The 55533-nt window shown below is 65.5% G+C and carries 60 protein-coding genes and 1 pseudogene (1 of these 61 only partly in view); 35 read left to right on the top strand and 26 right to left on the bottom strand.

The genetic code is table 11. The annotated features are described in order from the left end of the window. Positions 1 to 421 carry the start of a bifunctional lysylphosphatidylglycerol flippase/synthetase MprF gene (locus BST13_RS31290; protein WP_245839878.1) on the bottom strand. 977 nt of this gene lie to the left of the window's left edge, so only the first 421 of its 1398 coding nucleotides appear in the window; the start codon lies at positions 419 to 421; the stop codon falls past the left edge of the window. Between the two features lie 130 nt (positions 422 to 551). Here BST13_RS31290 and BST13_RS31285 point away from each other — a divergent pair, with 130 nt between their 5' ends. From BST13_RS31285 to usfY, 3 genes are all read left to right on the top strand, one after another. Then, positions 552 to 761 (top strand): hypothetical protein, encoded by a 210-nt coding sequence (locus tag BST13_RS31285; protein ID WP_083169048.1) that lies wholly within the window; start codon positions 552 to 554, stop codon positions 759 to 761. 40 nt (positions 762 to 801) lie between these two features. Next, positions 802 to 957 (top strand): DUF6131 family protein, encoded by a 156-nt coding sequence (locus BST13_RS38460; protein WP_095533782.1) that lies wholly within the window; start codon positions 802 to 804, stop codon positions 955 to 957. A 128-nt stretch (positions 958 to 1085) separates the two neighbouring features. After that, complete coding sequence (usfY, locus tag BST13_RS31280) at positions 1086 to 1394, top strand: protein UsfY (protein ID WP_029370482.1); 309 nt, start codon at positions 1086 to 1088, stop codon at positions 1392 to 1394. Between the two features lie 65 nt (positions 1395 to 1459). Here usfY and BST13_RS31275 read toward each other — a convergent pair whose 3' ends face one another. Then, positions 1460 to 1804, bottom strand: a complete 345-nt coding sequence (locus tag BST13_RS31275; RefSeq protein WP_083169046.1) for a hypothetical protein — start codon at positions 1802 to 1804, stop codon at positions 1460 to 1462. 50 nt (positions 1805 to 1854) lie between these two features. Between BST13_RS31275 and BST13_RS31270 the strand changes: the two genes are divergently transcribed. The 4 genes from BST13_RS31270 (at position 1855) to BST13_RS31255 (ending at position 4803) form a co-directional block, all read left to right on the top strand. Continuing rightward, complete coding sequence (locus BST13_RS31270) at positions 1855 to 2841, top strand: LLM class F420-dependent oxidoreductase (RefSeq protein WP_083169072.1); 987 nt, start codon at positions 1855 to 1857, stop codon at positions 2839 to 2841. A gap of 282 nt (positions 2842 to 3123) precedes the next feature. Next, positions 3124 to 3540, top strand: coding sequence for a ChaB family protein (locus tag BST13_RS31265; RefSeq protein ID WP_083169045.1), 417 nt, complete (start codon positions 3124 to 3126; stop codon positions 3538 to 3540). A 91-nt stretch (positions 3541 to 3631) separates the two neighbouring features. After that, positions 3632 to 4054, top strand: coding sequence for an ATP-binding protein (locus BST13_RS31260; RefSeq protein ID WP_211296227.1), 423 nt, complete (start codon positions 3632 to 3634; stop codon positions 4052 to 4054). Positions 4055 to 4080: 26 nt separating this feature from the next. Then, positions 4081 to 4803 (top strand): RNA polymerase sigma factor SigF, encoded by a 723-nt coding sequence (locus tag BST13_RS31255; protein ID WP_245839880.1) that lies wholly within the window; start codon positions 4081 to 4083, stop codon positions 4801 to 4803. Here BST13_RS31255 and BST13_RS31250 read toward each other — a convergent pair. Beyond that, the gene (locus tag BST13_RS31250; protein WP_245839877.1) at positions 4774 to 5103 is read right to left on the bottom strand and encodes an STAS domain-containing protein; all 330 of its coding nucleotides are present in this window, start codon (positions 5101 to 5103) and stop codon (positions 4774 to 4776) included. The genes BST13_RS31255 and BST13_RS31250 overlap by 30 nt on opposite strands. 269 nt (positions 5104 to 5372) lie before the next feature. Between BST13_RS31250 and BST13_RS31245 the strand changes: the two genes are divergently transcribed. After that, complete coding sequence (locus tag BST13_RS31245; protein WP_083169038.1) at positions 5373 to 5921, top strand: nucleotidyltransferase family protein; 549 nt, start codon at positions 5373 to 5375, stop codon at positions 5919 to 5921. A gap of 27 nt (positions 5922 to 5948) precedes the next feature. Here BST13_RS31245 and BST13_RS31240 read toward each other — a convergent pair whose 3' ends face one another. From BST13_RS31240 to BST13_RS31220, 5 genes are all read right to left on the bottom strand, one after another. Further along, complete coding sequence (locus BST13_RS31240) at positions 5949 to 6281, bottom strand: hypothetical protein (RefSeq protein ID WP_083169037.1); 333 nt, start codon at positions 6279 to 6281, stop codon at positions 5949 to 5951. An 89-nt stretch (positions 6282 to 6370) separates the two neighbouring features. After that, complete coding sequence (locus BST13_RS31235; RefSeq protein ID WP_083169035.1) at positions 6371 to 8164, bottom strand: acetyl/propionyl/methylcrotonyl-CoA carboxylase subunit alpha; 1794 nt, start codon at positions 8162 to 8164, stop codon at positions 6371 to 6373. A gap of 186 nt (positions 8165 to 8350) precedes the next feature. After that, positions 8351 to 9679: an alpha/beta hydrolase gene (locus BST13_RS31230; protein ID WP_083169034.1), complete on the bottom strand. Its 1329-nt coding sequence runs from the start codon at positions 9677 to 9679 to the stop codon at positions 8351 to 8353. Positions 9680 to 9816: 137 nt separating this feature from the next. Continuing rightward, positions 9817 to 10221, bottom strand: a complete 405-nt coding sequence (locus BST13_RS31225; protein ID WP_083169032.1) for a SufE family protein — start codon at positions 10219 to 10221, stop codon at positions 9817 to 9819. A 2-nt stretch (positions 10222 to 10223) separates the two neighbouring features. Further along, positions 10224 to 11123, bottom strand: a complete 900-nt coding sequence (locus BST13_RS31220) for a sulfurtransferase (protein WP_083169070.1) — start codon at positions 11121 to 11123, stop codon at positions 10224 to 10226. A 4-nt stretch (positions 11124 to 11127) separates the two neighbouring features. Between BST13_RS31220 and BST13_RS39145 the strand changes: the two genes are divergently transcribed. After that, the gene (locus BST13_RS39145) at positions 11128 to 11274 is read left to right on the top strand and encodes a hypothetical protein (protein ID WP_158087224.1); all 147 of its coding nucleotides are present in this window, start codon (positions 11128 to 11130) and stop codon (positions 11272 to 11274) included. Positions 11275 to 11316: 42 nt separating this feature from the next. Here the strand turns inward: BST13_RS39145 and BST13_RS31215 are convergent, their stop codons facing one another. Then, positions 11317 to 11571, bottom strand: coding sequence for a hypothetical protein (locus BST13_RS31215; RefSeq protein WP_245839876.1), 255 nt, complete (start codon positions 11569 to 11571; stop codon positions 11317 to 11319). Between the two features lie 185 nt (positions 11572 to 11756). Further along, positions 11757 to 12464: a cutinase family protein gene (locus BST13_RS31210; RefSeq protein WP_425437078.1), complete on the bottom strand. Its 708-nt coding sequence runs from the start codon at positions 12462 to 12464 to the stop codon at positions 11757 to 11759. Between the two features lie 181 nt (positions 12465 to 12645). On the opposite strand from BST13_RS31210, the gene BST13_RS31205 reads away from it, so the two are divergent. Beyond that, a complete protein-coding gene (locus tag BST13_RS31205; protein WP_083169031.1) occupies positions 12646 to 13755 on the top strand; it encodes an alpha/beta fold hydrolase in 1110 nt (369 codons plus the stop codon). A 15-nt stretch (positions 13756 to 13770) separates the two neighbouring features. Here the strand turns inward: BST13_RS31205 and BST13_RS31200 are convergent, their stop codons facing one another. From BST13_RS31200 to BST13_RS31185, 4 genes are all read right to left on the bottom strand, one after another. Then, positions 13771 to 14121, bottom strand: a complete 351-nt coding sequence (locus tag BST13_RS31200; RefSeq protein ID WP_245839875.1) for a low affinity iron permease family protein — start codon at positions 14119 to 14121, stop codon at positions 13771 to 13773. A 321-nt stretch (positions 14122 to 14442) separates the two neighbouring features. Next, the gene (locus BST13_RS31195) at positions 14443 to 15084 is read right to left on the bottom strand and encodes a nucleoside triphosphate pyrophosphatase (protein WP_211296228.1); all 642 of its coding nucleotides are present in this window, start codon (positions 15082 to 15084) and stop codon (positions 14443 to 14445) included. 42 nt (positions 15085 to 15126) lie between these two features. Beyond that, entirely contained in the window at positions 15127 to 15390 is a 264-nt protein-coding gene (locus BST13_RS31190; RefSeq protein WP_095533780.1) for an acyl-CoA carboxylase subunit epsilon, read from the bottom strand. Then, on the bottom strand, positions 15387 to 17024 hold the full coding sequence (locus BST13_RS31185) for an acyl-CoA carboxylase subunit beta (protein WP_083169026.1): 1638 nt from the start codon (positions 17022 to 17024) through the stop codon (positions 15387 to 15389). Before BST13_RS31185 ends, BST13_RS31190 begins: the two co-directional genes overlap by 4 nt. Before the next feature lie 701 nt (positions 17025 to 17725). Here BST13_RS31185 and BST13_RS31180 point away from each other — a divergent pair. The 5 genes from BST13_RS31180 (at position 17726) to BST13_RS31160 (ending at position 23864) form a co-directional block, all read left to right on the top strand. Next, positions 17726 to 18814 (top strand): Gfo/Idh/MocA family protein, encoded by a 1089-nt coding sequence (locus BST13_RS31180; RefSeq protein ID WP_211296226.1) that lies wholly within the window; start codon positions 17726 to 17728, stop codon positions 18812 to 18814. Positions 18815 to 18822: 8 nt separating this feature from the next. Further along, positions 18823 to 19920 (top strand): DegT/DnrJ/EryC1/StrS family aminotransferase, encoded by a 1098-nt coding sequence (locus tag BST13_RS31175; protein WP_245839874.1) that lies wholly within the window; start codon positions 18823 to 18825, stop codon positions 19918 to 19920. A 168-nt stretch (positions 19921 to 20088) separates the two neighbouring features. Further along, positions 20089 to 20868, top strand: coding sequence for a YveK family protein (locus BST13_RS31170; protein ID WP_158087223.1), 780 nt, complete (start codon positions 20089 to 20091; stop codon positions 20866 to 20868). Positions 20869 to 20928: 60 nt separating this feature from the next. Beyond that, a complete protein-coding gene (locus tag BST13_RS31165; protein ID WP_083169023.1) occupies positions 20929 to 22377 on the top strand; it encodes an oligosaccharide flippase family protein in 1449 nt (482 codons plus the stop codon). Beyond that, a complete protein-coding gene (locus BST13_RS31160; RefSeq protein ID WP_158087222.1) occupies positions 22374 to 23864 on the top strand; it encodes an O-antigen ligase family protein in 1491 nt (496 codons plus the stop codon). Before BST13_RS31165 ends, BST13_RS31160 begins: the two co-directional genes overlap by 4 nt. Here the strand turns inward: BST13_RS31160 and BST13_RS40235 are convergent. Next, positions 23839 to 24423 carry an acyltransferase gene (locus tag BST13_RS40235; protein WP_083169020.1) on the bottom strand — a complete coding sequence of 195 codons (585 nt, stop codon included), beginning with the start codon at positions 24421 to 24423 and terminating at the stop codon, positions 23839 to 23841. The genes BST13_RS31160 and BST13_RS40235 overlap by 26 nt on opposite strands. Positions 24424 to 24533: 110 nt before the next feature. Here BST13_RS40235 and BST13_RS31150 point away from each other — a divergent pair, with 110 nt between their 5' ends. The 5 genes from BST13_RS31150 to BST13_RS31130 all read left to right on the top strand — a co-directional run bounded on the left by BST13_RS31150 (position 24534) and on the right by BST13_RS31130 (position 28935). Continuing rightward, complete coding sequence (locus BST13_RS31150) at positions 24534 to 25181, top strand: sugar transferase (protein ID WP_083169019.1); 648 nt, start codon at positions 24534 to 24536, stop codon at positions 25179 to 25181. Further along, a complete protein-coding gene (locus BST13_RS31145; protein ID WP_158087221.1) occupies positions 25178 to 26167 on the top strand; it encodes a glycosyltransferase family 2 protein in 990 nt (329 codons plus the stop codon). Before BST13_RS31150 ends, BST13_RS31145 begins: the two co-directional genes overlap by 4 nt. Beyond that, entirely contained in the window at positions 26136 to 27278 is a 1143-nt protein-coding gene (locus tag BST13_RS31140) for a glycosyltransferase family 2 protein (RefSeq protein ID WP_083169016.1), read from the top strand. The genes BST13_RS31145 and BST13_RS31140 overlap by 32 nt, the downstream gene beginning before the upstream one ends. Then, positions 27268 to 28131, top strand: coding sequence for a transglycosylase SLT domain-containing protein (locus BST13_RS31135; protein ID WP_158087220.1), 864 nt, complete (start codon positions 27268 to 27270; stop codon positions 28129 to 28131). The genes BST13_RS31140 and BST13_RS31135 overlap by 11 nt, the downstream gene beginning before the upstream one ends. A gap of 63 nt (positions 28132 to 28194) precedes the next feature. After that, positions 28195 to 28935 (top strand): polysaccharide deacetylase family protein, encoded by a 741-nt coding sequence (locus BST13_RS31130; protein WP_083169013.1) that lies wholly within the window; start codon positions 28195 to 28197, stop codon positions 28933 to 28935. Here the strand turns inward: BST13_RS31130 and BST13_RS31125 are convergent. The 4 genes from BST13_RS31125 to BST13_RS31110 form a co-directional block, all read right to left on the bottom strand. Beyond that, the gene (locus BST13_RS31125) at positions 28901 to 29914 is read right to left on the bottom strand and encodes a glycosyltransferase (RefSeq protein WP_083169011.1); all 1014 of its coding nucleotides are present in this window, start codon (positions 29912 to 29914) and stop codon (positions 28901 to 28903) included. The two genes, BST13_RS31130 and BST13_RS31125, sit on opposite strands and share 35 nt — an antisense overlap. Positions 29915 to 30020: 106 nt before the next feature. Then, a complete protein-coding gene (locus BST13_RS31120; protein WP_083169010.1) occupies positions 30021 to 30734 on the bottom strand; it encodes a class I SAM-dependent methyltransferase in 714 nt (237 codons plus the stop codon). 99 nt (positions 30735 to 30833) lie between these two features. Next, positions 30834 to 31922 (bottom strand): GNAT family N-acetyltransferase, encoded by a 1089-nt coding sequence (locus tag BST13_RS31115; RefSeq protein WP_083169008.1) that lies wholly within the window; start codon positions 31920 to 31922, stop codon positions 30834 to 30836. Between the two features lie 42 nt (positions 31923 to 31964). Then, positions 31965 to 34286, bottom strand: coding sequence for a UDP-glucuronate decarboxylase (locus tag BST13_RS31110; protein WP_083169007.1), 2322 nt, complete (start codon positions 34284 to 34286; stop codon positions 31965 to 31967). A 724-nt stretch (positions 34287 to 35010) separates the two neighbouring features. On the opposite strand from BST13_RS31110, the gene BST13_RS31105 reads away from it, so the two are divergent. After that, on the top strand, positions 35011 to 35274 hold the full coding sequence (locus BST13_RS31105) for a hypothetical protein (RefSeq protein WP_083169005.1): 264 nt from the start codon (positions 35011 to 35013) through the stop codon (positions 35272 to 35274). Between the two features lie 46 nt (positions 35275 to 35320). Here the strand turns inward: BST13_RS31105 and BST13_RS40350 are convergent, their stop codons facing one another. Beyond that, a complete protein-coding gene (locus BST13_RS40350; protein WP_342744324.1) occupies positions 35321 to 35821 on the bottom strand; it encodes a hypothetical protein in 501 nt (166 codons plus the stop codon). Between the two features lie 153 nt (positions 35822 to 35974). On the opposite strand from BST13_RS40350, the gene BST13_RS31100 reads away from it, so the two are divergent. The 8 genes from BST13_RS31100 to BST13_RS31065 all read left to right on the top strand — a co-directional run bounded on the left by BST13_RS31100 (position 35975) and on the right by BST13_RS31065 (position 44800). Next, positions 35975 to 37237, top strand: a complete 1263-nt coding sequence (locus BST13_RS31100) for a DUF4012 domain-containing protein (RefSeq protein ID WP_342744323.1) — start codon at positions 35975 to 35977, stop codon at positions 37235 to 37237. A gap of 23 nt (positions 37238 to 37260) precedes the next feature. Next, positions 37261 to 38391, top strand: coding sequence for a PucR family transcriptional regulator (locus tag BST13_RS31095; RefSeq protein ID WP_083169004.1), 1131 nt, complete (start codon positions 37261 to 37263; stop codon positions 38389 to 38391). A gap of 123 nt (positions 38392 to 38514) precedes the next feature. Then, complete coding sequence (locus BST13_RS31090) at positions 38515 to 39069, top strand: nuclear transport factor 2 family protein (RefSeq protein WP_083169002.1); 555 nt, start codon at positions 38515 to 38517, stop codon at positions 39067 to 39069. A gap of 11 nt (positions 39070 to 39080) precedes the next feature. Continuing rightward, positions 39081 to 40730, top strand: a complete 1650-nt coding sequence (casI, locus tag BST13_RS31085) for a steroid-22-oyl-CoA synthetase (RefSeq protein ID WP_083169060.1) — start codon at positions 39081 to 39083, stop codon at positions 40728 to 40730. Beyond that, positions 40727 to 42283 (top strand): FAD-binding protein, encoded by a 1557-nt coding sequence (locus BST13_RS31080; RefSeq protein ID WP_083169000.1) that lies wholly within the window; start codon positions 40727 to 40729, stop codon positions 42281 to 42283. The genes casI and BST13_RS31080 overlap by 4 nt, the downstream gene beginning before the upstream one ends. 33 nt (positions 42284 to 42316) lie before the next feature. Then, on the top strand, positions 42317 to 43444 hold the full coding sequence (locus BST13_RS31075) for a 3-ketosteroid-9-alpha-monooxygenase, oxygenase component (protein ID WP_083168999.1): 1128 nt from the start codon (positions 42317 to 42319) through the stop codon (positions 43442 to 43444). 27 nt (positions 43445 to 43471) lie between these two features. Further along, positions 43472 to 44272: a biotin--[acetyl-CoA-carboxylase] ligase gene (locus tag BST13_RS31070; protein ID WP_083168997.1), complete on the top strand. Its 801-nt coding sequence runs from the start codon at positions 43472 to 43474 to the stop codon at positions 44270 to 44272. Positions 44273 to 44281: 9 nt separating this feature from the next. Beyond that, on the top strand, positions 44282 to 44800 hold the full coding sequence (locus tag BST13_RS31065; protein ID WP_083168996.1) for a PH domain-containing protein: 519 nt from the start codon (positions 44282 to 44284) through the stop codon (positions 44798 to 44800). Here the strand turns inward: BST13_RS31065 and BST13_RS31060 are convergent. Beyond that, positions 44755 to 45417, bottom strand: coding sequence for a GtrA family protein (locus BST13_RS31060; protein WP_064949740.1), 663 nt, complete (start codon positions 45415 to 45417; stop codon positions 44755 to 44757). The two genes, BST13_RS31065 and BST13_RS31060, sit on opposite strands and share 46 nt — an antisense overlap. Positions 45418 to 45531: 114 nt before the next feature. Between BST13_RS31060 and BST13_RS31055 the strand changes: the two genes are divergently transcribed. Then, positions 45532 to 46734, top strand: coding sequence for a 5-(carboxyamino)imidazole ribonucleotide synthase (locus BST13_RS31055; RefSeq protein ID WP_083168994.1), 1203 nt, complete (start codon positions 45532 to 45534; stop codon positions 46732 to 46734). After that, positions 46724 to 47242, top strand: a complete 519-nt coding sequence (gene purE / locus BST13_RS31050; RefSeq protein WP_083168992.1) for a 5-(carboxyamino)imidazole ribonucleotide mutase — start codon at positions 46724 to 46726, stop codon at positions 47240 to 47242. Before BST13_RS31055 ends, purE begins: the two co-directional genes overlap by 11 nt. A 34-nt stretch (positions 47243 to 47276) precedes the next feature. Here purE and BST13_RS31045 read toward each other — a convergent pair whose 3' ends face one another. Continuing rightward, positions 47277 to 47930: a TetR/AcrR family transcriptional regulator gene (locus BST13_RS31045; protein WP_083168991.1), complete on the bottom strand. Its 654-nt coding sequence runs from the start codon at positions 47928 to 47930 to the stop codon at positions 47277 to 47279. A 136-nt stretch (positions 47931 to 48066) separates the two neighbouring features. Here BST13_RS31045 and BST13_RS31040 point away from each other — a divergent pair, with 136 nt between their 5' ends. Continuing rightward, on the top strand, positions 48067 to 49236 hold the full coding sequence (locus tag BST13_RS31040; RefSeq protein ID WP_083168989.1) for an acyl-CoA dehydrogenase: 1170 nt from the start codon (positions 48067 to 48069) through the stop codon (positions 49234 to 49236). A gap of 89 nt (positions 49237 to 49325) precedes the next feature. Here the strand turns inward: BST13_RS31040 and BST13_RS31035 are convergent, their stop codons facing one another. Next, a complete protein-coding gene (locus BST13_RS31035; protein WP_095533778.1) occupies positions 49326 to 50042 on the bottom strand; it encodes a TIGR03089 family protein in 717 nt (238 codons plus the stop codon). Beyond that, positions 50039 to 51526, bottom strand: coding sequence for an LCP family protein (locus BST13_RS31030; protein WP_083168988.1), 1488 nt, complete (start codon positions 51524 to 51526; stop codon positions 50039 to 50041). The genes BST13_RS31035 and BST13_RS31030 overlap by 4 nt, the downstream gene beginning before the upstream one ends. Positions 51527 to 51592: 66 nt before the next feature. On the opposite strand from BST13_RS31030, the gene rfbD reads away from it, so the two are divergent. Genes rfbD through manB form a run of 3 tightly spaced genes read left to right on the top strand, consistent with a single transcriptional unit; the run spans position 51593 to position 54481 of the window. Beyond that, complete coding sequence (gene rfbD / locus BST13_RS31025; RefSeq protein WP_083168986.1) at positions 51593 to 52507, top strand: dTDP-4-dehydrorhamnose reductase; 915 nt, start codon at positions 51593 to 51595, stop codon at positions 52505 to 52507. Further along, entirely contained in the window at positions 52504 to 53400 is an 897-nt protein-coding gene (locus tag BST13_RS31020; RefSeq protein ID WP_083168985.1) for a glycosyltransferase family 2 protein, read from the top strand. Before rfbD ends, BST13_RS31020 begins: the two co-directional genes overlap by 4 nt. A gap of 1 nt (position 53401) precedes the next feature. After that, entirely contained in the window at positions 53402 to 54481 is a 1080-nt protein-coding gene (gene manB, locus BST13_RS31015; RefSeq protein WP_029367820.1) for a mannose-1-phosphate guanylyltransferase, read from the top strand. 20 nt (positions 54482 to 54501) lie between these two features. Here the strand turns inward: manB and BST13_RS31010 are convergent, their stop codons facing one another. Further along, the gene (locus BST13_RS31010; protein WP_083168983.1) at positions 54502 to 55068 is read right to left on the bottom strand and encodes an NUDIX hydrolase; all 567 of its coding nucleotides are present in this window, start codon (positions 55066 to 55068) and stop codon (positions 54502 to 54504) included. Beyond that, positions 55065 to 55433 (bottom strand): annotated as a pseudogene (locus BST13_RS31005) (nitroreductase family protein); the annotation flags it as partial. The gene BST13_RS31010 and the pseudogene BST13_RS31005, both read right to left, overlap by 4 nt. Positions 55434 to 55533: the final 100 nt, after the last annotated feature.

Here is a 55533-nt window from a genome sequence, read left to right as displayed (position 1 = left end):
CCAGCCGGTGTACCTGCGGCAGCTCCTCCGGCTCGGCGCGGGACCGGCACGGCAGCATCAGCAGAAGACCGGCGGCGAGGACCAAGGCCGCGAAGACGTCGGCTTCGCCATGATCACCGGCCAGGATCGCCAGCAGCACGGCGGCCGCCGCGAGCGCGCCGTGCAACCTTGTGACCGGCCGTCCCAGCGCCAATCCGTGCCCGACGATCGTGACGGCCACCGCGGCCGCAGCAGTCTCCACCGACGCGCCTTCCAGGCTGGCGTGGGCGAGGCCGTACCGCGCGGTGAAGATGACGACCACAGCTCCGGCGACCATCAACGCAGGCATGCTGCGGCAGAACTGATTTCGCCCTGAATCCACCGCGCCGGACGCATCGGCGACCCGTGGATGCAACCCACGTGCACGATCGCTTTCGAGCATCGCCGGAGACCTCCTCGGTGGTATATGACCTGCGCGGTTACCCACTCGAGGGTTACCCCGCCCGCGTCCGGCCGCAACCCGTTTGATCGTGACACGTTTCGACTTAGCTCAAACGGGTATCCCGCGAGTCATGAGACTCGGTGGTTCTCTCGGACTGATTGTCCTGATCTGGTTGCTGATCGGGGTATTCGCGGCCTGGCAGCGCGATTACTTCCACACAGGTACGACGAGTTGTGCCACTGCGGGCAGCGTTGCGCTGACCGTCGTGGCTGGGCCGCTCAACTACGCGGGCGTCAACCCGAAGGTCGCGAATTGCCATCTGCCCGAACCGTCCCAATGATCCGAAACCCATCACAACATCCATTGAAAACGAGGTCACGATGATCGTCTTCGGAGCGATACTGCTCATTCTCGGTTTGGTGTTCAACATCTACCTGCTCTGGGTGATCGGCATCATCCTGCTGGTCGTAGGTGCCGTGTTCTGGCTGCTGGGCTCGATCGGACGTCCCGTCGCGGGCCGTCGCGTTTGGTATTGACCTGCGCGGGATTGCGGTGATTTCGCCGGGCTGACGGAATGGTCGTCGGCCCGGCGAAATCGTTCTACTGTGGATACAGCCCCGTGCAGGGGCAAAAGGGCCAGCAGTTATGGCGGGAAGGAGTAGCCATGAAGGGTCCGAAAGATCCGGTGGATCACGCCAGGACGACACGGCCACACGCCGGTGAGTCGATGAAGGACAACGCGATCATGCCCGCTCTTGTCGTGATCGGTCTCGCGCTGGTGTTGTTCGTCGCGTGTTTGTCCGCCTTCGCGACAGGCCATTCCGATGTCGGATTCACCGTGGGCAGCCTGTCCGCGGCGGGATTCCTCGTCGGGTCGCTGTGGCTGGCGTTCGAACACATCAGGGTCAGGCGCATCGAGGAGCGTTGGTACGCCGAGCATCCGAGCGTGATGAGGCAACGCCCCAGCAGCTGACCGTGGTGCCACAACTGCACAAGGCCACCAGCCGCAGCCCGGCCGGACGGGATTCCGCGGTCTGATCAAGGCCGGAACGTGAGCGCGAGCACCGCGAAATCGATGGCCAGAAGTGCCAACGCAACCAGGGGCACCACGATGCCGCGGCGCAGGCGCGCGGTGAATGCCGACACCGCGATGGTCACGACGGGGACCACGAGCGCGCCGTAGAACAGAATCCCGAACCAGAATTCATTCGGCCCTTTGTGGGCGCATGTCTGCTCTGTGCAGCCGGCCAGGCTCATCACGGCCGCCATGCCGTACAGAAACACGGCGATTGCCACCGGAATCGTCAGAATCGCAAGCACCCAGGTCGCGGACAGTCGACGCTTTTGCTCGGTGCGCGCAGTGTCTGTGTGTGATTCGGTCATGGCGGCGGAGTACCCAGTTTCGCTTGGACATGCACGGGTATTCGGTCGGCATGACGCGATTCGGATACACGTTGATGACCGAACAGAGCGGGCCCCGCGATCTCGTCGACTACGCGGTTGCCGCGGAGCAGGCCGGGTTTGATTTCGAGGTGTGTAGTGATCACTTCTCGCCCTGGCTGGCCACTCAGGGCCACGCACCCAACGCCTGGCCGGTGCTGGGCGCTGTCGCGCACGCGACAGATTCGGTGCACCTCTATTCCTACGTGACCTGCCCGACGATCCGGTATCACCCGGCGGTCGTCGCGCAGCAGGCCGCGACAGTGCAGATCCTCGCCGACGGACGGTTCACCCTCGGTTTGGGCACCGGAGAGAATCTCAACGAACACGTCGTTGGGCGGGGCTGGCCCACCATCGAACGGCGGCTCGACATGCTCGCCGAAGCAATCAAGATCATCCGAGAGTTGCTCGGGGGAGAGCTGATCGACTTTCGGGGCGAGTACTTCGAAGTCGACTCGGCCCGGATCTGGGATCTCCCGGACGAACCTGTGACCATCGGCGTCTCCATGACCGGCGAGAAAGCCGTCGAGAAGCTGGCTTTACTTGCCGACCACCTGATCGACGTCGCTCCCGACCGCGCGATTGTCGACGAGTGGCGCGACAAACGGCACGCCACCGGCGTGCTACCCGAAGGCAGGGTCATCGGCCAGATCCCGGTGTGCTGGGACACCGACCGGGACCGCGCCGTCAAGCGGGCCCACGAACAATTCCGGTGGTTCGCCGGCGGTTGGTCGGTGAACGCGGACCTGCCCACGCCCGCGGGATTCGCTGCGGCCACGCAGTTCGTCAGGCCTGAGGATGTCGCGTCGGCCATCCCGTGTGGACCCGACCTCGACGCCATCATCGAATCTGTGGACGAGTACCGCAAGGCGGGGTTCACCGACATCGCGCTCGTTCAGATCGGCGGCGAGAGTCAAGAGCACTTCTTGAACGAGGCAGCCAAGCCTCTGCTGGCCGCGTTGCGCGCCGAGCTCGACTGAACACGAAGGGGCCAGGTCGATCACTCGAGGCTACCGACCAAAAGCCATGTCCGGCAAGGCAATCGAATACCGAATGCCGACTGTCCGGCGCGCGCAACACGAAGGCCGTAAGGGCGCCGAGGAGGGCACGCCGCCGCTGGCCAGGTAGCCCTGATTGCTGCGAAGGGAAGAACCGGGAGAGTCACGTTTGGACTGTCCGGTTAGGGGGCACTAAACCTGAGGATTACCCAACCTGCGGTCGAAATATCGAATCCGCCGATATCGCCGAGAGGAGCCGGAACGTTGCCAAAGACCACCAGGCAGGGCCAGGCCAAACAGAGTGAACTGCCGAGTACGTTGAAGAAATCGGACGCCAAGGCGCAGAGAACGTTCGCCAAGGCGCACGATTCGGCCGTGGAGTCGTATGGCGAGGGCCAGCGTGCGCATCGCGTTGCCTACTCGGCGCTCAAACACAGCTACGAGAAGGTCGGCGACCACTGGGAAGCCAAGGACCACAAGGGTCCGTCCGACGCACGGGCCCGCAGCGGTGGCCCGAATGCGAAGGGTGCTTCCGCCGAGGGTGTCGACGCCAATGCCAGCAAGAAGCACTTGCTCGACTTGGCCCGCCGGCTCGACATCAGGGGGCGCTCCACCATGGACAAGAAAGAACTCGTCAACGCAATCGAGAAAGAGAATCGCAAGGAAACCCGCAAACGGTGAAATGTCGTCTCAACCCATCCGCCGGCACCGTATGCAAGCGGTGAAACCGATCGCCGGGAGTATCGTGGGCACGAAAATGCCTGGAGGTTACATGGCCCAAGACAATCCACCCGGCGCAGGCGCGCGGTCCGTCGAATTGCGGGTCGCGGCCAGAGTGGAAAACCTCGCTGTTGTGAGGACATTGGTCGGCGCGGCTGCCACATTCGAGGATCTCGATTTCGACATGGTGGCCGATCTTCGACTCGCAGTTGACGAAGCCTGCACCGCGTTGATCCGGTCGGCACTGCCGGATTCGACGCTCGTCGTGGTGATCGATCCGCGTGACGACCAGGTGATCATCACGGCATCGACCACCTGCCGCGGCGAACGCGTCGTGGAGCCGGGCAGCTTCAGCTGGCATGTCTTGACGTCATTGGCGCATGAGGTACGGACCTTTACCAACGGCCAAGGTGCAGACGCCGGTGCGGTATTCGGTATCTCGCTGACAGCAAGGCGAGCGAGCCTATTGCAGTGACCTCGGAATATGCGGATGTACTCGACATGTTCCGGGTGCTCGGCGGGTTGGACGAAGATACGCCGGCCTATGCGGAACAACGCGAAAAGATCGTCAGCCGGTGCCTGCCGCTGGCGGACCACATCGCTCGTCGCTTCGACGGACGCGGCGAATCGCGAGAAGATCTCGTACAAGTAGCCCGGGTCGGCCTGGTCAACGCCGTCAACAGGTTCGACGTCGAAACCGGTTCGGACTTCGTGTCGTTCGCCGTGCCGACGATCATGGGCGAGGTCCGGCGACACTTCCGGGACAACAGCTGGTCGGTCAAGGTGCCGCGGCGACTCAAGGAACTGCACCTGCGGCTCGGAACGGCGACATCCGAACTCTCGCAACGGTTGGGCCGGGCGCCGACCGCGTCGGAACTGGCTGCGGAGTTGGATATCGACCGCGAGGAAATCGTCGAGGGACTGGTCGCGGGAAGCTCGTACAACACCCTGTCGATCGACAGCGGGGGGAGCGGAGACGAGGACGCGCCTGCCATCGTCGACACCCTCGGCGACGTCGACACGGCCCTGGAGCGGATCGAGAATCGCGAGACGCTCAGGCCGTTGCTGGCGGCGTTGCCCGAGCGGGAACGCACCGTGCTGATCCTGCGCTTCTTCGAATCGCAGACTCAGACGCAGATCGCCGAGCGCGTCGGTGTCTCGCAGATGCACGTGTCGCGTTTGCTCGCGAAATCGCTAGCGCGGTTGCGGGACCAGTTGCAGTGACGGCGCGGCCTTGGCCTCGAGTTCGGCGAGGGCCTTGGACACCGTCGGGTAGACCGGCAGCGTGGCGGTGCTGAGTCTCAGCAGACGATCGACGGCCGGGCAGGACGTGAGGCCCCAGGCGACGCTTTTGGCGCTGCACCTGCCGTCGAGGTCTTCGAGCGCCGCGAGTCCTGCGGTGCCGAAGAACTCGACGCCGGCCAGGTCGATCACCAGCCTGCGGGTGTGGAACGTGTGACGCATCGCGTACGTCGCGAACTGCGGTGCCGAGGCGGCATCCAAGTCGCCGTGGACGGTGATCACGGCCGCTGACTGAGGTAACCAGCGCGTTGCGAACGAAGCTGTGTGGCCGCTGCCGGCCGTCATGGGTGCGGTCGGTGAGGTGACGTGCATTGTGACTCCATCAGTCGGAATACATGTATTCGTTCTGTGGCGCATGTAAACGGGGAAGGACGGGAGTTCCGCCTGTTACGTCTTGGACGCCGCAGCGGCTGTGAACTCAACCTGCTTTGAACACTACGCCCCCCGGCCATGGGGCGACAACCAATCACGGCTGGGTCCAGACTGTGCGTATGAACAAACGTGGTTCAGTGGCCGCAGTGATACTCGCCGCGGGCGCCGGAACCCGGTTCGGCATGCCGAAAGTCCTTGCAGGACAAGGTGAATGGTTGCGTGTCGCGGTCGAGGCGCTCAGTGGCGGCGGATGCGACGACATCGTGGTGGTGCTGGGCGCAGCTGTGGTCGACGTGCCTGCACCCGCCCGCGCCGTGGTGGCCGTGAACTGGCGAGACGGCCTCGCGGCCTCGCTGGAGGCCGGGATCCGGGCCGTCGACGCCGGCGGGGTCGACGCCGTGATGCTGCACCTCGTCGACACCCCTGACGTCAGGGCTGACGTGGTGCGGCGGGTCCTCACCGCGGCCCCACGGTCCGGCCTGGCCCGCGCCGTCTACCACGGTCGTCCGGGGCATCCGGTGCTGATCGCGCGCAGCCATTGGCCTGCCCTGCTGGCCTCACTGCGCGGTGACGAGGGGGCCCGGGCATTTCTGCGCGGCCGCGACGACGTCGAGGCGGTGGAGTGCAGTGATCTGGCGACCGGTGTCGATATCGACGTCAGGCGGTGACGCTGAGCCGACCGGGCACACCGCACGTCACGTGTGCACCTCCAGGCCCAGCACCGCCTCCGCATACCGCCGCACGGTGTCCTCCGAGATCGCGGCAGCATCCTCGAAGCCAGGGCGGCCCCGGCTGCTCATGAACCCGGTGACGGGGTCGAGTACGACCTCGGCGAGCAGTTCGCCGGTGGTGGGCTCGCATACCGCCCACGTGTAGCGGGTGTCGTCGGCCCAGCCGTCCTCGGCGTCGTGCACGTAGTCCAGGTCCGTCTCACCGAGATCAGCGAGTGCGGGCCGGTCGTCGACGCGGTCATCGGCGCGCAGCCCGCGCAGGTACCACTGGCCGTTGTTGATCTCGACAGGTTCCATGACGTCTCTCCCTGAATGCCGAATGGCCACTTATGGCACAGGATTCACCAGAATCCGTGCCACAAGTGGCCACTCGGCGCGCGAAAGTTCTACTTGATCTCGGCGATCACGGTGCCCTGGGTGATGGCGGCACCGGACTCGACGGCCAGGCCGGTGATCACACCGTCCTTGTGCGCGGTGACCGGGTTCTCCATCTTCATGGCCTCGAGCACCACCACCAGATCGCCCGCGGAGACCTCCTGGCCTTCCTCGACGGCGACCTTGACCACGGTGCCCTGCATCGGCGCGGTCACCGCGTCACCCGAGGCGGCAGACGCGCCGCCGCCACCACGCTTGCGTGGCTTGGGCTTCTTGCGGATGACGCCGGCGGGGGCACCGCCACCGCCACCGAGCGCCAGATCACCGGGCAGAGAGACCTCGAGGCGGCGTCCGCCGACCTCGACCACGACGGTCTGCCGCGGGACGGTGTCCTCTTCCTCGATCGGGTCGCCACCGGTGAACGGCTCGACGGTGTTGTTCCACTCGGTCTCGATCCAGCGGGTGTGGACGTCGAACTTCTCGCCGTCACCGATGAAAGCCGGATCGCTGACCACCGCGCGGTGGAACGGGATGACCGTCGCGAGGCCCTCGACGTTGAACTCGGCGAGCGCACGGCGGGACCGCTCCAGCGCTTCGTCGCGGGTGGCGCCGGTGACGATCAGCTTGGCCAGCATCGAGTCGAACTGGCCACCGATGACCGAACCGGCCTCCACGCCGGAGTCCAAGCGGACACCCGGGCCGGAGGGAATGTCGTACTTGGTGACCGGGCCGGGGGCGGGCAGGAAGCCGCGGCCGGCGTCCTCGCCGTTGATCCGGAACTCGAACGAGTGGCCGCGGGGGGTCGGGTCTTCGGTGATGTCCAGCGCCTCGCCGTTGGCGATCTTGAACTGCTGGCGCACCAGGTCGATGCCCGCGGTCTCCTCGGTGACCGGGTGCTCCACCTGCAGACGGGTGTTGACCTCGAGGAAGCTGATCAGGCCGTCCTGGCCGACCAGGTACTCGACGGTGCCGGCACCGTAGTAGCCGGCCTCCTTGCAGATGCGCTTGGCCGACTCGTGGATCTCCTTGCGCTGGGCGTCGGTGAGGAACGGCGCCGGGGCCTCCTCGACCAGCTTCTGGAAGCGACGCTGCAGCGAGCAGTCACGAGTGCCTGCGACGACGACGTTGCCGTGGGTGTCTGCGATGACCTGGGCCTCGACGTGGCGGGGCTTGTCCAGGTAGCGCTCGACGAAGCACTCGCCGCGGCCGAACGCGGCGACGGCCTCACGGGTCGCCGACTCGAACAGCTCGGGGATCTCCTCGATGGTGCGGGCCACCTTCATGCCACGGCCACCGCCGCCGAACGCGGCCTTGATCGCGACCGGAACGCCGTACTCCTTGGCGAACGCCACGACCTCGTCGGCGTCCTTGACCGGGTCCGGGGTGCCGGGCACCAGCGGTGCCTGGGCGCGGGCGGCGATGTGCCGCGCGGTGACCTTGTCGCCGAGGTCGCGGATGGACTGCGGGCTGGGCCCGATCCAGATGAGCCCGGCGTCGATGACGGCCTGCGCGAAGTCGGCGTTCTCACTCAGGAAGCCGTAGCCCGGGTGGATGGCGTTGGCTCCGGACTTCGCGGCGGCGTCGAGGATCTTCTCGAAGACCAGGTAGGACTCGGCCGAGGTCTGCCCACCGAGGGCGAACGCCTCGTCGGCGAGCCGGACGTGTGGCGCGTCGGCGTCAGGCTCGGCGTACACGGCCACGCTGGCCAGTCCGGCGTCCTTGGCGGCGCGGATCACCCGTACCGCGATCTCCCCGCGATTGGCGACAAGCACCTTGGAGATCTTTGAGCTGGCGTGGTTGGCCACGGTGCCTCCTCGGCAGGTTCTCTAAGAATCGTCTTTAAGAATGTATCGCGGGAAGTTTAAGCGGCGCTCCTTATGGCTCGGTGAGCCGGTCCGGTTACCGACAAGTAAGTTTCCGCGGGGCGCAAAGACGGCCTGTCAGAACCGTAGCGCGTCGTGCCATCGGTGTGGCGACCGCCACATTTTTCATCAACCGATGAGGCCCGTACGAGTGGCCACCCACGGCAGTTCCTTGGTGAGCGCCGACCGGGCGGCGCCCCAGTCATGCCGCCCGGAAACCTCCGTGTAGTGGGTGTCCATGCCGCCGGCCCGGGTCGCCTGCAGGACGATGTGAGCGGTCGTCTTGGCGTCGTCGTCGCTGGATCCGGCCACGATGGCGCCGGCCGAACCCGCGAAGGTGCGGGTGCGCAGCAGATCGAGGGGGTCGACCCGGGCGAGTGCGGCGGCATCTCCGCCGAAGGCCGCGTCGATGGTGGTCTGCAAGTCGCCCAGGCTCGGCTCGGCGTCGCCCGAGATGTCCAGGAACGTGGGATACACCTGCGGATAGTTGGTCGCCAGCTGCAACGCGCACGTGCCTCCGTAGGAGAAGCCGCCGATCGCCCACGCGCTGGGATCGCTGTCGACGTTGAGGTGCGTCTTGACCCATGCGGGCAGATCGACGCCGAGATAGGTCGCCGACTTGCCGAGTTTGGAATCCAGGCACAACGGATTTGCGAAGTGGCTGCCGGTGGCGTCGGCGACCACCACGACAGGGGCGAGACCGCGATGCCTGGCGGCGAAATCGTCCATCAATGCCGGCAGCCGTCCGGCGGTGACCCAGTCCCGAGGGCCGCCCGGCTGGCCCGGGATCAGGACCAGCACCGGCAGGACCGGTCGTGGATCGGCGAAATATGCCGGCGGAAGGTAGATCTCAGCGGGACGGGTAGCGAATCCCGACGCCGGTGCTGGTATCACCGTCGAGGTCAGCTGCCCACGTGCTGGCGCGGGAACCCTTGGTTGCCAATACTTTTCGATGGGCCGCAGACTATGGTGCACCGGCGCGGGCGGCGGTATCTCGGCGAAGGGCACCTGATGGCGGTTGTCGATTCCGAGAGTGTCACGCACCGCGGGATACGCCTCGTAGAAACGGTTGATCTGATTGGCGCAGCAGGCTGTGACCAACACCACAGCCGTCGCCGCGGCGATCGAGGGCAACACGCGACGGTCACGGCTTACGCCGACCGCGGCGACGGCCACGGCGAGTACGGCCGTGGCGATCCACGCGTACACCGGAGGAGTCAGTTGATCCGGGAACAGGCGCAGCACGCGGCGCGCGAGATAGACCAGCACGACCGTGGCCGCCGCGGACGACACGACGCACAGCGTCAGGACCCGAAGAGGTGCGGGTCGTCGTACCCGCCACAGCAGCCAGCCACCTGAACCGGCTGCGAGCACGCCCAGCACCGGCGGAATCGGCCCTGACAACAGCGACCAGTCCAGAACTTCCACCGCTGTTGTCGACTCCGTTCCAGCCCCCATGGCGACACATCCGCGTTGACTTATAGCTAGCGGACGGCGTGATGTTACCGCCGGAAACTGTGCACAGCCTTGCGCTGAGCAAGGGTGCCGGTGCCCCCGAGGAGTTGCTGAAGAGCTGCTGTCAATCGAACAGGCGCTCAGCGCAGACGGCGCTTGATCCGGGTGAGCATCGCCGACATGCCGCGCAACCGCAGCGGACTGATCAGCGCCGCCAGGCCGAGATCGCTGTAGAAGTCGTCGGGCACCGCCAGGATGTCGGCCGCGGACTGGCCGTCGAGCCCGGTCGCGAGGATCGCCGCGAAGCCCCTGGTCGTGGGGGCCTCGGCGGGCGCACTGAAATACAGCCGGACATGTTCGCGGTCGGATGCGTCGACGTCGAGGAACAACGGTGACTGGCACTCCGGCACCGGCTCCATCGCGGCTTCTTCGAGCTCAGGCGGCAGCGACGGCAGATCATTGGCGAACTCCAGCAGCAACTGCAGCTTGTCCTGGCCGGCCACTTCCTGGAAGTCCGAAACCACCTCCGCGAGAGCGGCCGGCATGCTCACTGTGCGGACCCCGGGGCGTCACCCGCATCGGGGCCGACCGCGACCGGCACCCGCACCGCGTTGCCCCACTCGGTCCACGAGCCGTCGTAGTTACGGACCCCGGGCAGGCCGAGCAGATGCGTCAATACGAACCAGGTGTGGCTGGAGCGTTCACCGATGCGGCAGTAGACCACCGTCTCGTCCTCGGGCTTGAGGAACCCGTAGAGCTCCTCCAGTTCGGCGCGGCTGCGGAACTGACCGCTGTCCTTGGCGGCCTTGGCCCAGGGGATGGAGCGAGCGGTGGGGATGTGCCCGCCGCGCAGCGCGCCTTCCTCGGGGTAGTCGGGCATATGGGTGCGCTCACCGGTGTATTCCTGCGGCGAGCGGACGTCGATCAGCGGCTGCTTGCCGAGGATGTCGAGCACGTCCTGCTTGAACGCTCGGATCGGGGCGTCGTTGCGCTCGACCACCGGGTAGCCCGAGGTCTGCCGGTTTGGGACGTCCAGCGTCGTGTCGCGGCCGTGGGAGACCCACAGGTCGCGGCCGCCGTCGAGCAGTCGCACGTCGGGATGGCCGAACAGGGTGAACACCCACAGGGCGTAGGCCGCCCACCAGTTGCTCTTGTCGCCGTAGATCACCACGGTGTCATCGCGACCGATGCCCTTGCGGTCCATCAACTCGGCGAACTGTTCGCCCGTGATGTAGTCGCGGACATGCGGGTCGTTGAGGTCGGTGTGCCAGTCGATCTTCACCGCGCCCGGAATGTGGCCGGTGTCGTAGAGCAGCACGTCCTCGTCGGACTCGACGATGGCGAGCCCGGGCCTGCCCAGATTGCTGGCCAGCCAGTCGGCGGTGACCAAGCGTTCGGGGTGGGCGTAGTCGGTCAATGTGGGGCTGGGATCTGCAGGCAGCGGCACAACCATGAGCGTACCGCCGAGCGGGAAACTGCTGCTCGGCGGTGTGTCGGACGCCATTCTCCCGCTCGGACCGGCCAAGCCCTTGGCGGCCTCGCGGTCGGCCGCGCCTGGCAACGCCGTGCCGCACCTCAGCGCGGCTCCGCGCCGCTAGCTCTGATCGGACAGCGTTGGGTTGCAGCGTATTACGGTGTTGTCAGGCGGTGTACACGAACTCGTAGGCGACGGCGTAACGGCGCATGGCCTGGCCGGTGCGACTCGTCATCTGTGAGGACCGGGTACGGAACAGCGACCCGCCGTCCTGGCACCAGGTGACCACCCGCAGCAGGCGTTTGCCCGGTGCGAGCTGCTTGGCGATGATGTCGGCGAATGCGGCGCGCAGCCGCTCCAGATCATAGGTCCCGATGTCGCGTGTCACGCGTACGTCCCACATCGTCTCTTCGACTGGCATGCGGCCCAGTGTCGACCCGCCGGAGCGCGTATCGGAGTCAACGCCCCGGCGTGCCGCCGCCGAAAAAGGTTGCAATTTGGTCACTGCGGATCGGCGGTATCGTGCCGGTAGCGTCTGCTCGGAGCTGCTTCGCCTACCGCGGTGGTGAATGCTGTTGGTAAGCAACGTAAGTCATCTCTCCGATGTCATCGCCAAGTCTTGTCCAGATGGCGGAGTGCGAAATCGACCGCTTGGCTGTCCATCCCGTCCGACGCGTAGAGAACGTGAGCGCCGCTGTCGTTCCCGTCGACCGAACAGATGGGGTCTCCGTCTGCGGTCTTGTCCTTGTACAAGTGACCGATGGTGATCGGCGGCGCGCCAAACCGAGTCAAGAAGTCGTTGGACGGTCTGCCGAACAATGCCACCGCTGCGACATGATCGGCGACGCCGGCCGGCATCGGGCCGGTGATGCCCGGTGGCGGGATATACCCGGCGGGCACGGCATCGGAGGTGATGTAGCCGATCACCGCTGCGCCTTGGGAGTAGCCGCCGAGCACCATCTCGGTGGCCGGGCAGTTCGCCGCCATGTTCTGGGCATGCGAGCTGGCGTCGATGACGCCGTCCGCCGCGGTGGGGAAGTCCAAACTCGCGGGATAGTTCACCGCATAGACGCCGAGGGAACGGTCGCCGAGGCGCGTACGTAGCGAATTGACGAACGCCTGGCCGGTGTCTCCGACACCCGGCGGCTCATTGGTCCCCCGGGCGAACACGACCTCGACGTCGGGGCAGGGTGCCGCTGCGGCCGAGGGCATGCCGGCCGGCAGCCCCAGGATCGCCGACGACGTCGCGGTCAGCACTGCGAGGGTGCGGCCAGATCTGGTCAGCTGCGTCTTGTTCATCGTGATGCCGGTCATGTCCGTCGCACCCGCCTCATGTCACTGCTGTATCCGCTCGAAACGCAATACCCGCTGGTGAGGCAGTCGAAACCAGCTCCAGGGTGCCATTTGGAGCCATGCTGGCACCGGCCTTGTGAGGCCCGGAGTTTGACGCAGCCGGCCATGGGTATCCACGTCGCAAAAAGAGGAGAGATGCCCGATGAATGCGGCGACATCCGGTCGAGCAGGAGCCAGGGTTCGACTGTCCCACCACGTGATTCGGCTCGACGACGGACACCAGGTCGGTGTATCCGTCGGAGGCAGGGGAGTGCCGTTGGTTTTTCTGCACGGCTTGGGACTGAGCCGTCGGGCGTATGTTCGCACGCTCAGTCGTGTCGCCGGTCTGGGCTTTCTGGTTGTCGCCGTCGATACCGCAGGCCACGGTGATACGCATGATTTGCCCTGTGATGCAGGCGAACTCAGTGACCGCACCGCTCTGGTGGTCCGAACTCTGGATGCGCTCGGCATCGAGCGCGCAGTGTTCGCGGGGCATTCGATGGGGGGCAGGATGACGATCCACCTCGCGGCCACAGCGCCTGACCGGGTGTTGGCGGCCATCCTGTTCGACGCCGCCGCGGGTTCGTCCTTCGACACGGCGGTCGCGGCGGCGCTGCACTCACCCCGGCAGATATGGCGCGCGGTGTCAGGAGCGATGATCGATTTGTACCGAGACCCGTTCTGGATGCAGATCGCGTCTGCGAGCAGATACCTGCGCCTGCTGACCGCTGTCGCAATGGGCAGGTTGTTGCCGTCGACGGGCCTCACCGGTGCGGCGCGGGCGATCCTGCAGTCCGGGGAATGCACTCCGCTGCTGCGGGTCATGCGCGAGCGTCGCATTCCGACGATGGTGGTGCACGGGGACGCCGACGCGATCGTGCCCTTCGAAAGTGCTTGCGACGTAGCCGATGACGCGAACGCCACGCTCTACCGGGTGCGCGATGCCTGCCACTCCTGGCTCATCACCAATCCACGGCACGGCGCCGATTCGATGCGTCGACTGCTCGACGGGGCGTTGGGCGATGTCCTTCGTCAGACCGCCTGCGAGTTGAGCATCGACGACTGGCGCGACGTCGAGCGGTGGGATCGGGCTCTGGTCGCTCCGGACGCATGGGTACGGAAACTCAACGCGGACAACAACTTGCTGGGCATCGACGTGCGTGAGCGGGTCGAGATGGAACTGGTGCGCCGAGCCGAGCGGTCCAGCGCTGCCCGGCAGAACGTCGCGGCGGTGCGCGAGTTGCTGAGACCGCGCGACGCCCGTACCGCATGAGGTCATGGCCCCGGATCAGCTTGCGGGCGCGTCGTCTCCGTGATGGTGTTCGTGGTGCAGCGCCTCCTGCTCGCTGACCTCCTGGTCTTCGAGATCGATGAAGTCAGCCTTGGCGTCGGTGGTCGCCCGGATCAGCTCATCGAGTTTGATGAGGATTGCGGTGGTCTGCCGGTTGGTGGTGTGCTGCAGGACGAACAGCATCGGCAGAGTCACCAGCGCCGCGGCGGATGCGATGAACACCTGCCACCAGTGACCGAACCCGGTAGCGGCGCCCGCGATCAGGAACAGGACCGCCGAGCCGGCGATAACCGCAGCAGCCCAACGTGATCCGGCTACCCGGCTGGTGGTGTCGAGTACTGCCGTCAAACGCCGCGGCGTACTCGCCCGCTGCCATCGGCCTGCGCCTTTCCTGACACATCGAGCCGGCACCAACTGGCCCGCGGCAAAGGTGATACCCCGCGCGGCCCGCCCGAAACGCACGGTTTTGTTCGTGGCGGCCCGGGTATCCGCGGTCCTGATCGAGGGAAGGGTTCGCATGGGTGTTCTCGGCACACTCGCCGTGCCACTGCAATGGGGTGCGGCCATACGTCATCAGCGCCCCCGGGCACCGAGACTCACGTCAGGGATAAATGAGTCGCGTGATTTATCCCCTGAGTGAATCTCGATGTTCAGGGCCGCGAACCGCAATCAGACCGAAGCCGACGCCTTCCACAGATCCGTGACCGACACCCCGGCTGCCGCCAGCAGCCGCCGCAGCAGCGGCAGGCTCAGGCCGATCACGTTCGACGGATCACCTTCGATGCGGTCGATGAACCAGCCGCCCAGCCCGTCGAGCGTGAAACCGCCTGCCACACCGAGAGGCTCACCGGTGGCCAGGTACGCCTCCAGGTCCTCGGCTGTCGGGGTGGCGAAATGTACTGTTGTTACCGCGGTTTCGACGACCCGATGGCTGACCGATCTATCGCGCACCGCGATGACGGCGTGCCCGGTGTACAGCTGGCCCGTCTGCCCGGACATTGCCAGCCACTGCTCACGGGCGACCTCGGGTGTACCCGGTTTTCCGCACAACCGGCCGTTCAGCAACAGCATGGAATCGCAACCGATCACCACACAGTCGGTGGCGACCGCGGCGGGCAGCCGGGTCACGACATCGTCGGCCTTGGCCGCCGCCAGCTCATTCACCACCAGCCCCGGTGCGGCATCGCCCAATCCGGCGATGATCGCGTCCTCGTCGACACCCGAGACCACCACCAGCGGGGCGACGCCGGCTTGGCGTAGCACGCCCAGCCGGCCCGTCGACGCCGAACCCAGGACGACCCAGGTCATCAGTACCGTTCCTTTGTCGCGCAACCGCTCATCGGGCTGTTTGCGTCAGCGCCGGATGTGGGTCCGCTCCAACAACGTCACCCTCTGCCAGCTGAAGATCGAGTAACGCAGCTTGTCCACCGGGTGGCCCCACAGGTTGCGGTCGCGCCGCACCGGTTCGGTGCCGCCACCACCGGCGGCGCCGAGCACGGCCATCAGGGCGGCCATGTCCTCGTCGGTCGGGTTGCCGGTCAGCACCTTGATGTGGGCCTCGTGGTCGGCTTTCGCTGCGTCGGCCTGGGTTTCGTCAGTCACGGTCGCCTCGCTCACAGTGGAATGTTCCCGTGCTTCTTCGGCGGCGTCTGGACGATCTTGCGCTCCAGCAGTCGCAGGGCGGTGCCGATGTAGCCGCGCGTGTGCGACGGCGGGATCACCGCGTCGACGTAACCCCGCTCGGCAGCGATGTACGGGTTGACCAGAGTGTCCTCGTAGGTCTGCTGCAGTTCCAGGCGCAGGGCGTCGACATCCTTGCCCTCCTTGGCGGCCTCTTTGAGCTGCCCGCGGTAGACGAACCCGACCGCGCCCGACGCGCCCATGACCGCGATCTGCGCCGTCGGCCACGCCACGTTCACGTCACAGCCCATGTCCTTGGACCCCATCACGCAGTACGCGCCGCCGTAGGCCTTGCGGGTGATGACGGTGATCTTGGCGACGGTGGCCTCGCCGTAGGCGTACAGCAACTTGGCGCCGCGGCGGATGATGCCGTTGTACTCCTGGTCGGTGCCGGGCAGGAAGCCGGGCACGTCGACCAGCATGACGATCGGGATGTTGAAGCAGTCGCAGGTGCGCACGAACCGCGCCGCCTTCTCCGAGGCGTTGATGTCCAGGCAGCCGGCGAACTGGGTGGGCTGGTTGGCGACGATGCCGACCGGGCGACCCTCGATGCGACCGAAGCCGATGATGATGTTCTGCGCGTAGCCGGCCTGCACCTCGAGGAACTCGTCGTCGTCGAGGATGCGCGAGATGACCTCGTGCATGTCGTACGGCTGGTTCGGGGAATCCGGGATCAGGGTGTCGAGCTCAAGATCCTCTTCGGTGAGGTTGTCCTCGATGGCGCCCTCAGGTGCCGGAGCCGGGTAGTGCGGCGGCTCGGCGTAGTTGTTCGGGGGCAGGTAGCTCAGCAGGTCGCGGACGTAGTCGAAGGCGTCCTGCTCGCCGGACGCGACGTAGTGCGCGGTCCCCGACTTGGACTCGTGGGTGTGCGCGCCGCCCAGTTCCTCCATGGTGACGTCCTCGCCGGTGACGGTCTTGATGACGTCAGGGCCGGTGATGAACATCTGGCTGGTCTGATCGACCATGACGATGAAGTCGGTCAGCGCGGGGGAGTAGACGTGGCCACCGGCGGCGGCACCCATGATCAGCGAGATCTGCGGGATGACGCCCGAGGCCAGGATGTTGTTGCGGAAGATCTGGCTGTAGAGGCCGAGGGAGACCACACCCTCCTGGATGCGGGCGCCTGCGCCGTCGTTGATGCCGATCAGCGGCCGGCCGGTCTTGATGGCCAGCTCCTGCACCTTGACGATCTTCTCGCCGTAGACCTCACCGAGGCTGCCGCCGAACACCGTCGCGTCCTGGCTGAAGATGCACACGTCGCGGCCGTCGATCGTGCCGTAGCCGGTCACCACGCCGTCGCCCAGCGGGCGGTTCTCGGCCAGGCCGAAGTTGGTGCTGCGGTGGCGGGCCAGGGCGTCCAGCTCGACGAACGACCCCTCGTCGAGCAGCGCGTAGATGCGCTCGCGTGCCGTCAGCTTGCCCTTGGCGTGCACCTTCTCCACGGCGGCCTCGCCGACGGGGTGCAGCGTCTCTTCGGTGCGCTTGCGCAGGTCGGCAAGCTTGCCTGCGGTGGTGTGGATGTCCACCTGGTGCTCGGCTTGGGCTTCCGGCGGCTCGGTAACGCTCGTCATGGGTCACGATGCTAACGGTTTCTATAAGACACGTCTAAGAGAGGTGCGACTCACCCCAGCGGTCTCTGCGGCAGAACTGATGGCAGCAACCGTGTACCCGGGCCTCGATCCAGCCGCAGGCAAGCCGTGACCGCACGGGCCTCTGGTTGGCATGGCTTGACTGCGGCGGCACTGACGGCCCCGCGGATTTGGTTGCCGTTTCAAACAGTCGGTCGGTGCGTCCGCACGCCGGGCCAGTGCGTATACGCCCAATATGCGGATGATCGTCGCACCGTCATTTCGGAAGTTAACCCATCCTGCAGGAGGTGACGCAGACATTTCGGCCAGCAAGCAAGGTGGGCACTTGAGTGCGTCATCTGCTCACCTCGCAACACCGCCGCGAGTACATGGAATTATGGTCCAATGCAAACAGTTTGAAATTTGCTAACCGCGTCAATATTTAACCGGAACAATCCGCAAGAGGCAATTCGTGCAAACTCGAGCGGAGGCGTGGTCAAAGCGTTATCTTCTTTGCTGTTGTCGTCCAGGTGTAAGAGTCTGCCTGGGTGAGCAAAGGAGGCTCCATTGCCCGGAATTAACGCTAGCGAAGCGCCGAGCCTTGTCCTCCAGGCAGAGCAGATCCCCCGCCGCCACCGGAAGCCGCCCCCGTCTCGTGGCAGCGGCGCTCCTGCGGGTACTTGGCTCTAGGGCTGGGGGCTCTCATGTACAAGAGCAGGTCGCAGGTGGACAACTGTGTGCGGGTCGGTGTCATCGGGTACGGGTACTGGGGGTCCAAGCACGCCCGCGTGCTCGCCGGCATTCCCGGGGTTGAGCTGATGGTCATCGAATCCGAGCAGGACAAGCGCTGTGATGCGGCGACAGCCTTTCCCGCCGTCCATCGCGCGGCGTGCCTGGGCGAAGTCACGGACATGTTGGATGCCGTCGTCATCGCCACACCACCGTGGAGCCACAGCTCGATAGCGTTGCAGGCGCTCGAAGCCGGACTGCACACGCTGGTCGAAAAGCCCATGGCTACCTCGGTTGAGGACGCTGAAGCGCTCTCGGACGCAGCGGATGCACGCGGATTGACCCTCATGGTGGGCCACACCTTCGAATATCACGCCGCGGTCTGGAAAATACGGCAAATCATCACCTCTGGGGCGCTCGGTCGAATTCTCTATGTCGACACGGCACGCCTACAAAGTGGACCCGGTCCGCGTAAAGACTGCAATGTTATTTGGGATCTCGCGCCACACGACATTTCGATTGCCTCGTACTTGCTAGATGAATTTCCGGAGGCTGTCGTGGCGCGGGCGGAATACACGGTTGGTGACATACAGCCTGACGTTGCCTACTTGCGAATGGAGTTTCCACATACCGCTGCACCTGCGTTCGCTCACGTCAGCTGGCTCTCTCCGGTCAAGGTCCGCCGCATCACAGTTGTCGGCGATCAGAAGATGTTGGTTTACAACGACCTTTCCAATGATGAACCCATCAACATCTACGACGTAGATGTTGATATTGCCGATCTGGACGGCGCCCCCCTTCACCTCCTTCCGAAAATTCGAACAGACACCGTTGCTTCGGTCGAAGTGCAGTGGAAGGAGCCCTTGCTGGTACAGGATTCGCACTTCATCGACTGTGTTCGAACGGGTCGCCCGCCGGAGAGTTCCGGCGAACGTGGCATCGGGGTCGTCAGGGTGCTTGTCGCCACCGACGATGCTGTCGCGGTGGGTACCCCCGACGCAATCCGGCCGCCTTCGGTGGGTTGGATCCCACCCACCGTCGTAGACACCCAGGCGGCGTCGTGACGAGCGTCGTGGAGCGTATTCCATTCGTCGACTTGGCGTCGGTCAACGGCGCCATGCGCTGCGAATTCGAGATCGCCTGGAAAACGGTGCTCGGCCATGGGCGCTTCGTGAGCGGTCCCGAGGTGGAGGAGTTCGAATCAAGCTTCGCCGAATTTTGTGAGACAAAGGCGTGCGTCGGTGTGGCGAGCGGCACCGACGCGCTCGTGATGATCCTCGCCGGCCTGGGAATCGGACCTGGCGACGAGGTGATCGTCCCGACCAACACCTTCGTCGCCACTGCAGAAGCGGTGTGCCTGGTTGGCGCACGGCCACGGTTTGTCGATGTACTGGCGGATACGCTGCTGATCGATCCCGACGCGGTGGTGGCCGCCATAGGCCCAGCCACGGCTGCCGTCATCGCGGTTCATCTGTTCGGTCAGACGGCCGACGTCGATGCCCTGGTGCCCGTGGCGCGACGGCACGGCATCGCCCTGATCGAGGACGCCGCGCAAGCGCACGGAGCGCGACTGCGGGGGCGGCGAGCCGGCAGCCTCGGTGACGCCGCTGCATTCAGCTTCTACCCCGGTAAGAACCTGGGGGCGTTGGGCGATGGCGGAGCGGTTGTCACCGGGGACACCAATCTCGCAGCGAAGATCCGGCTGCGGCAGGACCACGGCCGGTCCGTCGCCGACCGACATCTACATGAGGTGCTCGGCTGCAACAGTCGGTTGGACACGTTGCAGGCGGCCATCTTGTCGATCAAGCTCGCGGACCTGGACAATGCGAATGCCGCACGCAGGCACGCGATGGACCAATACCGTCGGCAACTTCCGGAGTGGGTACGGCCTGTCGCGACTCATCCCGACGCCGAATCCGTTCACCACCTTGCAGTGGTTCGGGTCGAAGACCGGGCCGCCACGACGGCCGAACTTGACCGTCACGGGATCGGCTGGGGGCTTCATTACCCAATCCCATGCCACCGGCAGCCCGCTTTCCGCGAGTTCGCAGATGACTTGCCCATCGCCGAAGAGGCTGCGCGCCAGATCCTTTCGGTCCCCATGTTCGCGACGCTCACCGACGCACAAGTGAGCCGGATATGCGAAGTACTGTCGAAAGCACCGATGTGATCCACGCGAGCGGACGAGGTCCGGAGTCCGCAGATCAGCCCTACCCCAGGCGATTGTGGTTCGACTTCTGGGGACCCTTCGAGACGGTCGATTCAGACGACCGCGCCATTGCTCAACTCAGCCTTGCAGGAAATTGCCATGATTCGCTCTGATTCTCGGCCTACGTCCGTGAGCATCCGGGAGATCGCCCGGTGGTGGCCGCTGGTGGTCGCCGTGACCCTGATCGCCGTCTGCGGCGGCGTCTGGTCGTCAAGCCGACATGTCAGCACGTATACGGCGACCACCCGAGTCGTTCTCGCCACCCTTCCGCAGTGGGAGGACACCTTTATCGGCACCAGCCTGCTCCATGAGTCTGGAGATGTCGAGCGCACGACCGCCACCGCGGCGGCGATCCTGAGCTCCCGTCGAGCCGCCACCTTGGCGGCTGAATACCTGGGCGGGGACTGGACTCCCGATTCGGTGGCCGAGGCCGTCAAAGTAGCGCCCCTGCAGGATGCGAATGTCATCGAGATCGTCGCCAAAGCGCGGCAGCCTGCTCTGGCGGCGAAGATCGCCGAGGGATACGCCAAAGCGACGATGCAGGACAGGTGGCGAACGATTTCCGCCGAACTCGACAAGCGAATCGCTGCGATGAGTGCGGAAATCGCGGCCGGGCCGCCGGACAGTTCTCACGTCAGGGACGCCTACACGGCGCTACGGACAATACAGCTGATCCGCAGCGGCGACTTCGACCCGACCATGAAGATCGACTCAACCAGCGCCCCAGTAGAAGTCGCCCAAATGTCGACCATGTCGACCGCCGCGGTCGCGGCGGCCGGCGGGCTCTGTGTCGGGGTCTTCGCGGCCATAGGTGCCGCACTGTTGCGACGCCGCATGGGACAGCCGGCTGCGAGCTCGCCACAACACTCCGCGGCCGCCGCGGGACTTTCGTCCAATCGGGGTCGTTGACCTGATGGCCACCCTCGTGGCGATAGTCCACTCGCTGGAATCACCTGGGTCACGGGTGGCATGAGCGGGGTCGCCCATGAGGCACGCTCCGCGCAGATCGGGCAGAGTATAGGCAGCTCGACGTGGTGGATGACGGCGAGCAACGTAATCGCGCAAGCCTTTGCGTACGGCTCGCTGCTGCTGCTCACGCGATGGCTGTCACCGGCGAGCTTCGGCACCGTCTCGGTGGGCGCAGCGCTTGTCTATCTCGGTGTGTTGCTCGTCGACCGAGGCACATGGGGCTCGATCGTTGTGCAGCACAACCTGAGTCGAGCCGGTTTGGTGCGCGCGTTTCAGCGCTGTCTGTTGGTGGCCATCGTGTTGGCCGTCATCATGGCTGCGTCAGCCAACGCTGTGGTGGACAAGTTCGCCAGCAATGGCGATGCGAAAGCGGTTGCGGTACTGGCGCTGTGCTTACCACTACACGCAATTGCCGTCGTGCCGACGGCATTGCTGCAGAAGTCCATGCGATTTCGCCCGCTCGGCGCCCTGACCCTCGGCGCGAATGCGCTGTCAGCGGTCGTCGCCGTCGGTATGGCGCTGGGAGGTTTCGGTGTGTGGGCGCTCGTCGCGCGCCAACTCGTCCTGTTCGGAATGCTGGCCGTGCTCGCATCGGTTCTGTGCCTGCCTGCACTCAGAGCTCAGTGTTCGGGTCATGACCCCGTTCATGACGAAGAACCTGCCGAGGTCGGAAGTCGCTGGTTCTTCCTCTACTCGCTTGCGTACGTGCTGAATAGCAATATCCCGTACTTTGTGGTCGGCCGCTCCGGTGATGCGGCACTCGTGGGCCTGTACTCGGTAGCCTGCACTATCGCGTTGGCCCCGTCGACTCAAATTGCCGGACAGGTGGGCAAGGTGTTGTTTGCGGCGACAGCCTCACAGCCCGATACGTGCAGAGAACGCACAGAGCAATCGGTGCAGTTGATGTCGATAGTGATGTTGCCACTGCTGCCGATCGGGGTTTTGACCGCACCAACAATCCTGCCTGCTGCATTTGGAGCGGAGTGGAAGCCGATGGTGTCCGCATTCCAGATTCTGTTGGTAGTGGGCGTCTGTCAAGCAGTCGTCGATTGTATTGTCGAGCCGATCACGGGTACCGGCCATATATCGCTACGTGCAAAGGCGATGGTCGCGCAGTGTCTGACAACGGTATTGGCGCTCGGGATCCTTGTGCCACTCGCCGGGATCCGGGGCGCCGCTGCGGCGCAGCTGCTGGCATTCGTGCCAATCGCCGCGGTGTTGACGGTAGCCGGAACACACCGTGCGGGCACGACGCCACGGGCGTTGTGGGGCAGGCTGCGTCCCGTCGCGGCCGGCCTGAGCCTGCAGCTCATCGTGACCTTCAGTGTTCTCATCGTTCTGATCGCTTGCGGCGCCGGCAATTCCGTCTCCGCATGCGTCGCTGCGGCAGTCGGCTATCTCGCATGTGTCCCGGTGTTGCTGCCAACCCTCCTACGGATGCGGTCATGATCGCGCAGCTCGGCCCCGGCCTGGCCAAGGCGTGGCAACCCGCGACGACAGCCGTGTTGCGGTGCTACGTCGTCACTGCCTGCGTGATGGCCTTGGCGTTCGGGATCCTTCTCCCTGTCGAACCGTACGTGGCCGTCGCGTGGTTACTGACGATCCTGGTTGCGCTCGCAGGTCCGCTGTGGGTGGTCGCGGCAATTGTAGGTATCACTGTCTTGGTCCCGTTCCAGGTGCAGGACATGTTCTCGGTCGTCGGCGGACGCGGCAGCCACAGTCTGCTCATAGTGGACGCGCTGCTGCTGGTCGGTCTCCTGAGGGTCGGCTGGTGCGTTGTTCGTGGACGGCTGCGGATGGATCTACCGCTGCTCTTTGGCGTTGGCCTCGCGGGGATTTGCGCTGTCCAGTTCTTTTGGGGTGTCCGTCACGGCGCGGACGTCAGCACGGCGGGCTACGAAACCCGCCGCGCAGTGCTCGGAGTCGGTACTTTCGTCATTGCGTGGCCGCTGGTCAATGAGGAACCGGCACGCAGGCAACTTGCCCGGCTACTCGTCGCGATGGGGTTGGTCCTAGGGCTGTGGGGCCTCGCGCAGTGGCTGTTCTCCGCCGGTTTCTCGCAGGTGGGCGATTTTGGCGTGCGCATCAGCCATGTACATTCGTCGCCTCAGCTGCAGGGCGGAATGTTCGCCTATCCGGTCGCGGTGGCTCTGGCCTGGGCGGCGTTGATCTCCGGTCAGGTGCGCAGGCCCGCTGTCAAATGGCTTCTCGCGACGGTCCTCTTTCTGAACGTGGTGTGCATCGTGTTGACGTTCGAACGGACGACTTGGCTTGCGACGGGTATTGCCTGCTTGTTTGTGTCGGCGAAGTCCGGGGCGCGCGGGCGGTTACTGGCATTCAGATGGATCGGGATCGGCTTGGGTGTCATGGCCGCTGCCGCCGTCCTCAAACCGGGTGCGGCACACACCGCATTGGTGCGGTTGATGTCCGCGGACAAGTTGGCCGTTGACAAATCAGTGCTGTACCGGATCTACGAGTCGCACGCGGCTGCCCAGGCGATCGCCGCACGGCCCTTCACGGGCGGTGGATTCGGTGCCACGCTGACGTGGGGGGTCAAGGGCCGGGTGACAACGGCTACAACGCCGTTCGTGCACAACGGCTATTTCTGGCTTGCGTTGAAGGTCGGCATACCGGTCGCCGCGATCATCGTGTTGGTGGTGATCATTGCGGTTCTGCGCCGCTGCCCACGGGAAGACAGCGTGGAATGGCGGACGCTGCGGACGGGCAGCCAAGCGTCAGTGCTCACGGTCCTGATCACCCTTGTGACCTTCGCGCCCTTCAATTCCGCGTTCACAGCGGCGATCGGCCTCATGGTCGCGATCTGCTACTCGCGCACCATTCCGGCCGACGCTGTGAATACGGGCCTTGGTGCATCGGCGTGGTTGGCCGAGGACGTGACAGAACCCAGGTCTAGTCGGGAGGACGGATGCTCATGAGCCCAGCAGGCTCTTGTCGATACGAACGACCGCACGCACATGCCAGGGTGTCGCCGAGCCTCATTCCACACTCGCACGCCCAACCGATCAGGCGTCCCGGATTGCCGACGACAAATCCGTGCGCAGGCACGTCCCGTGTCACGACGGCTCCGGCCGCGATGAATGCGTGTGGGCCGATCGTGGATCCACAGACCACGACGACACCGGCTCCCAATGTGGCACCGGTCCTGACGATGGTCGGAAGGAACTCGTCGCGGCCACGCTTCATGGCCGCCCTGGGGCGCAGGTCGTTGGTGAACACGACTGCCGGTCCAAGGAATACGTCGTCTTCGACGGTCACGCCGTCGAACAACAGGACCCGGTTCTTCACCGTGACCCGATCGCCGAGCGTGACACCATATTCCACGTATGCGTGGTCGCAGATATTGCAGTCACGACCGATTTTCGCGCCGGGGAGCACATGTGCGAATGCCCAGATCCGCGTGCCTGCGCCGACATCGCCGCTCTCGCACAGCCCCTGCGGGTGGACGAAGACTGGGTTCGATACAACCGGCTTCATGTCAAGAGTATTGCCGGAATCAGCTCGTCGGGGCGACACGACCGACCAGTTGGGTCTCAGCCCGCAGATATTCGGTGAGCCCATACAGTTTTCGCTCACAAGGATCGACCATGTCCAGGCGTGACTGCTCGGGCAGCGGATGGGAGCGCCTGGCGCGCCGGACCGCTGATGTATTGATCGCGGGATCCGCTCTGATCGTTCTCTTCCCGCTGATGGTGATCATCGGCGTCGTGATCAGATTGACCAGCCCGGGTCCGGCCCTGTTCACCCAGCCTCGGGTGGGACTCGGTCGAGAGCCGTTCTGCTTCTACAAGTTCCGAACCATGCGCGTGGGCGGCGACGACACCGCACTGCGCGAGACAATCGCTCGTGACCTGCGGGGCGAAGACACTTCCAGCCGCGGCAGCCGCAAGCTCGACGGCGACCCCCGCATCACCCCGTTTGGTTCGATCTTGCGTCGGACGAGTCTGGACGAACTGCCACAGCTGATCAACGTACTGCGTGGCGACATGACTTTGGTCGGGCCACGGCCATGCCTGGTGTGGACCGCTGACATGTTCCCGAGCGAGTTCGATGCGCGGTTCGATGTTCCCCCCGGCCTGACAGGGCTGTGGCAGGTCAGCGGCCGCAGCACGCTCGGCACACTGGACATGCTTCGCCTGGACATCGACTACGTGCGGCAGCGATCGCTGCGCGGCGACGTGGCGATCCTGGCGCGGACGCTGCCCGTCATACTCCGTGGCGATGGTGCGAGGTGAGTGACATCGAGCCCGACATCAACCCCGCTTCGGTGTGCCTTGCGCCCCGTACCGACCCGACGAGGGTTGCGGTCTGCATTGCTACCTATCGTCGCTCACAGGGCCTGCGGCGCCTGCTGCGCAGCTTGAACGAGTTGTCGTTCCCTCACTCGCGCATGCTGAAAATCGAGATCGTCGTGGTCGACAACGATCCCGCCGGCTCCGCCCGCAGCCTGTGCGCCGACGCAGCCGCGTGGGTGAAGTGGCCGCTTCACTATCTGCACGAGCCGCGACGTGGCATATCGCAGGTGCGCAACTGCGCGGTGGCGTTCTCCCGAACTGTTGCGGAGTTCACCGCGTTCATCGATGACGACGAGGTCGCGACAACCAACTGGCTCGATGAGCTGCTGTACGTCCAAGCGGCATACGACGCCGATGCGGTTCTCGGGCCCGCGGTTCGAATCTTCGAGGGACCAGCGCCGGAGTGGGCGACCCGGGGGAAGTACTTCGAGGGGCAGCGCCACTCAACGGGCGATCTCATAGAGCACGGCGGAATCGGAAACGCGCTGATAAACAACCGCGTTTTTACCGATGCGCAAGCTCCTTTCGATGAACGTCTGGGGCTCTCCGGTGGCGAAGACACGCTGTTCTTCCTGCGCCTTGCACGGTTGAATCGCAAGCTGGTCTGGGCTGACGACGCTGTCATCCACGAGTTCGTTCCCTGCGACCGCACGCGTGTCAGATGGGTATTGAAGCGGGTATATCGAACCGCGAACACCTGGAGCTTCTGCGAGCGGGAGCTGCAACCGTCGACGCGCACTCTGGCGGTGCGGGCGGCGAAGGGCCTTGTCCGGGTGGGGATGGGACTGCTCATGCTCCCGCTCGGCCTGCTGCTGGGCCGGCATGTTCTGGTGAGGGCATTGTGGTACGTCAGTTACGGTCTCGGGAATCTCACCGGCCTCCTCGGTCTGCGTTATGACGCCTATCGGAACGCCGGACCGCGCTGAGCCCGCCCCTGGGCTGCAGACCGTCGGCGTCGGCGGTCCAGAGAAGGATGATGGCGAGCTCACGCCTTCCCGCCCGTTTGTCTCGGTCCTGATCGCCACCTACAACCACGCGGCTTACCTCGCCGAGACGCTCGACTCCGTTGCGCGGCAAACCTTTACCGACTACGAGATCGTGGTGGTGGACGACGGTTCGACCGACGGTACCGATGAGATCGTGTCCGCCTGGTCCGCCGAGTACGCGCGAGCGCACGACAATGCCATGCGGGTGACGCGCATCGACAACAGCGGGCAATCGGCCGCGATAGAACATGGCTTCGGTTTGTGCACAGGCGACTACATCGCACTGCTCGACTCGGATGACCGCTGGGAGCCGAACAAACTGGCCGCGGTCAACGAGGCCGTCCGCGAGTGTCCGGAAGCGGGAATGGTCGTGCATCCACTCCACGTCATCGATACGCTTGGTCGCCGAACGGGGGACACGAGGCCGCTGCGGGCCCGGTTGTCGGAGGGCGACCTGCGTGATCACGTCCGCCGGACGGGGCGTCAGATCGCCCCTGCCACTTCAGGTGTCGTCATCCGATCGGATGTCTTTGCACAACTCCTGCCGATGCCGACGCGCCGTTTTCGTAGCGCCGCCGACGCGTACCTGACGCTCGGCGCCACCCTCGCCGCTCCTGTCCGTGCGATTCACGAGCCGCTCGGCGAGTACCGGATGCATCCGGACTCGATGTACCTCCGACGCACGATTTCACCCGAAGGCCTGCGTACCACGGTGGAGATGCAACGGGCCATCGCGCGCCACCTCGGCATCGAAGCGGCCGCCGAGAAGAACCCGCACTTCATGCGGCATGCGTTCGCTCTGGCAGTCTTCGAGGAAAGTTGGTCGAACCGCTGGCGACAATTCCGCCGGTTGATCGCGGCGACGCTGACCGATCAGGCGCACCGGCCGCTCGACCGACTGATCTTCAGCGCCTACTGGACCGTCTGTTTACTCGCTCCTGCCGGCGTTTTCGCGCGGCTGTGGCGGTTTTTCCAGATCCGGCACATCGGCACGAACCGCATCCCAGACGCAGCCAGAATCTCCGTCCATGGTGAACCCAGTGCCCACTGATGTGCAGGACCGCCGCCTACGAACGGGAGCACTCATCGCCGAGAAACTGTCGCGACTCGTCGTCGCGTCTTTGCTTATCGTGCTCATTACCGGTTGGAATTCGAAACCTCTTCAACCTCCTCGCACCTACTTCGCGACCCTTGCTTCGGGCGAGTGCACGCGATTGGGTGACTGTGCCGTCGCGACCGGATTGCCGCGACCAGATGGCGATTGCACGGCCAGTGTCGCGTCGACGACATCGGAACCGCGGCCGGACAACAACACCGCCAACCACACGCCGGGGCCGGCTGACGTTGCCTGGGGGCCGTGGCAGAGTGGCGAGTACTGGGAGAACGCAAACGCCAACTTCGAGAAGGTAACTGGTGATTTCACGGGCGTCACCACGCAGATTTTTCAGTGGGCCGCCTGCAAGTGGGGTATCGATGAGGACACCATCCGGGCGGTGGCGGTCAAGGAGTCGAAATGGCATCAGAGCGCCCAGAGCGATCTCGCGAATGGCTGCTATCACTCATTCGGCGTCATGCAGATACGCGATTCCCCGAATGAGGTGTGCCCGATCAACCACTCGGGGTGGGGTGGCATGCCTGACACCATGCTGTCCACCGCGTTGAACGCCGACGTGTATGCCGCCAATATGAGAAGTTGCTACGACGGCGACTACTACGACGGCGGCCCATGGCTTTATGGCGGCAAAACGATCAGCCAGATCGCCGATGAGCACGGCTGGGACTACGCCTTCTGGGGGTGCATCGGGTCGTCCACGGGTGGGTGGTACACGGCTGACGCACAGGCCTATATCGATGACGTGAAGGCGAATCGGGCAGACCAGCCTTGGACGAAGGCCGGTTTCTGACATGCCTCCCACCAAGCGTCGACACGGTGCCCGACTCCTCCCACCCGAGATTGCCGAGGGCCGATGAAACTGCCGCCACGCGTCAACAACGTCACCACACGTCATCTGCCGGTCAAGCTGATCCGGAGTCGACTCCAGCGACCCGTCGCGAGCATCACCTTCGATGACTTCCCCAGGTCGGCGTGGATCGAAGGCTCCCGCGTGCTGCAACGGCACAATGCCCGGGCCACGTATTACACGGCCGGGCGGTTCTGTGGCCAGTTCGAGGATGGTTTGGAGTATTACACCACCGAAGATCTGCGGCAGATTCACGACACGGGACACGAGATCGGTTGTCACACCTATTCGCACCGATATGGCACCGACGTGGATTCCGCGGCGCTGCATGCGGATTCCAACCACAATCAGGCCTTCATCAACGAGGTTTTGGGGGACTACCGATTAACCAGCTTCGCCTATCCCTATGGCGACGCTTCCCCGCGGACAAAGCTGCTGTTTTCACGCCGCTTTGCAACCACCCGGGGGATCCGGCCTGGGGTGAATGCGGGACTGGTCGACCTCGCCCAGCTCAAGGCCATCGGGGTGGAGTACCGGAGTTGGGATCGTGCTGCCATCGAAAGCGCAGTCGCGCAGGCGGTCCGGCGAATTGGCTGGATTGTTTTCTTCACCCACGATGTCAGTGACAGCCCGACTCCATACGGTGCGACGCCCGACATGTTGGACTATGCGCTGAGCTGCGTGCGCGCTGTCGGCATTGACATATTGCCGGTCAAGGATGCGCTCGCCAGAACCGCTTTCGGGTGAGTTCACGTCCGGCGCGGCCAGGCCGGGACGACTGTTGGAGCCGGAACGGCGGGGCGGTGCCGATCCGCTCGACCCTGCTGCAGGCCGCTGCGTGCAAGATGTGCGCATCGAGGTCATCGACTGTGGCCGTGATGGCGACCCCGAGGCGACAGAGGTCGCGGGCCAGTTGGTGCTGGTGGTCGTCGACGCACTCGCCGTGGGCGGCCTCCCGCGGCACCAACACGGGCAGTCGGCCGGCGTCGAGCGAGGCCAGGGCGGTGCCGACACCGCAATGGCCGATGACGAGGTCGGCTCGGGCGATGGCGGCGGCCAGCTCCGGCGCAGGCACTTCGGTCCGAGCACGGATCGGAAGTCCCGTCACGTCGGTGCAGCCGGTCTGCCACAGCACGTCGGCGTCGGCGGGGAGAATCGTCACCAGACGTTCCAGCAGTCGTCGAAACGAGTAGAGCCGTGTGGTGCCCAGCGTCACCACCACATTGCGGATGGGTGTCGGCTCACCGCAGGCCTGCGCGGGTAGGGCGCGGAAACCCTCGAACACCGAGCCGCGGTACATCCAGCGACCGGTGGCCCGTTGCGGGTACTGCGTGTAGAGGTGAACGCCGGGGAAGTGTTGCAAGACCCGGCCGGTGAGGCCCGCTCCCGAGACGTGGGCGGCCGATTCGATGAAGTGACACGGGATCCCATGGGCGGCGGCGATCGGGATGACGCCGAGCGCGATCCCCGAGCCGGTGGTTACGACGGCGGTGACGCGATGCCGACGGAGGATGCGCCAGGTCTCCCGACCCGTCCGGATGACGCCACGCCAGTCGCGGGGGTGTACCGGACTGACCCAGATGACGCGTTCGCCCTCGAGTACGGAAGCCGTTTGCGCATTGCACCACGTCATCCACAGGGGCTCGGCATCGAGCCCGGCTCGCTGCGCGATCAGATGCAGCTCGACAAGGTGCCCGCCGACTGTCGTCGGCAGGAGCACTGTCACCGGCCGTCTCCCGGTGCACATCGGTGATGCCGGTGGCGCTCGGCGTCGGTTGTTTGCCCGAACAAACGAGTGCTCCAGCCATATTCACGCACCGCGATACCCACGGTCATGAACGAGCCGCACGAGTACACGCGTAGTGGTAGTAGGGCGTGAACCACATCGGCTTCGGATCCGGCCGCGCTCCGCTGATGATGTCGGCAACCTCGAACCCGGCCGCGGACAGTTGGGGTTTCAGCGTCGCAGGTGTGGAGACATAGGTCCAGATGCCCCCGTACTCCGGATCCCACGTGTAGCCCTCGCCCGTCCTGAAACAGCCCGCCCGCATCGTCCTCGCGGCCAACGGCACTGACCGCACACCCGCCCGTCCGATGCGCAAGACGCCTCGAAATACGCTCGCGTCTCTCAGTCTTGGCGCGAAGGCGAGGTGTCGTGCGTTGTGGGACGAAAAGATGAACTTGCCGCCAGCGACGAGGACCCGGGCAACTTCGGACAAGCAGCGCGACCGTCCCTCGGCAGTGAGGTAATCGATGCCGTTGAACGAAAAGACCACCGCGTCGAAGTCTTCGTCAGGAAAGCGGCTCAAATCGGAGGCGTCGCAGAGTTCGAAGCGCTCGTTGGGGTAGCGCGCCATGCAAGCGCGGACCATGGCCTCGGAGATGTCGACGCCGACGTACCGAGCAGCCGACTCCGCAAGGTAGGCGGTGGTTCTGCCGCCGCCGACACCCAAGTCGAGGATCGACATGCCAGGGATCAAATGACGACCGAACAGGTCACGCTCCGCCTCGCGCAATTCGAAGTCACGCGAATACTGGCTGACCACGCTCGGCTCGCTGAAACGATCGATGTCGCCAATTTTGCTGATTTGTCGAAGTTTGATCGCGCACCTCCCGGGAGTTCGGCGACTCGTGGTTTCTTTGGTCTACCGTGTGCCAAGACGCTGAGCCACGCGCAGTCCGTCGCGCACGCGGCGAACTGCAGCGTGAGCCTGGGAGTGGCGGCGGAGCCACGGTTTGAGCTGATGGTCTGGCAGATACCGGACGCGCTGCAATGCTCCCATCGCGAATGACCGGTCAACAGAACCTTCGGCAATTGCGATCTCGCCGTTTGCGAGCGAATCCTTGTAGCGCATTTCCCCCTTCCCGAGATCGATATGGCGAATGCCGTCGCCGGCCGCCGCCTCGGCCATGAGGAAGAACATCAGTATCCCCGGAGAGTGCTTGGTGAACTCCGGGTCATACGCGGGAAACCATGATGTGAGCACCGAGCCGGAGCGCATTCCAAAGTGCCCGGCGATGGGGTTACCGTCCGCGCGCAGGACTGACAGTGTGCCGACACAACCAGGCTCACGGGTTGCGAACAAGTCGCTCATGAGACCGGTCATCGGCGCATCGGCAAACTTGTCGGGCTGCCCGGTCCGAAGCCACTGAGCTGACTTCCAACGCATGACCTTTCGGAGCAAGGCCGGATCCCGGCTGTCGTACACGAAATCGAGCGCGCCGATTTCGCGTTCCAGCTTTCGGCGCTTCCGCCACGTGGTCTGAACCACGTTGCATCGCTCCGATTTTCGCCGGGACAGATAATCCTCGTAGCCGTGGCTCAAGTCGATGATCGGCGACCGGACCGCGCGGTGGTGAAACGGCGCGAAGGGACGTTGATCCGCCAGCAGGTGATCGAACTGCCACACGGTGAGATCTGATTTTCCGAGTAACTCTCGCGCGTCCCACACAAGATCCGGTTCGTGGATCAAGCCCTGACAGTCGGAGAATCCCATGCCGATGGCCGAGCCGATTCCCAGTGCTCGCCGCTCATGGGGGAAAAACCCCACGATGCGCTGCCCGTCTCGGAGTACTGCCACGCGGGCGCCGGCTCGCATCGTGGCCACCGCGATTGTGAAGTCGGGTGAGAGGAAGGGGCTTTGCAGGGCCGGGGTTCGCGCCTGCATATCGCGCCAGGCCGAAATCTCACAGGGGCCGAGTTCGTCGGGACGAATCACCGTAATGCGCGTCATGGCTGCACCGGTCGGCCTGGCGCGGCATCGGAGATTGCCCGGTTACCAGCCAAAGCCGATCAGCCTCAATCCTGATTCACTGAAGTTGGCTTCGGACAGGAAGTTTCGGCCGTCGACCACGAGGTTGCCGCGCATGACCCGGCGCAGGCCGGCCGGGTCTATCAGGCGGAACTCCGGCCACTCCGTGGTAACCACAACCGCGTCCGCCCTGTCTGCCGCGTCGTAGGCGTCGCGCATCAAGCGTACCGCCGAGAGGTCTTCCGGCAGTACCTTCACCACGGGGTCAAACGCGGATACTTTGGCTCCGGCAGCCAGGAGTCGCCGGGCAATGTCGAGCGCAGGCGCGTCGCGTAGATCGTCGGTCCCTGGCTTGAATGTCAGACCGAGTATCCCGATCCGTCGCCCCTTCAGCATGTGGAGCTCGCGTTGCAGCTTGCGCACGACGCTCGCCCGCTGAGCCTTGTTGATGTCGACAGTCGCCTGCAGCATCGAGGGCGTGTATCCGTACTCCTGGCCGGTCGCGATCAGAGCAGCGACATCCTTGCCGAAGCACGAACCACCCCACCCGACACCGGAATTCAGGAACGCACCGCCTACCCGGTGATCGGCGCCGATTGCGGGAAGAACCTGACGTACGTCGGCGCCGAACAGTTCACACATCTGCGCCATCTCATTGGCAAAGCTGATCTTCGTCGCCAGGAACGCGTTGGCCGCATACTTGATCATTTCCGCCGAAGCCAGGCCCGTCGTGATCAGAGCGGGCCGAACTTTTCGACGGCCGCCTGCGAATGTCTGCTGCAGCACTGGCCGGTAGAGCTCGGCGACACGGCTGACGTCCACGTCGGCGCCACCGAGCACTATCCGGTCCGGGTAGAGGAAGTCGTCGATGGCGGAGCCTTCCCGCAGGAACTCCGGGTTGGAGACGACATGGAAGGCCAGGTCCCGGTTTCCTTCCAATGCGTCCTCGAGCATCGCGCGGGTCCAATTGCCCGAGCCCACAGGCACCGTGGACTTGTTGACGATGACCGCCTCGGCGCGCAGGTGTGGAGCCACGGACTGGATGGCACTTTCGAGCTGCGTGAGATCCGGTGAGCCGTCGGGGCCTGGCGGCGTCCCTACACAGAGGAAGACGAAGTCCGCGTCGGGTAAGGCCTCACACGGGTTGTCGGTGAATCGCAGCCTGCCTGTCGCAAGCGTCGACTTCAGCAGCTCCGGTAGTCCCGGCTCGTGAAACGGTGCCTGACCGTTGTTGAGCTGACCGGCGCGCGCCGAATCGGTGTCGAAACCACACACATCGTGACCGAGTGAGGCCAAGCATGTGGACGTGACTGCGCCGACATAACCCGTGCCGATAACCGCGACCTTGTGGCGGTATGGTTGCCCGGCCTGACGTCCGACCGTCCCCGATGAGCCGCCGTGCGAGGCTTGATCATGCCCATCGCGGAACCAAGCGATCGCGTCGGACAGACCCGCGCGGATGTCGACCTTCGGTTCCCAGTCCAGTTCGGTGCGCGCGACAGTGATGTCGGGTTGACGCTGCGACGGATCATCCTTCGCACGATCGACGAACACGATCCGTGAGTCAGATCCTGCGAGGTCGCGCACGAGGTTCGCCAGTTCCAGGATCGTCATCTCGTGCGGGTTACCGATGTTCACCGGGCCGGAGAGATCCGAAAACAGAAGCCGCAGCGCCCCTTCGACCAGGTCGTCGACGTGGCACAGCGACCGTGTCTGACTACCGTCGCCCTGAACGGTGATCGAAGAGCCGGACAAGGCCTGGTTGATGAAATTCGGGATCACGCGACCGTCGTTCGGGCGCATCCGGGGGCCGTATGTGTTGAAGATCCGCATGATCGCGGTGTTCACGCCGTGCTTCGTCCGGTACGAAGTGGTCAACGCCTCTGCAAAGCGTTTCGCCTCGTCGTAGCACGATCGAGGACCGACCGGATTGACGTTGCCCCAATAAGATTCGGTTTGGGGATGAACCAGTGGGTCACCATAGGTCTCCGAGGTCGACGCCAGTAGGTAGCGCGCGCCTTTCTGCTTCGCCAACCCCAAGGTGCGCAGCGTTCCCAACGAGCCGACCTTCATCGTTTGGATGGGGAGCTCTGCGTAGTCGACCGGCGAAGCCGGCGACGCAAAATGCAGAACGTAGTCGACTGGGCCAGGAATGGAGATGTAGTCGCTGACATCGGCTTCGATCAGCTGAAAACCCTCATGGCTCTGGAGGTGCGCGACATTCTCGGCCGCACCCGTGACGAAGTTGTCCACGCACACCACGTCAATGCCGTGTGCCAACAGCTGCTCCGCAAGGTGGGAGCCCACGAATCCGGCGCCACCCGTCAGCACTGCTCGCCGTCGCATGGCCCGTCACCTACCCAGGTATGAGATAGGTGCGGTCGCGGCCCGCTCCGTGCTGAGCCGCAGTCGGCCGCAGGTTAGAGTCAGCAAACAATTGATCGAATCGGCCGCCACGTCCGGCGGGCTGTTCTGCGGTACCCCTGAGACCATCACGTGTACCTTCCCACGCGCCAGTACCAACTGCCTTGCGGCTCGCCCGCCTCGCATTTGCCATACCGTGAAGGCGCTGACGTCACAATCGCAGAGTTTTCGCCGGGCGTCAACGCTTTTAGCAAAGTTATTGAGGCGGATTCCCAGAATTGGCAGTGAATATTGTTTCAATTGCAAACAGGAGCTGTCCTAGTCAAGTTTCCATCGCAGTCAGCCGTGAAAGACACGCAGGTAAACGCGGGTTATTGACGCCGTGACACGCCGGAGCGGCCCAGGCGTCCAGACCGTTAATTGACGCGTTAATTCAATTTCAGCAACGTCATCTAAAGCTGTTTTGCGCGGCGGAATTTAATTATCGCAAACGTAAGAGGGCTAGCTGTTCACGGCGTTGTGGCGTCGAAACAGAGGCGGTTGCGCGGCCGGATCACCCGTCGGCAAACCGTGGGTGCCGGCACCGTTCGGCAACCCGTGCCGACCCCTGTTCGCACCTGCTCGGCGGTTTGTCGATTCTGTTGACGAGTTGACGTCGATGTGCGATTCTGGCAAAAGGATTTTGACAGGAAAGGCAGGTGGGGCGATGACCACGGTCGCTACGAAGTTTGGAGTCGCCGTTGCGGGATGCGCCATCGCGGCCGCAGCGAGTCTGACGTCGGTCACGCCCGCCGTGGCCGCACCGACTGTGCCCGCGCCGGCTGCGCCGGCGGTCCTTGGGCCCGGCGGTGCACCGCAATGGTTCTTCGGGTCGGGTTCCCATGATCTGTTGCGGGTGTTCAGGCCGTCGTCTGATCAGTGGTTCTTCCCGAACATCTTCCATTTCGGGTGCTACGGCCATAAGTGGTAGTACGCCCTCTGTATCGAGGGTTTGGCCATACCTCTGTATTTCAAGGTCATTGGTCCTGCCGGGGCATGTTTGACCTGACCCGAATGTGGGATCCTGCCTGAGCGCACGCATTCCCGCGATATTCGTTTGGGGATGAACCTTGGGTAGAGATCACCGTGATTCCGTCGATACGGATGATGACGGGTCGAGGCGGCGACCGAGGTCCCGAAGTTGGCGTCGCGCCATATTTGTCGGATTGCCACTGGTAGTCGTTGCATTCGTGTGCTGGCTGGGTTTCGAAGCCGTCCAGGCGAAATCGAGCCTTGAGGGAGCCCGCCTCGACGCCAAGCAGGCGAAAGAAGCGCTCCTGGCGGGCAACCTCGAGGACGCAGTGAAGCGTGTGGACGACGCCAATGCCAATGCTCAGGCGGCGCGGGACGCGACTCATTCGTTGCCGTGGGATATCGCATCGGTCGTTCCGTGGTTGGGCGGCCCGTTCCGGACCGGTCAGCAGATATCCGATGTCGTCCTCGGCACTGTGGTCGAAGTCTTGCAGCCGGGTGTGCATGTCGGACAGGCATTGTCGCCGAGTCGGCTGCTTGCCGACGGCGGACGCCTGAATGTGCAACTGCTGCGTGACGCGGCACCTCAATTGGATGCGATATCGACGGCGGCCACGAAACTCAGTGCCCAGGCCGACGCAATCTCCGACCCCAACTACGTGTCGGTCATCCGCGACGCTCGTGCGGAACTTCAGACACAAACCGCTGACGTGTCGAGGCTGCTCCGGAATACGGCATTGGCGGCACACGTAGCTCCCTCGATGATGGGCGCGGACGGTCCCCGCACCTACTTCATGGGGTTCCAGACCAATGCCGAAGCCAGGGGAACGGGCGGCCTATTGGGCGCATTCGGCATTGTCCGATTCGACAACGGCACTGCGAGCGTGGATACGCTCGCCCGAAACTCTGCCCTGGACAAGGAGTTCACTCCCATCGACCTGGGCCCAGATTTCGATGCGCAGTATGGATTCGACGCCCCGACAACGGATTTTCGCAACAGCAATCTGAGTGCTCATTTCCCCTACGCGGCCCAGATCTGGAAGTCCATGTGGGAGCAGCAATCCGGAATGGGTGTTGACGGTGTCATCGCGATCGACCCGGTGGTGCTGAGCTACATACTCGGTGCAGTGGGGCCCGTGACCACAGCGGACGGCGAGCTGGTGACCAAGGACAATGTGGTCGAGCTGACCGAGTCGACTGCGTACTCTCGCTTTGCCGCTGACAACAACGCACGAAAGCAATATCTTCAAGATATCGCCGGCGAAGTTGTCAAGAAGATGACCGGACACGTCCAGTCGCCACGTGAGCTGTTACAAGCCTTGGGCAAGGCGGTCAGTGAAGGCCGCGTTGCGGTGTGGAGCGCCTCACCGAACGAACAGCAGGTGCTCGAGCAGACCGCCCTGGCGCACATCGTGCCGGACGACCCCGCGCCGTACGCGGCGGTGGTGATCAACAACCTCGGCGGAAACAAGATCGATTACTACCTGACGCGCCACATCGAATATGCAGCAGAGTCCTGCGATGGCAAGACCAGGAAATCGACAGTCACAGTCCAGTTGACCAACAAGGCGCCTGGCACCGGGCTGCCCGACTACGTTGTCGGCGTGTACGGGCTCCCGAAGGATATGCCACCACCGGCCGACATGCCGGTCGGTACCAATCTGCTGTGGATCTCACTCATCGCGACGAGGAATGCGCAGCTGACCAACGCCACCATCGACGGCGTGCCATTGACGATCTTTCCCGGCGCGGAACGCGATCACCCAGTGTTCCACGCGCAGTTGGGTATTGAACCAGGACACACCGTCGAATTGCGGTATGAGCTCACCGAGCCGACAGCTCCGGGTGCGCCTCGCGTTCCGGTGCAGCCGTTGCTGGACAACGTCACCCCGGTGGTATCGGTGCCCGCATGTTCGGGATGAGCCGTGAGCAGTAACCTCGCTCGATGGGCGAGGGTCAGGTACACATAGCTGAATTGGGCCTCGACGCGGCTTCGGTACTGCGCATCACCGCGGTGTTCGACCACCTCATCGAGTCGAAGGCCGGCGCCGACCGAATGCTGGCGACTGCGGCGGCGATCGCGGGGTGCGCCGTCGGCGCGCGCTGGGTATCCGGGGAGGTGCTGCGGTGCGACGCCGAAGGCCGGATGCCTCCGACGCGCCACGTGCCGGACGCCGTGTCAGGCGTCGACCCGGAAGTGTGGCTGGAGCGGGACGGTGCGGGATACCCGCTGGATCCGGTCCTGTTGGACCGGCTGCGCCATGCCCTGCGCGTCCGGGCGGCAGGTGCGGTGGCTCTGCACATCGATGATCCGGCGCTGCTGGAGGTGGTGCTCTCGGCCAAGGAGTACCGCGAAGAGCGGGCCCGCGCGATACGTCTGCTGGGGCTCGACGAGAACCGGCCGGTATGCGTCCTGGCCGTGTCGGCAGCCTCGCCTCCGGCGGCGTTGCGGATCATCACCGACCAGCTCGGCGACCGCAGCGTGCGCTCGGTGACGATCGGGTCGGCCATTGCCGTCTTGTGCCAAGGCGCGCTGGACACCCGAGACCTTGCCGAGGCATTGGAAGCCGCGATCGTCACGGCCTTCCCAGCTCCACTGACCACCGAATCCGATCGCGGACCGTGGGTCGGTATCGGTTCCTGCACAGGAGTGTTCGCAGCCGCCACCTCCTGGCATCAGGCGTTGCGGGCCTTGCGGTTTGCGTCGTCGACCGGATTCGGCAGGCGTGCCATCGCCTACGACCGGCTCAGCGCGTTGGAGCTGCTGGCAGAGCTGCCGCGTGAACAGGTTCTGCAAAATCCAGATGTGGCCCGTATCAACAAGTTTGCCGCGACTCCGGCGGGGGCATCCGCGATCGATACGTTCGAGGCGTTCTGCGTGTTCGGTTCGCTGCGGGCCGCGGCCGCCGAGCTGCACGTGCACCACAGCACGGTGGCGGCGCGCATTGCCGCGGTGGAAGAGGAAATGGGCTGGCACCTCGACGACCCCATAGACCGATTCCTTGCGACGCTCACCCTGATGGTCCGCCGGATCACGTTGTCGTCGTCCGAGCTGGGCGACCCTGACGTCATCTGATGCGATCCGACACTTGTCGGGCAGGTAGGGAGAACCCTTCGACATGTGTCTGGTGACGCACGTCACCGTATTGACCAAGATTGCGGTGCAGCCCAGTACAGCTCACCCCGACAAGGAGGCCTCGTGGCCATCATCGATCCGACCCGCACCTGGCAACCCCTGGAAAAGCGTCTCGCCGCCACCACCAACGAACGCCACCGCGTCGTCCTGCAGACCGTCATCGACCACATGAAGGCCGAGCGCGACGCCGACCTCGATGCGCTGATGGCGACCGTCGCCCCGAACCCCGAATACCACTTCTGGAGTTCCGGCACCGACGATTTCGGCCCCAAGGGCTTCGACGTGGTCCGCGGGTACTACGCCGATTTCGTCGCCGGCCGCACCAATGTCCTGGAGTTCGAGGTGACCCGGCTGATCGTCGACGACAATGCCCTGGTGACCGAGGGCCTACTCAAGCAGATCTACCCGGGCGCCGCGGCGGCGGCCATCGGCATCCCCGTCGACGACGAATCCGCCGATTACCTCGTGGTGTTCCGCCAACTGCTGGTGTGGCCGATCGATGAGAACGGCCTGGTGCTCGGCGAGGACTCCTACTGTCCGGGTGTGATCAGCGTGACCAAGCTCTCCACCGAAGATCTGCCGCAGGCCTATGTCGACATGATGGCTGCCCCGGCCTGATGGCAGAGCCGATGCGTGACAACGTGGCGGCCATGCTGCTCGACCGGGTCGGCGACGAGCGGCTCGGCCTGCGCACCCGTGATCAGGACTGGACCTGGGACCAGGTGGTTGCCGAGTCGGCCGCCCGCGGCGCCTTGGCCCAGTCGCTGCGCCGCGACGGGCCCTTTCATATCGGGGTGCTGTTGGAGAACGTGCCCGACTTCCTGTTCTGGCTGGGTGGTGCCGCGCTGGTCGGGGCCACCGTCGTCGGTATCAACCCGACCCGCGGAGCCGCCGAGCTGGAAGCCGAAATCCGGTTTGCCGATTGCCAATTGATCGTCACGGACACCGCGGGCGCGCAGCGGCTCGGTGGGCTGAGCCTCGGCGTGGACACCGGCCGGTTCCTGGTCGTCGACACCGACGAGTACCGCGAAGCCGTCGCCGCCCACCACGTGGTGCCCACGGTCGCCGCAGGCGTCGATGCAGGAACGCTGATGCTGTTGCTGTTCACCTCCGGCACCACTGGGGCGTCCAAGGCGGTCAAGTGCAGCCAGGGCAGGCTGGCGATGATCGCTCACGCCGCAGCCGACAAGTTCGGCCATGTCCGCGACGACGTCGAATACTGCTGCATGCCGCTGTTCCACGGCAACGCGATCATGGCGTTGTGGGCGCCTGCGCTGTCCGTGGGCGCCACGGTGTGCCTGACCCGGACGTTCTCGGCATCGGGATTCCTGCCCGACGTCCGGTACTTCGGTGCCACGTTCTTCACCTACGTCGGCAAGGCCCTTGGCTACCTGATGGCGACCCCGGAAAAGCCCGACGATGCGGACAACACGCTGCAGCGCGGGTTCGGCACCGAGGCGTCACCCGACGACCAGGCCGAGTTCCGCAGGCGCTTCAACGCCGAACTTTTCGAGGGATACGGATCGAGCGAGGGCGGCGGCGCGGTCGCGGTCGCTCCCGACGCGCCCACCGCGGCGTTGGGCAGGCCTGCGCATCCCGGTGTCGCGATCGTCGATCCCGAAACGCTCAAAGATTGCGCGCCAGCGGTTTTCGACGAACACGGCCGAGTGCTCAATCCGGACGACGCGGTCGGCGAGATCGTCGACAAATTCGGCACCCGCACCTTCGAGGGCTACTACAAGAACGACGAAGCCAACGCCGAACGCATCCGCAACGGCTGGTACTGGACCGGCGACCTCGGGTATCTCGACGAGCAGGGCTTCATCTACTTCGCAGGCAGGCGCGGTGACTGGATCCGGGTCGACGGCGAGAACACCTCGGCGCTGACCATCGAGCGGGTGCTGCGCCGGCACCCCGAGGTGGTGGCCGCCGGTGTGTACGCCGTGCCGGATCCGCGCTCGGGAGACCAGGTGATGGCGGCGGTCGAGGTGGCCGATCCGTCGACGTTCGACACCGCCGAATTCGCCGCGTACCTCGCCGGGCAGGCCGACCTCGGGGCCAAGGGCGTGCCGCGGTTCCTGCGGCTGTCGAAAAACCTGCCCGTCACGGGATCCAACAAGGTGCTCAAACGCGAACTGCAACAACAGCGTTGGCACACCGACGAGCCGGTGTACCGGTGGGTGGGACGCGGCACGCCGGTATACGAGGCCATGGACGACGATGCCAAGCATGCGCTGGACGCCGAGTTCGCGCAGTACGGAAGGCAGCGTTACCTATGACGACGTGGGACGAAGACTGTGACGTGCTGGTCGCCGGATCCGGTGGCGGAGGGGTGACCGGCGCGTATACCGCCGCGCGCGAGGGCCTCGACGTGGTCCTCGTGGAGGCCACCGACAAGTTCGGCGGCACCACAGCGTATTCCGGCGGCGGGGGAGTCTGGTTCCCGTGCAACCCGGTGTTGCAGCGGGAAGACATCGACGACACCATCGAGGACGCGCTGGAGTACTACCACGCCGTCGTGGGCGACCGCACCCCACGGGAACTGCAGGATGCCTACGTGCGTGGCGGCGCCGGCCTCATCGAATACCTCGAGGCCGACGACAACCTGAAATTCGCGGCGTTGCCATGGCCGGACTACTTCGGCAAGGCACCCAAGGCACGCGCCGACGGCCTGCGGCACATCGCGGCACGCCCACTGGCGGTGGCCAAGGCGCCGCATCTGCGGGAGTTGGTACGCGGCCCGCTGGACGCCGACCGGCTGGGCGCCGAGCAGCCCGATGACTATTTCATCGGTGGCCGCGCCCTGATCGCCCGGTTCCTGAAAGCCATCGAGCAGTACCCGAACGCGGCGCTGCGGCTCAACACGGCCCTGATCGAACTGATCCGGTCCGACGGCCGCGTGACCGGCGCCATCGTCGAGTCCGACGGCGTGCGCCGGGCCATCCGGGCGCGCCGCGGTGTGTTGCTCGCCGCGGGCGGATTCGAGAGCAACGACGCTCTGCGAGCCCGCTACGGGGTGCCCGGTGCCGCGCGGGACACCATGGGGCCGTGGGGAAATCGCGGCCAGGCCCACGAAGCAGGTATCGCCGTGGGCGCCGACGTCGACCTGATGGACCAGGCCTGGTGGTCGCCCGGACTGACCCACCCCGACGGCAGGTCGGCGTTCGCGCTGTGGTTCACCGGAGGCGTCTTCGTCGACCAGAGCGGGCGTCGGTTCGTCAACGAGTCGGCGGCCTATGACCGGATCGGTCGCGCCGTGCTGCAGCGGCTCGCCGACGGTGCGATGAAGCTGCCGTTCTGGATGGTCTACGACGACAAAGAAGGACTCGTGCCGCCCGTAAAGGCCACCAATGTCTCACTGCTGCACCAGGATCGCTACGTCGAGGCCGGGCTGTGGCGCACCGCGGACACCCTCGAAGAGCTCGCAGGCAAGATCGGCGTCCCGGCCGAGGCGCTCAACGCCACCGTGGACCGGTTCAACACGTTCGTCGCAAGTGGCGTCGACGAGGACTTCGGCCGCGGCGACGAACCGTATGACCGGGCCTTCTCCGGCGGCGCCTCGCCTCTGGCCAGTATCGATCAGCCCCCGTTCCATGCCGCCGCGTTCGGGGTTTCGGATCTCGGCACCAAGGGCGGATTGCGTACCGACGCCGCCGCGCGGGTGCTCGACACCACGGGCGCTGTCATCGACGGTCTGTACGCGGCGGGCAACACCATGGCCGCTCCCAGTGGCACCGCATACCCGGGCGGCGGAAATCCGATCGGCACCAGCATGCTGTTCAGCCACCTGGCGGTCAGAGACATGCTAGGCAGGAACGTGGGGGAGATGTGATGGGCGCTTGCGCGAAGAACCGAGGAATCTGCCATGAGTGATATCCGTGAAATCGATGCAGGCACACCGATGACCCGGTTCGCCCGAGGCTGGCACTGCCTGGGCCTGGCCGAGCACTTCCGCGACGGGCAGCCGCACGGCATCGAGGCATTCGGCACCAAACTCGTGGTGTACGCCGACTCGACCGGTGCACTGCACGTACTCGATTCGTACTGCAGGCACATGGGCGGTGACCTGTCGATGGGATCGATCAAGGACGACAACCTGGCCTGTCCGTTCCACGACTGGCGGTGGGGTGGCGACGGCAAGTGCAAGCTGGTGCCCTACGCCAAACGCACGCCACGGCTGGCACGCACCCGCACGTGGCCGGTTCACGAGGTCAACGGTCAGTTGCTCGTCTGGCACGACCCCGAGGGTTCGACGCCGCCGCCGGAGCTGCTTCCGCCGACCATCGAGGGTTACCACGAGGGCATCTGGTCGCCATGGCAATGGAATTCGATCCTCATCGAGGGGTCGAACTGTCGCGAGATCGTGGACAACAACGTCGACATGGCCCACTTCTTCTACATCCACCACGCGTACCCGACGTTCTTCAAGAACGTCATCGAAGGCCACACTGCCAGTCAGTTCATGGAATCGAAGCCGCGACCCGACTACGCCACCCGGGAACTCTGGGATGGCACCTATTTACGTTCTGAGGCAACGTATTTCGGGCCTGCCTACATGATCAACTGGCTGCACAACGATCTCGCTCCGCAATTCACGGTCGAGATCGCGCTCATCAACTGTCACTACCCGGTCACGCACGACTCGTTCGTGCTGCAGTGGGGTGTCGCGGTCCAGCGGAATCCCGGACTGCCACCGGAGAAGGCCGAGAAGCTCGCGGCGACGATGAGCCGTACCTTCGGCGACGGCTTCATGGAGGACGTCGAGATCTGGAAGAACAAGACGCGCATCGAGAATCCACTGCTCACCGAGGAGGACGGCCCGGTTTATCAGCATCGCCGTTGGTACGAGCAGTTTTACGTCGACCTCGCCGACGTCCAGCCGGACATGACGGCGCGCTTCGAGCAGGAGGTCGACACCACCCACGCCAACGACCTCTGGCAACAGGAAGTCGCCGAGAACATGGCGGCGAAGGCGAGTACCACCGCCGGTTGACGCCGGCTTGGCCGTAAGCTGACCGCGATGAACACCAGGCCACCACTGGACGTGACGGTGCTGCGCGACGGGCTGTCCGGCCTGCCGTGGCGGCGCGTCGACGTCGTCGAGGAAACCGGATCGACCAACGCCGACCTGCTGGCCAGGGCGGCCGCCGGTGAGGACATCGCCGGCGACGTGCTGTTCGCCGAGTACCAGAGCGAAGGCCGCGGCAGGCACGGCAGACAGTGGTCGGCGCCGGCGCGCTCACAGCTGTCGGTGTCGATCGGCGTGGACGCCTCCGCCGTCCCCGTCGAAACCTGGGGCTGGCTCCCGCTGGCCACCGGCGTCGCCGTCGTCGACGCGGTCGCAGAGGTCACCGGCGTGCGCGTCGGCCTCAAGTGGCCCAACGATGTGCTGGTCGGTCCGGACGGCGGCAAGCTGGCAGGCATCCTGTCCGAGGTGGCGTCGCCGTCCAAGGTCATCGTGGTCGGACTTGGCCTGAACGCGACCATGACCGCCGAAGAGGCCCCCGATCCGCGGGCCACGTCGCTGACCCAACTCGGTGCCGCCACGGTGGACCGCAATCCCTTGGCACAGGTGTTGCTGCGACACCTGGCTGCACGCATCGATGCGTGGCGCCGTGGCGACTCCGCGTTGGCCGCCGACTATCTGAATCGCAGCGTGACCGTCGGCACCCGGGTTCGGGCCATCATGCCCGGCGATCAGACCGTGGTCGGTATCGCCGAGGCGATCGACGAGCTGGGCCGTCTGGTCATCGACACGGGCAGCGAACAGGTGACGGTGTCCGCCGGTGACATCACCCATCTCCGTCCCGACGAACCGTAAGGTGCCGCCGTGGGTTACCCGCAGAACGTGCTGGCCAACGACGAGCAGGTGGTCCTGCACCGGCACCCGCACTGGAAGCGCCTGATCGGCGCGGTGGTGGTGCTGGTGCTCGCCAGCGCGGTCGCGGCGTTCGCCGCGGCGGTGGTCAACACCACCGACTGGCAGTCGACCGCCAAGAATGTGTTGTTCATCGTGATCGGCGCGATCTGGTTGATTGTCGTCGGCTGGCTGACGGTCTGGCCGTTCCTGAACTGGTGGACCACCCACTTCGTCATCACCGACCGACGGGTCATGTACCGCCACGGTGTGCTGACCCGCGCCGGCATCGACATTCCGCTGGCACGGATCAACAGCGTCGAATTCCGGCACGGGCTGAGCGATCGGCTGCTGCGCACCGGGACGCTGATCATCGAATCGGCGTCACAGGATCCGCTGGAGTTCCACGACATTCCCCGCGTGGAGCGGGTGCACTCACTGCTTTATCACGAAGTTTTCGACACCCTGGGCTCCGAGGAGTCCCCGAGCTGACGGTTGCGCCGGCCGGGCCGGCGTAACGGAGTGACAGTGCCGGTCTGGCGCTGATGCTCGGCGTGATCCTCGAACGCTTCGGCGATGCCGCCACCGGTGAACGTGGACTCCAGCGCCAGTTCGGGGTTGTCGACGAACTCGTCAGGGAAGACCCAGCGTCGGAATGCCCAGAAACGGAAGGCCATCTGCAGCAGGTTGCCCAGGATGTAGGCCGAGATGAAGTCGGCGATGTTCTCGACCGTCAACGAGACTTCCGGCACCCGCAGCCCCAGCACGTAACTGGAGAAGTACAGCGGGAGCATCGACAGCAGGACGCCGACCCCGCTGAACGCGAAGAACAGCAGCGCCTCGTGGTGGCGTTCGCGGCCGCCGCGGTTCTGGAAGCTCCATTCGCGGTTGAGAATGTAGGACGCGATCACCGCGACGATGCCCGCGATGATCTTGGCGGTCACCGGTTTGGGCTCCAACACCGTGAGCTTGAGGGTGTAGAAGATCGCCGAGTCGATGACGAACGTCGTCGCCCCGACGATCGCGAACTTGATCAGTTCGTGATGACGTTCGGCGAACGGACGGACGAATCGCGGTAGTCGTGCGATCGTCGCATCGGCAAAGGACACAACTCCGCAGTGTACGTAAACAACCTGTCACTTGCCGCATCGTTGCCTGCCGCCAGGCCTTAACAGCAGGTCAATGCGGTGGCCGTGACGAACTCATGAATGCCACATGACACGATGTACACCGTGCCGAATACACCTAACAGCCCGGTCGTCGTGATGATCGGCGGTGGCCAGCTAGCCCGGATGACACACCAGGCGGCCATCGCGCTGGGCCAGACCCTGCGGGTGCTGGCCCACGGGACCGACGATCCCGCCGCCCAGGTCACCCCCGACGTCGTCCTCGGGTCGCACACAGACCTCGATGCGCTGCGCCAGGCCGCCAAGGGCGCCTCGGTGCTGACCTTCGACCACGAGCATGTGCCCACCGAGCACCTGGAAAAACTGGTTGCCGAGGGAGTCACCGTGGCGCCGCCGCCACAGGCGCTGGTCCATGCACAGGACAAGTTGTTGATGCGTCGCCGCCTCGAGGCCCTCGGCGCCCCGGTCCCGCGGTACACCGAGATCACCTCGGTCGAGGACGTCGAGGCGTTCGTGCAGCGGATCGACGGTGCTGTGGTGATCAAGACCATCCGCGGCGGCTACGACGGCAAGGGCGTGTCGATGGCCGACGACCTGGAGCAAGCCCGCGAGATCGTGGCCGGCTACCTGGCCGACGGGGTTCCGGTGCTGGCCGAGGAACGCGTGGATATGCGCCGGGAGCTCGCTGCGCTGGTCGCGCGTTCTCCGTTCGGGCAAGGTGCTGCATGGCCGGTCGTCGAGACCGTGCAGCGCAACGGCATCTGTGTCGAGGCCTACGCCCCGGCACCCGGCTTGTCCGAGGAACTGGGCGCCGAGGCGCAACAACTCGCGCTGCGACTGGCCAACGAACTCGGTGTCGTCGGCGTGCTGGCAGTCGAGTTGTTCGAGACGGTCGACGGCAAGCTGCTGGTCAACGAGTTGGCGATGCGACCGCACAACTCCGGGCACTGGACCATGGACGGCGCGGTGACCAGCCAGTTCGAGCAGCATCTGCGTGCGGTACTGGACTATCCGCTGGGCGACACCTCGGCCATCGCACCCGTCACGGTGATGGCCAACGTGCTCGGCGCCCCCGAGACGCCGGCCATGTCGATGGACGAGCGCATGCATCACCTGTTCGCCCGGATGCCCGAGGCCAAGGTGCACCTGTACGGCAAGGGGGAGCGGCCCGGTCGCAAGATCGGACACGTCAACATGCTCGGTTCCGACGTGACCGAGCTCCGGGAGCGGGCGGTCCGCGCGGCGCATTGGCTTTCGCACGCGGAATGGACGGACGGCTGGGACTCACATGCCGAGTGAGGCGAATCAGCCCCGGGTCGGGCTCATCATGGGCAGTGACAGCGACTGGTCGGTGATGTCCGACGCGGCCACCGCGCTGGCCGAGTTCGAGGTGCCGTTCGAGGTCGGGGTCGTCTCGGCACATCGCACGCCCGCGCGGATGCTCGACTACGCCAAGGGCGCGGCCGACCGCGGCATCGAGGTGATCATCGCAGGCGCGGGCGGGGCAGCTCATCTGCCCGGCATGGTGGCCTCGGCCACGCCGCTGCCCGTGATCGGTGTGCCGGTGCCGCTGGCGCGGCTCGACGGGATGGATTCGCTGCTGTCGATCGTCCAGATGCCCGCCGGTGTGCCGGTCGCCACGGTCTCGATCGGCGGCGCCCGCAACGCGGGACTGCTTGCGGTGCGCATCCTCGGTGCCGCCGACACCGCGCTGCGGGCGCGCATGTCGGCATTCCAGGCCGATCTGGAGGCCATGGTGTTGGCCAAAGACGCTGCCCTGCGGGATCGCCTGCTGGGCGAGCACTGACCAAGGCGCGGGGGATTGAGCCCCGCGCCGGGAGTCAGTCGCTGATCAGCCCGCGGATGCGGGGGGTCAGAGACTCGATCGGTTCATCGGTCGACATCACCACGACCGCGGTGCGGCCGTTGCCGCCCCGGTAGATCGGCCATGTCGCGGCGAGCGCCTCGGCCAGGTCCGACCTCGGGTTGGGCACGTCGCCGCGCAGCCATCGGCGCAGCACGTGGTTGTGTGCGGCGACCACGGCGTTGGCGAACAGCTCGGCGCGCAGGTCCGCCGTCCAGTCCCCGGTTTGCGCGGCCCGCAGGTGCTTGGTGAACAGCCGGGCATACCGTGAGACCACGGCCGTTTCGAAGTCGCGCAGGGCAGGTACCGAGCGAGTGAGCCGGTACCGCGTCCGCGCCCGATCGCCCTCGGCGAGATAGTGCTCGAATACCGAGGTGGCCACCGCGACGACTTCGGCGGGCAGCGCTTCGGCATGCGTGTTCGACAATCTCTCGTCGGCGCGGCGCAGCAGCGCCTCGTGATCGGGAAAGATCAACGCTTCTTTCGAGCCGAACTGGCGAAACGCGGTGGTGCGTCCCACCTGCGCCCGTGCGGCGATCTCATCGACGCTGGCGGCCTCGTACCCGCGTTCGGAGAACAGCTCGAATGCCGCGCTCACCAGGCGCTCCCGGGTGTTGGGCTGACCGGCCATACGCGCACCTCTTTCAGGTACTGAGTTCCGATGCTATGGTACTGAGTACCGAAAGTAGCAGGGCGATGTACTCGCTGCACAGCCCGGGCAACGATGGAATCAAGAGAGCCAAGGGCTGAAAACGAAGGAGAAGATCATGGCTGCATGGGGCGGTAACCCGTCGTTTGATCTGTTTCAGCTGCCGGAGGAGCATCAGGAGCTTCGCGCGGCGATCAGGGCGCTGGCGGAGAAGGAAATTGCCCCGCACGCTGCCGACGTCGACGAGAACGCGCGCTTCCCGCAGGAGGCGTTGGACGCGCTGAACGCCTCGGGGTTCAACGCTGTGCATGTGCCCGAGGAGTACGGCGGGCAGGGCGCGGATTCGGTGGCGGCGTGCATCGTCATCGAGGAAGTCGCCCGGGTGGACTGTTCGGCCTCGCTGATCCCCGCGGTCAACAAGCTGGGCACCATGGGGCTGATCCTGCGCGGGTCGGATGAGTTGAAGAAGAAGGTGTTGCCGTCGTTGGCCGACGGGTCGGCGATGGCGTCCTACGCGTTGTCCGAGCGGGAGGCCGGCTCGGATGCGGCGTCGATGCGCACCCGCGCCAAGGCCGACGGTGACGACTGGATTCTCAACGGAACGAAGTGCTGGATCACCAACGGCGGCAAGTCGACCTGGTACACGGTGATGGCGGTGACCGATCCGGACAAGGGTGCCAACGGTATTTCGGCGTTCATCGTGCACAAGGACGATGAGGGCTTCAGCGTGGGCCCGAAGGAACGCAAGTTGGGCATCAAGGGATCCCCGACGACGGAGCTGTATTTCGAGAACTGCCGGATCCCGGGTGACCGCATCATCGGGGAACCGGGTACCGGGTTCAAGACGGCGTTGGCGACGCTGGATCACACGCGGCCGACCATCGGCGCGCAGGCCGTCGGTATCGCCCAGGGCGCGTTGGACGCGGCGATCGCCTACACCAAGGACCGCAAGCAGTTCGGCCGGCCGATCAGTGACAACCAGGGTGTGCAGTTCATGCTCGCCGACATGGCGATGAAGGTGGAAGCCGCTCGGCTGATGGTGTATTCGGCCGCGGCACGGGCTGAGCGCGGCGAAGGCAACCTCGGTTTCATCTCGGCGGCGAGCAAGTGCTTGGCCTCGGATGTGGCCATGGAGGTCACCACCGACGCGGTGCAGCTGTTCGGCGGCGCCGGTTACACGGTGGACTTCCCGGTCGAGCGGATGATGCGCGACGCCAAGATCACCCAGATCTACGAAGGCACCAACCAGATTCAGCGCGTGGTCATGAGCCGCGCCCTGCTCAAGTAGTTCACGCGCCACTTTCTCTGCGCGAGCAGTCACAAAGGTCCGGGACACGCCGCGGTTCCGGGCCTTTTGTGTCTGCTCGGCAGGGGAACTCAGCCCCGGGTGACCTTCTCCATCGCACGGCGACGCTCCAGCGCGGCCGGATCGGGATTGGCGACCTGCACCAGCGACGCGCCCGCCACGAACACCGCCAGCAGGTGATCCACGAGATCGTCGCCGGTGTCCCAGGCCGCGGCGTCGAGCACCCGGTCCCGAGCGGTGAAACCCTGTGCGGCCGCGGCTTTCCGGGCGGCGTCGAGAACCTCGGCGACGGACCGGCCGGCCAGCGCCGGGCCGGGATGCCGTTCCGGCACGATCTGGTCGCCGTGCACCCGCACCGCGGTCGCGTAATCGGTCACGCCGATCGGCAGATCCGCGGCGGGCTTGCCGAACGGGTCGAGCGAGAGCACCGCCACCTCACCGCCGCCCACGGCGTCGTCGGCCTCGTCGAGCCGGTCCCGGGTGCACAGGGCGACGTCGGCGGGATGGTCCGAACCACCGTTCAATACCACTTCACTGCCGATCCACCAGGCGCCGAACAGCACCGCAGCGGTCTGCCAGTGCGCGGGCAGCAGCACCGCGACCCGAGTCCCCGGACCCGCGCCCAGCTCGTCGCGTAACAGGTTGGCGGTCTTGGCCGCCCAGTTGGCCAGAGTCACCGCGGACAACTCGATGCGCTCACCGGTGGCGTCGTCGTAATACGTGATCCGCGGGCCCGCCGGATCGGACGCCAGCAGGGGATCGAGGACGGCCGCGCTGAGGGTGCTCAATTCACGCACGCCGGATCATCCGAACCCGCGGTGAGGATGGGCGAGGGTGGCGGTGGTGCGTCACCGGTGTCGGTGCTGCTGGTGGAAGCCGAACCGGTGGTGGCCGATTCGGCGTCGAGGGTGGCATCGCGACCGTCGAGACCGGAGCCGGGCCCGGTGTAGTCCGCCGTCAGCACCACGCGCACCGTACCGGGCGGGACCGAGGCGTCCTCGGTGACCGGGAGCCCGCCGAGGTCCTTCGAAACCGCTTGGGCACCAAGGTCATCGGTCTTGGCGGCCTGCACCTGACTGCCGGAAACCGTTCCGCCCTGGTGATTTCCCGTATCGCCGGGAGTGAAGCCCTTGGTGGTCAACACATGTGACACCGCGGCGGCCAGCCCGTTGATGTCGCTCGCGTTGACCACCTGCACGGTGGTCTTGTCCGGCGAATACGCGACCTGTTCGGTCTTGCCCTCACTCTGGTCCTGCAACAGGCTGGACACCCACTCGTGCACCTGGGCCGGGTCGACCCGAACCACGCTCTGCATACCGTCGTCGCTCCAGCCGTCCTCCTGCAGCACGGGAATGGTCGCGAACGCCACGTTGCCTGCCGCCAGCTTCTGCAGCTGATCGATGAAATCCATGACGTCCCAACCACTGGACATCACCACCGAGCGCTGCACGGCTTCGCGCAGCTTGCTCAGCGTGGACGGGCTGGACAGGGTCTTGCCCGAGATCACGTCGTGGGCCAGTGCGGCCATCACGGCCTGCTGTCGGGTGACGCGGTCCAGGTCGCCGCGCGGCAGGTCATGGCGTTGCCGCACGAAACTCAACGCCTGCGGGCCGTTGAGCTTCTGCCAGCCTGCCGGGAAATCCGCACCCGAAAGCGGTTCGTCGACGGCATTTTTCAGGCATACGTTCACGCCGCCGAGCGCGTCGGTGATCAACGCGAAGCCCAGCAACCCGATTTCGGCGTAGTGGTCGACGGTGACACCGGTCAGATTGGCGACCGTCTTGATCAGCTCTTCGCGTCCGGCCTCGACGGCCTGCGGCTCGGCGACGGCGGGATCTTCGCCCTGGACCTCGACGAGTTGTTTCATCTTGTCGAGCTTGACGTCGCCGAACACGCCGTTGATCTTCATCTTTCCCCAACCCGGCGCCTCGACATAGGAGTCACGAGGGATGGAGATCGCGGTGGCGGACTTCCCGTTGTTCGGGATGCGCACCAGGATGATCGTGTCGGTGTTGGTCGACACGTCGTCGCCTGCGCGCAACGTCTCCAGTTCCTGCTCGGACAACGGGTTGCCGTGCGCATCGGTGCGGCTGTCCATCCCGACCAGCAGGATGTCGATCGCACCGTCGTCGCCACCCCCGCCCAGCGCGGCGGAACTGATGTGGTTGATGCCCGATTCGAACGAACGGATCTGGCTCCAGGCCACTCCCGTCCCGAGGACCACGGCGGACGCTGTGGTCACAGCGAGCGCGCGGATGAGGCGGTTAGGCACCTGCCCAGGCTACTTGCGGGGTACGCGTGAGCCGGGTAACGCCGACCGGCGTGCCAGACTCGGCGTATGTCGCAGCGCATTGTCGTCACCGGGGCCGGTGGCATGCTTGGCCGTGTTTTGACTGATCAGGCCCGTCGCGCCGGGCGTCAGGTGCTGGCGCTGACGTCCTCGGAATGTGACATCACCGATCTCGAATCGGTGCGTCGGCACGTCGTGACCGGCGACGTGGTGATCAACTGCGCGGCATACACCCAGGTCGATGCCGCGGAAGCCGACGAGGACCGCGCCTACGAGGTCAACGCGGTGGGCGCGGGCAATATCGCGCAGGTCTGCGCGCAGACCGGCGCCGACCTGGTCCACGTCTCGACCGACTACGTGTTCGACGGCGTGTTCGACGGGGATCGCCGCCCCTACGAGATCGACGACGACACCAAGCCGATCAACGCCTACGGTCGGACCAAACTGGCAGGTGAGCAGGCCGTGCTGGCCGCCAAACCGGATGCCCACGTGGTCCGCACGGCCTGGGTGTACAAAGGCGGCGACGGCACCGACTTCGTCGCCACCATGCGGCGGCTGGCCGCGGGGGACAAGGCGATCGACGTCGTGGACGATCAGATCGGCTCGCCGACATATGTGGACGACCTGGCGACGGCGTTGCTGGAGATTGCCGACGGCAGGATCGGCGCACCTGTGCTGCATGCCGTCAACTCCGGCGTGGCCAGCCGTTTCGAGCTCGCCCAGGCGACATTCGCCGCCGTGGGCGCCGATCCCGAGCGGGTGCGCCCCGTGGGCAGTGACCGGCATCCGCGCCCGGCGACCCGCCCCAACTACACGGTGCTCGCCCAGGAGCGTTCGGTGGCGGCCGGGATGACCGGGCTGCGGGACTGGCGCGATGCGTTGGTTGCTGCGATCAGCGCGTACGAGGGGAAAACCACGGCCGCCGGGAAGGGCGCCGCCGGACAGCTACCCTCTACGCCGTGACACAGGAAGCCCTGCGCCCACTTGTCGTGGTGACGGTGACGTACTCGCCGGGGCCGCACCTGGAGCGGTTCTTGGCGTCGCTCTCGCTGGCCACCGACCGCCCTGTGACCGTGGTGATGGCCGACAACGGTTCCGTCGACGGCGCACCCGAAGAGGCCGAGCAGCGGTACCCGAACGTGCGACTGCTGCGGATCGGCGCCAATCTCGGCTATGGCAGCGCGGTGAACCGCGGCGTGGCGGCCTACCACACCGACGACTTCGATCCCGAGTTCTTCGTGGTGGCCAACCCGGATGTGCAGTGGGGTCCCGGCTCGATCGACGTGCTGCTGGAGGCCGCGGCGCGCTGGCCCAAAGCCGGGGCGCTCGGCCCACTGATCCGCGATCCCGACGGCTCGGTGTATCCGTCGGCGCGCCAGCAGCCCAGCCTGGTCCGCGGTGGCATGCACGCCGTCGTCGGGCCGTTCTGGAAATCCAACCCGTGGACCGCGACCTACCGGCAGGATCACGAGCAGCCCAGCGAACGCCCCGTCGGGTGGTTGTCGGGTTCGTGCCTGTTGCTGCGCCACGCGGCATTCGATCAGATCAACGGCTTCGACGAGCGCTACTTCATGTATATGGAGGACGTCGACCTGGGAGATCGGCTCGGGAGGTCGGGTTGGCAGAACATCTACGTGCCTGCCGCCGAGGTGTTGCACTACAAGGGCCACTCGACCGGGCGCGACCCGGCCCGCAATTTGGCCGCCCATCACCGCAGTACCTACACTTTTCTGGCCGATCGATACCCAGCGTCCTGGCAGGCTCCGTTACGGTGGACGATCCGGGGCGCGCTCGCGGTGCGTGCGGGCCTGGTGGTCGGCAGTTCTCGGCGTAAACAGGCGAAAGGGCGGCGTTGAGGTGACCAATCCTGCGGAGGTCGATGCCGTCATCCTGGTCGGCGGGCAAGGTACCCGGCTGCGTCCGTTGACGCTCTCGGCGCCGAAACCCATGCTGCCGACCGCGGGATTGCCGTTTCTGACGCATCTGCTGTCGCGCATCGCCGCGGCTGGGGTCACCCATGTGGTGATGGGCACCTCATACAAGGCCGAGGTGTTCGAGTCCGAGTTCGGCGACGGATCCAAGCTGGGCCTGCAGATCGACTACGTCACCGAAACCGATGCGCTCGGCACCGGCGGCGCCATCGCCAACGTCGCCGGGCACCTGCGCCACGACACCGCGCTGGTGTTCAACGGTGACGTGCTCTCGGGAGCCGACCTGGGTGCGCTGCTGGAATCGCACGACAACCATCAGGCAGATGTGACGTTGCATCTGGTCCGCGTCGGGGATCCGCGTGCCTTCGGCTGCGTGCCGACCGACCCCGACGGCGTCGTGACTGCATTCCTGGAGAAGACGCAGGATCCGCCGACCGATCAGATCAACGCCGGCTGCTACGTGTTCAAGCGGGACGTGATCGACCGCATCCCGAAGGGCCGCGCCCTGTCGGTGGAGCGGGAGGTGTTCCCCGGTCTGCTTGCCGACGGGCACCGCGTGTGCGGATACGTCGACGCCTCGTACTGGCGGGACATGGGTACGCCCGAAGACTTCGTCCGCGGCTCGGCAGACCTGGTCCGCGGCATTGCCCCGTCACCCGCGCTGCACGGCCAGCGCGGCGAGTCACTCGTGCACGACGGTGCCGGGGTGGCGCCGGGCGCGCTGCTGATCGGCGGCACGGTGGTGGGCCGCGGGGCCGAGATCGGTGCAGGCGCCCGACTGGACGGCGCAGTGATCTTTGACGGCGTGCGGGTCGAGGCCGGTGCGGTGATCGAACGCTCGATCATCGGCTTCGGCGCCCGCATCGGCCCGCGGGCCCTGATCCGCGACGGCGTCATCGGCGACGGAGCCGACATCGGGGCACGCTGCGAACTGCTGCGTGGGGCCCGGGTGTGGCCCGGGGTGTCGATTCCCGACGGCGGTCTGCGCTTCTCGACCGACGTCTGAGGCGTCAGGCCCCGCCGAGACTACGCTTTGTGGCGCGAATCGGCGGGAACTGCAACAGAAACCGTAGTTTCGGCGAGTTGGCGCAAGCCGAAGTCGGTGCCTTCCGGTAGCCCGTCGAGCGGCCACCACTGCAGATCCAGAGACTCGTCGCTGCAGGCGATCTCGGCGTTCGCCGGGGCCCGCACCACGAATTGCAGGTCCAGATGGCGGGTCGGGACTCCCAGCGAGCAGGTCACCGGATGTACATGCAGCGCAGCAAGTTCCGGGTCGATGGTGAGCCCGGCGATGCCCGACTCCTCGGTGGCCTCGCGCAGTGCGGCCGAGCGGATGTCGGGATCGGTGTCCTCGCAATGGCCGCCGAGCTGCAGCCACCGGCCGAAGCGCGGATGCAGGGTGAGCAGGGTCCGGGTGCCGGTGTGGTCGAGCACCAGGGCCGACGCGGTGATATGGCCTGGGACACAGGCGCGTTGGCAGGCGTCGGGCCGGGCCGCCAGGAACGCCAGCACTGCGTGCCGCAGCGTGTCCTGAGCGGGATCGGTTGTCTGCCAATCTGTGAGAATCTCCACAGCGGAGGCGTGCAGAGTCATCGTGTCAACAGCAGATCGGTGGTGGGCACCGGGCCACGCGGCGGCTGTGGGTCCTCTGGATAGCCGATCGCGATGGCGCCCAACGGCTCCCAATCGGCCGGCAGATCCAGCTCGGTACGCACGAGGTCGGCGGCGAATATCGTGGAACCGATCCAGCAGCTACCCAGGTCGCGCACGGCCAGCGCGACCAGCAGAGCCTGTACGGCGGCGCCGACGGCCACGGTGAACATGGTGTGCTCTGCCGCGGTGCGAGCAGCGTCAGGGTAGCTGTGCGCGCCGTCGGGAACCATGAAGGGAATCACCAGTTCCGGTGCGGCGTAGAGGATGTCGCCGCGGGCCACCCGCCGTTCGACGGAGTCGGGGGGGGGGGGGGGGGGCCCCCCGGGGGGGCCCCCCCGCGCGGGGGGGGGGGGGGGCCGGCCCCCCCCCCGGGGCCGGGGGGGGGCCCCGCCCCGCCGCCCCCCG

This window comes from Mycobacterium aquaticum (genome assembly GCF_002086485.1).
Taxonomy (GTDB): domain Bacteria; phylum Actinomycetota; class Actinomycetes; order Mycobacteriales; family Mycobacteriaceae; genus Mycobacterium; species Mycobacterium aquaticum.
The sequence above is the reverse complement of the archived record's forward strand: the minus strand, read 5'-3'. Positions and strand labels throughout refer to the sequence as shown.

What these genes read in the sequence shown, in the direction of transcription:
- purE (WP_083168992.1), top strand. Translation starts at nt 46,724, where the DNA reads ATGCCGAGTGAGGCGAATCAGCCCCGGGTCGGGCTCATCATGGGCAGT.
- BST13_RS31215 (WP_245839876.1), bottom strand. Translation starts at nt 11,571, where the DNA reads ATGCCAGTCGAAGAGACGATGTGGGACGTACGCGTGACACGCGACATC.
- rfbD (WP_083168986.1), top strand. Translation starts at nt 51,593, where the DNA reads ATGTCGCAGCGCATTGTCGTCACCGGGGCCGGTGGCATGCTTGGCCGT.
- BST13_RS31210 (WP_425437078.1), bottom strand. Translation starts at nt 12,464, where the DNA reads ATGACCGGCATCACGATGAACAAGACGCAGCTGACCAGATCTGGCCGC.
- BST13_RS31270 (WP_083169072.1), top strand. Translation starts at nt 1,855, where the DNA reads ATGACGCGATTCGGATACACGTTGATGACCGAACAGAGCGGGCCCCGC.
- BST13_RS31245 (WP_083169038.1), top strand. Translation starts at nt 5,373, where the DNA reads ATGAACAAACGTGGTTCAGTGGCCGCAGTGATACTCGCCGCGGGCGCC.
- BST13_RS31075 (WP_083168999.1), top strand. Translation starts at nt 42,317, where the DNA reads ATGAGTGATATCCGTGAAATCGATGCAGGCACACCGATGACCCGGTTC.
- BST13_RS31115 (WP_083169008.1), bottom strand. Translation starts at nt 31,922, where the DNA reads ATGACGCGCATTACGGTGATTCGTCCCGACGAACTCGGCCCCTGTGAG.
- BST13_RS31140 (WP_083169016.1), top strand. Translation starts at nt 26,136, where the DNA reads ATGACGCCTATCGGAACGCCGGACCGCGCTGAGCCCGCCCCTGGGCTG.
- BST13_RS31205 (WP_083169031.1), top strand. Translation starts at nt 12,646, where the DNA reads ATGAATGCGGCGACATCCGGTCGAGCAGGAGCCAGGGTTCGACTGTCC.
- BST13_RS31105 (WP_083169005.1), top strand. Translation starts at nt 35,011, where the DNA reads ATGACCACGGTCGCTACGAAGTTTGGAGTCGCCGTTGCGGGATGCGCC.
- BST13_RS31255 (WP_245839880.1), top strand. Translation starts at nt 4,081, where the DNA reads ATGTTCCGGGTGCTCGGCGGGTTGGACGAAGATACGCCGGCCTATGCG.
- BST13_RS31230 (WP_083169034.1), bottom strand. Translation starts at nt 9,679, where the DNA reads ATGGGGGCTGGAACGGAGTCGACAACAGCGGTGGAAGTTCTGGACTGG.
- BST13_RS31285 (WP_083169048.1), top strand. Translation starts at nt 552, where the DNA reads ATGAGACTCGGTGGTTCTCTCGGACTGATTGTCCTGATCTGGTTGCTG.
- BST13_RS31055 (WP_083168994.1), top strand. Translation starts at nt 45,532, where the DNA reads ATGTACACCGTGCCGAATACACCTAACAGCCCGGTCGTCGTGATGATC.
- BST13_RS31110 (WP_083169007.1), bottom strand. Translation starts at nt 34,286, where the DNA reads ATGCGACGGCGAGCAGTGCTGACGGGTGGCGCCGGATTCGTGGGCTCC.
- BST13_RS31040 (WP_083168989.1), top strand. Translation starts at nt 48,067, where the DNA reads ATGGCTGCATGGGGCGGTAACCCGTCGTTTGATCTGTTTCAGCTGCCG.
- BST13_RS38460 (WP_095533782.1), top strand. Translation starts at nt 802, where the DNA reads ATGATCGTCTTCGGAGCGATACTGCTCATTCTCGGTTTGGTGTTCAAC.
- BST13_RS40235 (WP_083169020.1), bottom strand. Translation starts at nt 24,423, where the DNA reads ATGAAGCCGGTTGTATCGAACCCAGTCTTCGTCCACCCGCAGGGGCTG.
- usfY (WP_029370482.1), top strand. Translation starts at nt 1,086, where the DNA reads ATGAAGGGTCCGAAAGATCCGGTGGATCACGCCAGGACGACACGGCCA.
- BST13_RS31165 (WP_083169023.1), top strand. Translation starts at nt 20,929, where the DNA reads ATGAGCGGGGTCGCCCATGAGGCACGCTCCGCGCAGATCGGGCAGAGT.
- BST13_RS40350 (WP_342744324.1), bottom strand. Translation starts at nt 35,821, where the DNA reads ATGCACACCCGGCTGCAAGACTTCGACCACAGTGCCGAGGACGACATC.
- BST13_RS31070 (WP_083168997.1), top strand. Translation starts at nt 43,472, where the DNA reads ATGAACACCAGGCCACCACTGGACGTGACGGTGCTGCGCGACGGGCTG.
- BST13_RS31225 (WP_083169032.1), bottom strand. Translation starts at nt 10,221, where the DNA reads ATGCCGGCCGCTCTCGCGGAGGTGGTTTCGGACTTCCAGGAAGTGGCC.
- BST13_RS31150 (WP_083169019.1), top strand. Translation starts at nt 24,534, where the DNA reads ATGTCCAGGCGTGACTGCTCGGGCAGCGGATGGGAGCGCCTGGCGCGC.
- BST13_RS31160 (WP_158087222.1), top strand. Translation starts at nt 22,374, where the DNA reads ATGATCGCGCAGCTCGGCCCCGGCCTGGCCAAGGCGTGGCAACCCGCG.
- BST13_RS31010 (WP_083168983.1), bottom strand. Translation starts at nt 55,068, where the DNA reads ATGACTCTGCACGCCTCCGCTGTGGAGATTCTCACAGATTGGCAGACA.
- BST13_RS31095 (WP_083169004.1), top strand. Translation starts at nt 37,261, where the DNA reads ATGGGCGAGGGTCAGGTACACATAGCTGAATTGGGCCTCGACGCGGCT.
- BST13_RS31180 (WP_211296226.1), top strand. Translation starts at nt 17,726, where the DNA reads ATGTACAAGAGCAGGTCGCAGGTGGACAACTGTGTGCGGGTCGGTGTC.
- BST13_RS31045 (WP_083168991.1), bottom strand. Translation starts at nt 47,930, where the DNA reads ATGGCCGGTCAGCCCAACACCCGGGAGCGCCTGGTGAGCGCGGCATTC.
- BST13_RS31260 (WP_211296227.1), top strand. Translation starts at nt 3,632, where the DNA reads ATGGCCCAAGACAATCCACCCGGCGCAGGCGCGCGGTCCGTCGAATTG.
- BST13_RS31185 (WP_083169026.1), bottom strand. Translation starts at nt 17,024, where the DNA reads ATGACGAGCGTTACCGAGCCGCCGGAAGCCCAAGCCGAGCACCAGGTG.
- BST13_RS39145 (WP_158087224.1), top strand. Translation starts at nt 11,128, where the DNA reads ATGAGCGTACCGCCGAGCGGGAAACTGCTGCTCGGCGGTGTGTCGGAC.
- BST13_RS31240 (WP_083169037.1), bottom strand. Translation starts at nt 6,281, where the DNA reads ATGGAACCTGTCGAGATCAACAACGGCCAGTGGTACCTGCGCGGGCTG.
- casI (WP_083169060.1), top strand. Translation starts at nt 39,081, where the DNA reads ATGCGTGACAACGTGGCGGCCATGCTGCTCGACCGGGTCGGCGACGAG.
- BST13_RS31080 (WP_083169000.1), top strand. Translation starts at nt 40,727, where the DNA reads ATGACGACGTGGGACGAAGACTGTGACGTGCTGGTCGCCGGATCCGGT.
- BST13_RS31275 (WP_083169046.1), bottom strand. Translation starts at nt 1,804, where the DNA reads ATGACCGAATCACACACAGACACTGCGCGCACCGAGCAAAAGCGTCGA.
- BST13_RS31130 (WP_083169013.1), top strand. Translation starts at nt 28,195, where the DNA reads ATGAAACTGCCGCCACGCGTCAACAACGTCACCACACGTCATCTGCCG.